This window comes from Nocardia mexicana NBRC 108244 (genome assembly GCF_001613165.1).
Classification (GTDB): Bacteria; Actinomycetota; Actinomycetes; order Mycobacteriales; family Mycobacteriaceae; genus Nocardia; species Nocardia mexicana.
Genome location: NZ_BDBV01000066.1, coordinates 56,280 through 112,592 on the forward strand (window position 1 = coordinate 56,280; position 56,313 = coordinate 112,592).

A 56,313-nucleotide genomic window follows, 5' to 3' on the forward strand; every position below is an offset into this window, starting at 1 on the left:
CCGGCCGGGGACGTCTGGTCGGGCGGAGCCTGCTGCTGGTGCTCGCCGGGGTCGCGGTGGTGATACTGCTGGGCTTCCTGTTCGCGCAGCTGCTGCCCAATCCGGTTTCCGTGCTGTCGAATTCGCAGGTGCAGGGGCGGACGTCGCCCACCCTGATGGACCTCACGGCGGCGCTGGCGACCGGGCTGGTCGCGGCGGTGGCGATCACGCGGCGAGACGTCGGCGACGTGCTGCCCGGGGTGGCCATCGCCATCTCCCTGGTGCCCCCGCTGGCGGTGGTCGGCGTATGCCTCGGCTCCGGCGCACCGGCGTTGGGACTGGGTGCGCTGGTGCTGTTCGTCTCCAACGTGGTGGCCATGATCCTCACGACGACCGCGGTGCTCGTGGGCGTCGGATACGGCCGGGAGGCCGGGGCGGCCACCCCGCGCCGCGGCCGGGCATACCTGGTGCTGACCGCGGCGCTGGTGCTGGTCGCGCTGCCGATGACGGTGAATTCCCTGGCGTCGCTGTGGGCGGGCCAGATCTCCGACGCCGCCAAGGACTGGCTGCGTGATACGCCCGGCGCGGAGGTCACCGACGTGACACTGCAGAGCGATACCGCGACCGTGTCGGTGCTCGGACCCGAACAGCTGCCGCCGATGGCCGACCTGCAGCACGCCGTCGACGGCCTGATGCCCTGGAATCCGGCGGTCGTCGTGGTGCATACGGTCGGCGAACGCGTCACCGGCGAGTAGGCCGGCCTCATCCGCTGCGGGTGAGGCGGGGTTCCCGGGCGTCGGCGGATACTGCGGCGATGGACAAGACAGCGAAACCCTCGATCGTTTCGCGGATCTCGATCACGCAGTGGCTGGCGATCGTGCTGACGGTGCTGGCCGTCCTGTTCATCGTGGCGAACCGCGACCGGGTGGAGATCGAGTTCCTGCTGATCACGATCCGCTCGCCGATGTGGCTGATCCTGCTGGTGATGTTCGCCGTGGGATGGCTTGCGGGCCTACTGTTCCGGCACGTCCGGAACTGATCACGGCTCCGGAAGATCCGCCACGGCGGCGGCGACGGTCGGGTACACCCCGATCGGCGCGCCACCGGTCTGCGCGGTGCGCAGCTCGTCGCCGAACTGGCCGATGGACCGGGCGATGCGGAAGTCGATGCCGCGGCGTGCGAGACCGTCGCGCAGGTCGTCGAGCACGGCGGCCGCGGTGACGTCGATGGTCGGCGAGGTCTCGGCATCGAGGACGACGAGCTTGGTGTGCTCGGTGCACAGCTGCCCGATCCGGTCGCGGACATAGTCGGCATTGGCGAAGAACAGTCCCGATTCGACGCGCACCACCAGCAGATCCGCGCGGCGCGGCAGGCCCGGATGGCGATCCGCGTCGAGCCACAGCGTGCCCTGCTTCGCCAGCGGCACGACGTGCGGGCGGGAGGTGCGGTAGACGAGCAGCAGCATCGAGATGCCGATGCCGATCAGCAGGCCGGGCAGGGTGTCGAACAGCAGCACACCGAGCATGGCCGCCACCGCCGCCGTGAAGTCGGCGCGGGCCGCCTTGCCGTAGATCGCGCCCAGCCGCTCCGTCCACGCCCGGTACAGCCGCCGCAGCGCGGCGATGTCGACCAGCTCGATCACGGCGGCGATGACCACGCCCGCCAGCGTCGCCTCGGGCAGCTTCTCGAACAGGCCGGTCAGGAACAGCAGGGTCAGCACGGTCAACGCGGCCACCACGAGACCGCTCAACTGCGTCTTCGCCCCGGCCGAACCGTTGACCGCGGTCTTGGACAGGCTGCCGTTGACGACCATGCCCGACGCCAGCCCGGAGCCGAGATTCGCCGCGCCCAGCCCGAGCAGTTCGCGGTTGGCGTCCACCTCGTAACCCGCCCTGGCCGCATAGGTTTTCGCCGCGCCCAGCCCCTCGGCGAAGCCGATCAGCACCACGCCGACGGCGGGGCCGAGCAGGTCGAGGTAGTCGCGAAACCCGACCCCGCCGGGCAGACCGACCGCGGGCAGCCCGGAGTCGATGTGGCCGACGATGTCGACACCCTTGTCGTCCAGGCCGAACACCGCCACCGCGGCGATACCCAGCAGCACCGCCAGCAGCGATCCGGGAACCAGCGGCAGCCACCGCTTCAACCCCAGTACCACGGCGAGACTCAGACCACCGAGAAGTACTGTGCGCCATTGTGTTTCGCCGAGGTTCGTCAGCACGCCCCAGACCTGCTCGAAGAAGTCGCCCTCGTGTTTGCCGATGCCCAGCAGCTTCGGAACCTGGCCGACGATGATGGTGAGCGCCAGCCCGACGATGAACCCCTCGAGCACCGGCTCGGAGATGAACGACGCCACGAACCCGAGCCGGATCAGCCCGGCCAGCAGTCCGGCCAGCCCGGTCACGACGGCCAGCGCGGTCGACAACGCGAGGTACCGGCCGCCGTCGGCACCCGCCAGCGGCGTCACGATCGCCGCCGACAGCGCCGCCGTGGCCGACATCGGCCCCGTCACCAGATGCCGCGAACTACCCGCCAGGGCATAGAGCACCAGGGCGGGCACCGCGGCATACAACCCGGTGACGGGCGGGACCCCGGCAATGGACGCGTACGCCAATGCCTCCGGAACCAGCACGGCCCACACGGTGAGCCCGGCGATCACGTCGGCACGCACCCACTGCCGCCGGTACCCCCGCAGCGATTCGAAGACCGACCGGGGCGCCGCCGCGTGATTCCGCTCCATCACAGATCACCGACGACGGTGCCCATGGCGTCCGTGCGTCAGTCCTGCGGGCGCCACGTGGCGACGGCCCAGATGACCACGACGTCGAGCGCGATCACCAGCACCGACCACCACGGGTAGTACGGCAGCCACAGGAAGTTCGCGAGGATCGACACCGCGGCGATGCCGATCGCCGCGCCACGACCCCAGGCGGTCCCCGTCATCAGGCCGAGGGCGGCGACCACCAGGATCACGCCCAGCACGATGTGGATCCAGCCCCAGGTGGTGATGTCGAACTTGTAGACGTATTCGACGCCCACCACGAACAATTCGTCCTTCGCGACCGCCGAGATGCCCTCGAACAGCGACAGGATGCCGACGGTGATCAGCAGGATCGCGGCGCCGATCGAGGTTCCGGCGGCCAGCCCCTGTCGCACGGGATGGTTCTCCTGCGAGGTTGTCATTTCCGACTCCTTCCTGGCAGATATCACCGCCGACTCTGGCGCAGGGGCCGCGGCGGCGCCTCACCCGCGCAGGGTGACGCGGTGGCCGCGACGCGTTCGAGGTCATCCCGAGCGGATGATGTGTGTGCGATGGCACCGCTGGAGCCTGAGATCCATGTCGAATGCCGTTCGCTACCAGTTCGTCATCGAGGGCGAACTGTCGGAACGCGCGCAGGCCGCCTTCCCCGAGCTGACTCGCAGCGACCGCTCGACCTCCGGTACGACCCTGCTGTACGGGGCCGTGCCCGACAGCACCGCCGTACGCGGCGTGATGGCGCGGATCGACGCGCTGGGACTCACTCTGCTGGAGATGTCCCGGCTGCCGGATTAGCGCCGGGGTACCCGCGCTCCTCGAAGTCGCCGCCGGTCGCCGGCGCCTTGTCGGCGATCAGGGCGCTCACCCAGCGCGTCGTCGGATCGATGTCCAGCAGCAGGGCTTTCACCAGCAGCGTCATCGGCACGGCCAGCAGCGCGCCGAGCGGCCCCAGCACCCAGGACCAGAACACCAGCGACAGGAACGTGACGGTGACGCTGAGACCCACCGAATCCCCGACGTACTTGGGCTGGATGATCGACTGAATCACGAAGTTGATCGCGCAGTAGACCACGATGACCCAGATCATCAGCGCCGGACCGCTGTCGAGCAGGGCGAGCAATGCGGGCGGCACCAGGCCGATGAGGAACCCGATATTCGGAATGTAGTTGGTGATGAACGACAGCACCGCCCACAGCATCGGCAGCGGCACCCCCATCCACCAGAGGGCGGCGCCGTCGAACACCGCGACGATGAACCCGAATACCGTCGACACCATCAGGTATTTGCGGGTTCCGGCCGCGAATGCGGTGAGCGCATAGGAGATTTCGGGCCGAATCTCCGCGACCACGGCCATTTTCCGGCGCATGCTCATGCCGTCGATCGCCATGAACATCAGCAGCGCCGCGAGGAAGAACAGATTCGACAGCACCCCGATGAGGTTTCGCAGCGCGCTCTCCAGCATGCCGACGACATTGTTCATGTCGAATCCGCTGAGCATGTTGTGGATCTGATCGGTATTCACCCCCGCGTCGGACAATGCCGAGCGAATGCCCGAAAGCAGGTCGCTCACCCGGTCGCTGTACTGGGGAAGTTCGGTGGCCAGCTGTGCCGCCGACAGGATCAGCGCACCGAGCAGCAGGATCAGGATCAACCAGACCGCCAGCAGCGCCAGCACCATGCCGAGCCACGCCGGCAGGCCGCGGCGCTGTGCCCATCGCTGCAGCGGCTGGACCGCCACGGTGAGCATGAGAGCCAGGAATGTCGGCGCCAGCACCTCGGAGAATGCCTTGATACCGCCGATGGCGATCACCGCCGCCGCGATCGCGAGCACCACGATCAACCCGCGCGGAATCGCCCACGCACCGGCCGTCGCGGCCGGCGGCGCCACCTTCCCCGGCGGAGCCTTCCGGCTCGATCGCACCCGCACGGCGGCGACTGTAACCGCGTCCGCGCAGCGACTCTTCACACCTTCCGGATGAATTCGATCCGATCAAGATTCCATCGCACCCCTCGGCACACAGCAAACCATCGGTATACGTTCGGGAACGGACGGATCAGACGCACTACATACGCTCGGCCGAAATGGAGAACCTTACGGAGGGGTTGTGGTTGCACCAGAACTATCCGCTATCGATTCGGGCGACAACCGTGGCCTCACCGCCCACGGAACGACGCATACGCCGCCCGTTCTCCCATTCCCCCCGGTGCGAATAGCCGGGCCGCACGCACGCCTGGACCGCGCCACCCGCACACCCAACGGACACACCGCCCTCATTTGCGCACCCGCGGGAACCGGCAAGACCGTCCTGGTGGCCGATTGGGCGCGGCGGCGCTCGGACGTCCGCATCGGCTGGGTCGGCATCTCCGACATCGCGGCCGAGACCGACCGGCTGTGGCAGGCGGTCGGCGCCGCGCTGGACCTGCCGATTGCCACCGCCGCGCACCGGATCCCGGACTCACCGGCGGACGAGCCCGCGGCGATCCTGTCCGCGCTCGCCACCCGCTCGGACCCCGCCGTGCTGATCATCGATGACGCACACCTGATCAGTGATCCGCTCACGCTGTCCGGTCTCGAACATTTCGTCGAACACGCACCCGGATCCCTCACCATTGTGGTCGTCGGCCGTCACGATCCGCCGCTGCGCTGGCACGCCCTGGAGATGACCGCACGGCTGACCCGCATCGGACCCCACGACCTCGCCTTCGGCGAGAAGCACACCGCCGAACTGCTCGCGCAGCACGACTGCCGGCTCACCGGCTCCGAGCTGTCCACCATCCAGGAGATCACCTGCGGCTGGGCCGGGCTCGTCCGGATCGCCGCCATTCACCTGGCCGCGCACACCGGCGACCGGGACACCGCGATCGCCGCGCTGGCCCAGGGTCCGCACGCGGTGGCGGATTTCCTGGTCGGCGAGCTTCTCGACGTGGTGTCGCCCGAGGCGCTCGACTTCCTGGTCGCCACGTCGGTCCCCGATCAGTTCTGCGCCGACCTGGCCGAGGAACTGGTGGGGACGACCGCGTCTCGCACGCTGGACCTGTTGCTGCGCAACAATTTTCCCCTCGAGGTCGTGGCCCGCGACGGCGTACTCTGGTACACCTACCACCCGATGCTGCGCACCTATCTCCTCGCCGAGTGCGCCCGCACCGATCCCGGCCGGTCCACCGAACTGCACCGCGCGTGCGCGCACTGGTTCACGACCGCCGGGCTGCTGCCGAACGCGCTGCACCATGTGCTCGCCGAACCCGGTCGTCCCGCACTGACGGGGTTCATCCGAGATCACGGACCCCGCATGGTGTTCGAAGGCAACGGTCCGGCCCTGTTCCGGCACCTCGACCATCTGGAGGGCGCCGCCGACGACCCGTTCCTCCTGCTGCTGCGCATCGCCGACGCCATCGAACACGCCGATCTCGTCCGGGCATCGGCACTGGCGGACCTCATCGGTGAACGCGCCCACCGGAACTCGGCATACGCCGCCCCGAACCTGCTGCGCCCCTTCACCGATGCCGTCCGCTGCGATGTCGGTGTCGCGACCGGACGGGTCGCGTCGGGACCACCGCCGGAATCGCCCGCACCGACGGGACACCCGGACCTCGACTGCTACATCGCCTTACAGACCGCGACAGCGCACACCCTCGCGCCGGGCGCCCCCTCGTGGGGTGAGCCGGAGCTGCGCCACGCATTGGCGCTGTCGGAGCGGGTCCGGCTGCACCGCCTCACCCTGCACGCGCTCACCCGGCTCGCGCTCGCCGCGGGGCTCGGCGGCGCGCTCACCGTGATGCGCGAACGCGCCTGCCGGGCCGTCGCTTTCGCCGAGGACCACCATCTGAACGACACCGCGCCGCTCGCCCACGCCCGCGTCATGGCCGCGCTGATGTCGTATCTGCAGGCCGACGACGAGTGCACGCGTCTGGAAATCCTGCCGCTCGCACGGCGATTGGACGGTTCCACCGCCCCGGCTCCCGGCTGGCACGCGGAGGTCCTGGCGCGACTGTTCGACTTCGACACGACGCCCGATCGGCACGCCGTCGCCGACACCCTGCGGAGCGAGATGCACCGCCTGCTCGACGAGGCGCCCCAACCGGCGACGACCGGCGGGCTGCTGGTTCACGTGGCCTGGGCGCTGCTGCGCGTGCGCTGGTGCGAAACCACCCGGCAGCTGCTCGACCGGGCCGTGGCGGTACTGGGTCCGCGACCCGAAACCACGCTCGTCGAGGCCGCTCTCGCCGACCGCAATCAGCGCTCGGTCGTCACCGTGGAACTTGTCGAGCCGCTGCTCGAGCGCGACGATCTGCATCCGGTCTCGGCCATCCACGCGCGGCTGCTCTATGCCTCGGCCTGTCATCGGCTCGATCGGCCCACCGCGACCTACGAGGCGCTGCATCGAGCGCTCGGCCTCGCGTACGCAGACCGACTGGTCCGTCCTTTTCTCGATGTGCCCGGCATATCGGAACTGCTCGACCAGTTCGTAGGCAGGTTCGGATATCTCGACGATTTCGTCGACCTCGTCCGGCGCCGCTCCCGCACCCGCGGCAATGCCCCGCAGCTGACCAGCACCGAGACCACGGTGCTGCGCCAACTCCCCTCCGGCATGACCACCCACAGCATCGCCGCCGACATGGGCGTCTCGATCAACACCGTCAAGACCCACCTGCGCGGCATCTACCACAAGCTCGGTGTCCGGACCCGCGCCGACGCGATCACCCACGCCCGCACCCTCGGCCTGATCTGAACCCGTTTCACCCCAATCGGATGAAGCGCGCGGCGCGCGGACTCGCGACGATCGGGCCATGGCGAACGACGGTCTGGGCCCGGTGGAACTGACGGTGCTGACATTTCCCGGCAGGCGGATCGCCGAACCGGTGGTCGACGCCCTGCGGGACGTGGTCGACCGCGGTGACGCGACGATCATCGACCTGGTCTATCTCACCAAGGACGGGTCCGGCGACGTGGTCCAGGTCGAGGTCGACGAATCCCTGCACGAGGCCGGGCTCGCCGACCTGACCGTCGACCCGCGCGGGCTGGTCAGCGACGAGGACCTGGACGTGGTCCGCGAGTCGATGGCACCCGGCACCTCGGCCGTCGTCGTGGTCTACGAGCAGACCTGGGCCCGCCGGCTCGCCGGAACCATCGCGGCCGCGGGCGGCGAACTCGCCCTGCACGTGCAGATCCCCCGCGACGCCGTCGAAGCGGCACTCGCCGCACCCTGAGAAAGGAACCGCCCCATGGTGTTTCGAGCAGGACGCATCGGCAGGCCCGGCCTCCTCGGCACGATCGCGCGCACCGCCGTCGTAGCGGGAACCGCCAGCGCGACCGCCAACGCCGTCAACCGGCGCTCCCAGCAGCGCGCCGCCGAACAGCAGGCCTATGCGCAACAGCAGCAGCCGCAGTACCCGCCGCCGCAACCGGCGCCCGCGCCGTCCGAGGAGGGCCTGGTCGAGAAGCTGGAGCGCCTCGGCAGGCTGCACACCTCCGGTGTGCTGTCGGATCAGGAATTCGCGGCCGCGAAGGCTCAACTGCTCGAATCATGAAGTCCGGCAACTGCACTCGCAGTGCCGACCCGAGAGTATCGAGGTGAATCATGTCGGTGTGGGAAGCGCTCTGGCTCATCGTGGTGAGTTTCGCGTTCGTCGCCTATCTGCTGATGCTGTTCTACATCATCGGCGACCTGTTCCGGGACAAGGAGACCTCCGGCTGGGTCAAGGCCGTCTGGATCGTGTTCCTGTTCGTGCTGCCGCTGCTCACCGCGCTCGTCTATCTGCTGGTCCGCGGGCGCGGCATGGCCGAACGCACCACCACCGCCGTGCGGGAGGCGCAGTCGGCGGAGCAGGACTACATCCGCACGGCCGCCGGGACCAACTCCGCGGCCCAGATCGCCGACGCCAAGAAGCTGCTGGACGACGGCACGATCTCCGCGGAGGAATTCGAGCGGCTGAAGCACAAGGCGCTCGCCTGACCCCGCCGGTCCCGTGAAGCAGCCCGACAGCTCCGAAACGAGGCACTCATGACCGCATCGCTGGATTTCGACGACAACACCGACTTCGAAGACGCCGCAAGGGGATTCGTCACGGCGCTCGATCCCGCCGTCATCACCGCCGCCGACGGGCGCACGGTGTGGGACGGCGAGGCCTACCGCTTCCTCGACGCCGACTGCCCGCCCACGGCGAACCCCAGCCTCTGGCGGCAGGCGCAGCTGTGCAACAAACAGGGCCTGTTCGAGGTCGCCGAGGGCATCTATCAGGTGCGCAACCTCGACCTGTCGAATATGACCGTCATCGAGGGCGACCAGGGCGTCATCGTCATCGACCCGCTGATCTCGGCCGAATGCGCGGCCGCCGCCCTGGCACTGTATCGCGGCCACCGCGGGGACCGCCCGGTCACCGGCGTCATCTACACGCACTCGCACGCCGACCACTTCGGCGGCGTGCGCGGCGTGATTCCCGAAGGGCACGAACCGGTTCCGATCCTCGCGCCCGCGGGCTTCCTCGAACACGCCGTGAGTGAGAACGTCTATGCCGGAAACGCGATGACCCGCCGCGCGATCTTCATGTACGGCGGCGCACTCGCGAAAGGCCCGGACGGGCAGATCGGCTGCGGGCTCGGCATGACCACCTCCCTCGGCAGCATCGGCCTCGTGCCGCCCACGGTCGACATCACCGAGACCGGGCAGGAGGAGAAGATCGACGGCGTCAGCATGGTCTTCCAGCTCACCCCGGGCACCGAGGCGCCGGCCGAGATGAACTTCCTGTTCCCCGACCGGCGGGCATTGTGCATGGCGGAGAACGCGACTCACAACATGCACAACGTGCTCACGCTGCGCGGTGCCCTGGTCCGCGACTCCCGCATCTGGGCGCATTACCTCGACGAGGCCATCGCGCTGTTCTCCGACAAGGCCGACGTCGCCTTCGCCTCCCACCACTGGCCCACCTGGGGCGCCGACCGCTGGACCGCCTGGCTGGCCGGACAGCGAGATATGTACGCCTACATGCACGATCAGACCCTGCGGCTGATCAATCAGGGCCACACCGGAGCCGAGATCGCCGAGGAGCTCGAGTTCCCGCCCGAACTCGACCGGCTGTGGGCCAACCGCGGCTACTACGGATCGACCAGCCACAACACCAAGGCGGTCTACCAGCGCTACATGGGCTGGTTCGACGGCAACCCCGCGCACCTGTGGGAGCATCCCCCGGTCGAGCAGGCGAAGCGCTACGTCGCCGACTACGGCGGCGTCGACGCCGTCGTCGCCAAGGGGCGCGCCTACGCCGACCAGGGCGATCTCCGGTTCGCGGCCACACTGCTCAATCACGCCGTCTTCGCCGAGCCCGCGCACGGCGGCGCCAAGGACGCCTTGGCCGGGGTGTACGAGCAGCTCGGGTACGGCGCCGAAAACGGCCCGTGGCGCAACTTCTATCTCGTCGGCGCCCAGGAACTGCGGCACGGCACCACCCCGGCCGCCCTGGACACCACCAATCCGGAGACGCTGTCGGCACTGACCATCGACATGCTCATCGACTCACTTGCCGTGCGCGTCAACGGACCTCGCGCCGCCGAGGCCGGAAACCTCACCATGGACTGGGATCTCACCGACCAGGGCCGCATAGTCCGCCTCACCCTCTCCCACGGCGCCCTCACCCACCGCACCCACACCACGAAGGCGCCCCTCCGAGGCGCCGCCGACCTGACCCTCCACCTCACCAAACCCCAACTCCTGCAAACCCTTACGGGCGCCGGACTGGACGGCATCGCCATGGACGGCGACCCCCGCGTCCTCGAAACCCTCACCAACCTCCTCGACACCCCCGACCCCCACTTCCACATAATCGAACCCTGAGGCAGCGGTTTGGTGCGGCCACCCCTCCGTCTCCTCCGCCCGCAACCCGGACCCGGCCGATGGACGCGGGACATTCGCTGATGCCGCGGCCCGCGCATTGATTGGGCATCCAAACCGGTTGTCCGACAACGGTTGCCAATGCAATGATCTGCCGAATATAGAGGGTTGGTGCGTGGTCTGGGATCGATTTCGCAGACGGTGGGCTCACAGGATGATGACGGTCCGTTCACCGGGCGCGTCGTGATGTGTCCATGCTTTTTCGACCTCGGCCAGCGGGACCGGGCGCGGGCGCACCGATAGTCCGCCGGAGGCGATCGCCTCGGCGACTTCGCGGAGTACCTGATTCAGGGCCTCCTGGGTGATCGAGCCGAATCCGCTGCCCAGGATGCGGAAGGCGTTGGAACGCAGCGCATGCCCGGACAGGGTGATCTCCGGGCCGCCCATGCCGCCGATCTGCACCCAGTCGAGCAACCGGGTGTGTTGAGTGCGGGCGCCGAGGACGGCTTGCATGGCCAGTTGGGTCGGCGGACCCCACAGGTAGTCCAGGACGACGTCGACCTCGGCCGCTGCCGCAGCAAGCGCTGCCGAGGTCCGGTCCTGCTCGGCGGTGAGCGCAACCACCTCGTCGGCGTGGGATTTCAACTCGTCCAAGCGGTCACGATTGCGGCCCGCGGCCACGATCTTGTCCGCGCCGAGATGACGGGCGACCTGCACGGCCATCGATCCAGCGTTACCGGTGGCACCCAGTACCAGCACCGACTTACCCGGTTCGAAAGGTACGCGGGTGCGCAGCGCACCCCACGAGGACATGGCCGGGTTCATCGTGGCGGCCACCACCGCGGGATCCGCACCGGCCGGTACGGGAATCGCCGCACCCGGGTCGATCAGCAGACGCTGCGCGAGCGTGCCCGCCCCCATCGGCATGACGTAGGCCAGGCTCCCATCGGTCCGGCGCACCACGGCGTCGGCTCCCGCCAAGGCCGGTAACTCGGTGGGGCTGGTGTAGTGCTTACCCGCGGCGATGCCCTTCGTGGCCGGGTGCACTCCGACGGCGAGCACATCCACCACCTCACGGCCGGACTCGGGCTCCGGCGCCGGAATCGACCGGTAGCGCGGCGGCTCATCGAACGACTCCACGAGCGCGGCGTCGACCATGCCTGTCATGCGGCTCCTCCGTTTCCTGCGAGCACACTCTCGAGACCGATACCTCTCCGGAGTTCCGACGGTAATTGCGGTCGAACAGGTCCGATGTCCGCCGCGCCGAGGAGTCTGTGCTCGGCAACGAACACTCGATCACGCGGGCTCCCGAGATGTCCGGTATCCGGAACCCGGATCTGTCTGTGACTCAGAGCGCCGCTCGGGCCTATCTCGCCGACGACAGCCGCGCCCAGGCACCGACCACAGGAACGGTATTCACCTGAGCGAGAACGGATGTCGTGGGCTGCTGCCACGGCGTCTCAGGATCGACAGTACTTCAGTCGTGCTTCGGTTCCCAGATGACGCCGACCACGCGCACGTCGGTGGCCGGATCTTCCTTGCCCTTCGTCCAAATGAACTGCACACGTCCGACTCGGGTATCACCGGTCTTGATGCATAAGGCCGACCCTGTCGGCAGATCTTTCCAGTCCCGCGATTGGATGTTGTAATTCGCGGTGGCGCAGGTCGAATAGCTCGGACTGGCGACCGACGCGAAGCTGGCACCATCGCCAGCAGATACGCCGAAGCTGGGGTCGACAGTGATGGTGACGCTCGAACCTGCCGGGTTTCTGACCCAGAACGAATTGAAGCTGAAGATCGACACGCCCCAGGGGCTGGAACCGCCCATCGACAGCGTGTCGCTGCTGTGGATCGGCGGCTCGCTGTCCGCAGGCGGAACCGGGACCGGCGTGGTTGACGACTGTTGCGCGTCAGGCTGCGGGGCCGCGGCGGATGTTGTGGCCCAAGGCACCACGGTGGTCGGCGGTGGTGACGTGGTATCCGAACTCGTCGAGCACTGAACGGCGGCAGTGAGGACCGATACCGGTATCGCAACGATCGCGGCAACGGCGCCGATCTTCTGCCAGTCGGCCATCGTTGCCCCCCTTTGGAATACCGGCACGCCCGCTCCGGCAACAACCTAACCGAAACCAGCCGTCGAGGCACGGCAACTCGACCCGGACACGTTCGGCCATCTGCCGGAAGTCCGACGCACTGGACGAGCCAATACTCGAACATATGTTCTATCTTTGAGGTAGAGTGCGTCGGGTGAACACACATTCGACTGCACTGGCACCGGATGCTCCGGCACGGAGATGGTCGGAACTGGCCGATGTCGACTTGCTGCGTACCCTCGTCGAGACCGAACGCCGCCGGCGGCGCCTGGGTGCGGCCATGGTCGCGGCCGTCGCCGAGGCCGAGCGCCGCGGCCTCGCCGCCGACACCGGCTACCGAGACACGGCGGAGCTATTGAGCGATCTCCTGCGGATCAGCGCCTCCGAGGCCCGCCGACGAATCGAATACGCCGCTCCCCAGGCCCGCTCGCTCTCCAGAAAGGCGTGGCGAGCGCTGACGACGGCAGGCTGAGGCCGGGTTATTTCGCCGCGCGGCGCAGCAGGTGGCGGATCTCCTCGTCCGGGCACGGGGTGCTCCGGTTCTCCTGCTGGAACGCGCGCCAGAACGCGGACATTGCCGCGGCGGCCGGCGCGTGCCGGGTGAGGAGCGCGGCGGGCCCGTCCCCGATGCCCTCCGGCGGCTTGCCCTCGGCGATGGCGCGCACCATCGCGGCGCGCGTCTCCCGGTCCTCCGGCCGGAGCCCGTACAGGGCGGTGACCAGCCAGATCACCAGGTAGGTGGCGATGTAACCGCTGTCGTAGCTCTGGTTCCGATCGAAGAACGCGGTCTCCTCCGGCGCGAGGTCGAATCCGCGCGAGAGCGCGAGGCCGAAGTCGCCGAAGTAGAGGCGCTGCCCGTCGGTCAGGATGTTCTGGAAGTGCGCGTCGAGATGCAGCAGCCCCCGGCCGTTCATGAACGCGGTTCCTGCGGCCAGTTCCCGCTCCACCATGGCACAGGACCGGTCGGCGACCTCGCCGCCCGCCTCGATCCGGGTGTTCAGCCACTGGTGCAGGTTCTGCGGGATGTACTCCAGGAACAGCACGACGCTCGCCGAAGCGTCCCGCAGCGCCTCGATCCGGTGGCGCACCTGCGGGCGGCCGTCCCAGTAGGCGACGGCGCGATCGATATCGGCGAGTTCCTCCGGCAGCGGCGTCGTGCCCGGCAGCACCCGCCAGTGATACATCAGCGGGAAGCCCTCGTATTCGGCGGCGAGCACCCAATTCGTCGTCATGATGTGCACGGCCAGCTCGCGCCAGGCCCCGAAGCCCGCTCCACCGATCAGCCCCACGCCGTAGTGGTAGAACTGCGGCAGGTCGAACACGTTCGCGGTGGAACGGACGTGCTCCGGACGCCGTTCCAGGTCGGTGAGGGGCACTCGCTTCACGAAGACCGGGGTTCCGGCGACCTCCAGCAGCGCCGACCTCCCGCCGATACCGGCGCCGATCGGCGCGGCCGCATCCACGAGCTCCCGCAATGCGTGATCGCTGTGCAGCGCCAGGGCCGTGGAGACGGCGCCGTGGGCATGCAGGCGCGACATGTCTGCCGTCATTGGCGTGGGATGGGGACGCCCGCGGAGCGGAGTTTCGCCTCGGTGAGCGCCGTCAGGCGAGCCGAGTTCGGTGCCTGGTCCTCGCGGTGGTTGTTGATCAGCCGGTACTGAGTGGAGGCATGCAGGTTCGTGGGATTCCCCAGCAGCGCGGGGTGGGCGAGATAGTGGTCGGCCATGGCGGTCGCGAGTTCTTCGATCCTCGGGTCGTCCGGTTCCCAGGTCTCCGCCTCCAGAGCGCGTTTGGTCAGGTCGACGTACCCGGCGTCGTCGAGCCGGTGGTCGAGCTGGGCCAGGAAGTTGTCGAAACCCTCCGGCATCAGCGCCCGGGTCAGTACCAGGGCCTCGCGCTGGGCGGCCACGTAGTCGGGACCGAAGCCGAGGGCGGACATGCGGTCCAGGATCGCGCAGGCACGGTCGGGCAGCAGGGCTCGGTCGCCGTCGGCCAGACGGTGCAGCGTGTCGCGCCGCGCGATCAGGTCGGCGATCCGATCGGTCAGCTGCTGCTCGGCGGCGACGAGCGCGGCCGCGAACTGCTCGGCGTCGGCGTCGAGCAAAGGGCCGATCTCGGCCAGCGGCACGCCGGCGGTGGCCAGCGTCCGAATCTGCACCAGCCGCAACAACTCTGCCGACCCGTACCGCCGGTAGCCGGAGCTGTCGCGTTCCGGCTCCTCGACCAGGCCGAGCTTGTGGTAGTGCCGCACCGTCTTCACCGTGACGCCGACGAACGCCGCCGCCTGGCCGATCGTGACCTCGTGCCTCATTTGTTCAGCCTGCCTTGTGCTCGGCGACCGTGCACACGATCGCCGAGCTGATGGACGGTCACAGATGTTCAGTCCGTCGGCTGAGCGGGTTCGGCCTGCCCACCGAAAAACTTGTCTACGAGCCGCAGTTGGGCGCTCCGGAATCCTGTCGCGTTGGACAGGTCCGCGTCGTCCACATAGTTCAGCGCCCCGGTCAGGGTCTTGCTGCCGTCCGGTGTGCTGTACATCAGCGCGAAAGCGCCCACGTTGCCGCCGTTGTGGGTGATGACGGTGCCGGAGCCGGTGTCCCACACGAACACTCCCAGGCCGTAGTCCATGTTCGGGATGCCCGTCGGGTGCGGCGTGCGCATTTCGGCGAGCAGCTCGGCGGGCAGCAGCTTGCCGCCGTTCAGCGCGGAGATGAAGGTGTGCAGATCTTGGATGGTCGAGATCATGTCACCGCCGGTGCAGATCCAGGACGGGTTGTAGCGGGACACTTCGACCGTCTGCTGCCGGCCGCCGTCCTCGTACCGGTAGTAGGCGCCGGCGTGCGGCTCGGGGATCTCCGCCGAAATGTCCGGCACGACCGTGCCCGACAGTCCGAGCGGCCCCAGGATCCGCCGCTGCATCTCCTCTACGAGCGAGCGGCCGGTGACCTTCTCGATCAGCAGCCGGGCCAGCACGTAGTTGGTGTTGGAATAGCTCCAGCCCGCACCCGGCTCGAACCGCACCGGCCGGGACAACGACAACCGCACCAGCTCCTCGGGTCGGTAGGTCCGGAATCGGTTGTCCAGCCACTCTTTACCCGTCGTGCCGAAGGGGAGGGGGACCCCCATCACGACCGTCCCGTCGTCGTAGACCTCGCCGGTGAAGTTGAACAGCCCGCTGGTGTGCTGCAACAGCATCCGCACCGTGATCCGCTCGTCCAGCTCGAATTCGGGCAGATAGCCCGCCACCGGGTTGTCCAGCCCGATCGCGCCCTCGCCCACCAACTGCAGCACCAGAGTCGCGGTGAAAGTCTTTGTGTTGCTGCCGATCCGGACATGCCCGTCGATCGGCGGCTTAGCGGTCCCGCCCAGCTCGCTCAGCCCGGCGCTGCCGACCCACTCGCCCCGCTCGTCGTGCACGCGCAGCGTGACCCCGGTGCAGCCGGCTTCGACGATCTCCTCGATCGCCCGCTGCAACTCCGGGCGTTCCTGCCCGCCATCGTTCAGGACTTCGGCGCTCGTGCGGTTCGTGATGGACATGATGACCACTCCTCGAGTCAGTTACTCCGGCTCGGTGTATTCCGTGCCGCTGCGACGAGCGTGCGCCCTGACCCAAGGTCAACCTCAACTGTGATCCAAGTCACTCTCATCCGGTGGTCGGTGCAGAACGTGGCCTTTGCGGTGGGCTTGGCCGTGGCGGTCAGTCGGTGTGCAGGACGAAGAAGAGGAAGCAGAGGAATCTGTTGTCGGGGCTCTCGCCGAGCACCTCGGGGATCAGATCGCGAGCGGCGGGCAGGGCCGGTGGTTCGCTGATGGTGCTGATACGGAAGCCTGCCGCGGCGAAGGCGTCGGTCATCGCGTGCAATGGCCGGTCCCAGAAACTCAGGCGGGCAGTCTGCCCGCCCATGGTCCATTCATCGATCCGATTGCGGATTCCGAAGTAGTTGGTCGAATTCCCGGCCAAGCGCTGCCCGAGGAAATTGGCGAAGGGGTGCTCGACCGAGGCGACGAGGCGACCGCCGGGGACCAGCACGCGTCGCAGCTCGGACAGAGTCGGTCCCCAGTCCTGCAGGTAGTGCAGCACAAGGGACGCGACGACGTCGTCGAATGCACCGTCGGGAAACGGCAGTGGGTCGGCCAAGTCAGCGACCCGCAGGTCCGCCTCGGCGCCGAGGCGTCGTCGCGCATGCTCCAGCATCCGGGCACTCGCATCGATTCCGGTCACGTCGGCGCCACGCTCGCGCAGCGCGGCGAACAGCGGACCCGAGCCGCAACCGGCGTCGAGGATCCGCCGCCCGGTCACGTCGCCGGTGAGGTCCAGGATCGCGGGACGGTTGTAGTGCGCATGGAGGACGCCGGTCTCGTTTTCGGCCGTGTAGCCCTCGGCGATGCTGTCGTAGCCGCTCCCCCGGGCCGAATCAGTGGAAAATGCACGATCGTCTGGAGCCGATGTCATGCGCCCCAACGTATAGTGTCGGCGGCATGATCATCTGGCTGAACGGGACGTTCGGGGCCGGAAAGACCACCACGGCACGTGAATTGGCCACGCTGCTGCCTGGATCGCGGGTCTTCGATACCGAGACGGTCGGGTTCATGCTTCGCCATGTCCTCGCTTCGGAACCTGTCCGGGATTTTCAGGACTGGCAGCCCTGGCGCGCGCTCGTGGTCGCCACGGCCACACAGATTCTCGACTACGTCGGCGGCGTCCTCATCGTTCCCCAGTCCGTTCTCGTCCACCAGTACTGGCGGGAGATCCGCACCGGACTCGAAAATGCCGGCGTCCCTTTGCATCACTTCGTTCTTCACGCCGAGCGCGACGAGTTGCTCCGCCGCATCGAAACCGACGCCATCGAGCCCGGCGCGCGACAGTGGCGGCTGGAGCATCTCGAGGACTACGACGCTGCTCGCGCATGGCACGGTCGGGAGGCCCACATCATCGACACCACGGGCCTGCAGCCACACCAGGTCGCTACCCGCATCGCTGCCGAGGCGGGAGTACCCGGAGGGAACGGCCGTGGTGAAACCTAGTGCGACGCATGCGCTCATCAGCTCGACCGCACCCTGTTGACAGCCAGTGCGGCGCGGCCGCGTGGGTTGATCTGCCAGCGGCCGCGGGTTCGGTTGCGGACGACCAAGCCCCGAGCATCCAAGCAGGCCAGGGTATTTCGGGTGGTCCACCCGGTCAGGGACGCATCGCGGCCGATCTGCGCAACGGTCAGAACTCCCCCGTGGGCGAGAACCGACAGCACCGCTACCTCCGCCGCCTTCACGCCTCGGCTCCCAGGTCCGCCCAGCGATCGAACGACATTCGCGGGCAAGCGGTTTCGATACCCGAGATGTGCATTATCGCGTCGAACTCCAACGCGTTCAGATGGTTCGGAGCCGGGATCAGCACGACATCGACGTCCGAGGTGCGAACCTGGTCGACCAGGCGAAGCATCGAGTCCTCGGGCCACACCAGCTCATATCCGAGCCGACGAGCCAGCCGACGCAGCAGCGCCGCATCCCATTCCGGCGAACTCGATACGTCGGGATCGATCCACCCCAGCGCCGTTGGTCGGCACCTCATGACCTACCCCGCATACCGCTGAATTCACCGATCGAATCCGGTCGTGTGGGTGATTCTTTCGTCATTATCCAGCCCTCGTTCGAATGGTTTGCCGTTGTCGCCGAGCATGGTCCGAACACCCGAGGACGGACACGCCGACGCCGCAAGCTTTCGAAATTCGCGCGAAATGCCAGGACTTGTCATGTGAAAGCGGCTAGCGTTGTCACCTGGCGGGACAAACTTGGCATCGCACAGGGGACGGGACACTATGACCGATGTGACCGAAGCGACCGAGGACGACGAAACCGAAGACACCCGAAGCACATTGCCGCGTCGCCAATTGGGCAGATTGCTCAGGGAGGCCCGCGAGGCCATGGGAATGACCACCGAGACGGCGGCGCGAGCCATGGGGTGCAGCAAGAACGCCGTGAGCCAGCTAGAGCTGGGCCGAGTTCAACGAATCCGAGAACGAGATATCCGGGATTACTGCGACCTGTACGGCATCGAAGATGAAAAGCGCGATTTTGCAATGGAGTTGGCCCGGCAGAAACCGGTCCGATCATGGCTGCACGGGTACGACGACATCATTTCGTCGAAGTTCAATCTGTACACCCAGTTGGAGTCTGCCGCGAGTGCACTCGCGATCTTCCAATCGTTGATGATTCCTGGGCTCTTGCAGACATCCGACTACGCGACCGCCGTAGGTCGCCAGTTCTACACCAACGAAGCGGACGTCGAGCGGAGCGTCAATCTTCGGCTGAAGCGGCAGCACCTTCTGATCAGGACTCGAAAACCGTTGCAGATCAACGTGATTATCACGGAATCGGTCCTCCGGACGATGGTCGGCAGCCCCTCGGTCATGTCGGCTCAGCTCCGTCATGCCGTAGCACTGGCCGCCCGCGACAACGTAACCATCCGGCTGCTGCCGCACCGTGCCGGTCTCCCGCTCGGGTACGGAGCCGCGCCGTTCATCGTCTTGACCTTCCCGAAGGACGGGCGTGGTAGACCGATCGAGCCGTCGACCGTTTTCGCCGAGAACGTCGCCACCGGCGACGTCTACCTGGAACGCCGGGAAGACGTCCGGCGGTGCCGTGAGGCGTTCGATAAGCTGTTCAGGGCATCGTTGGATGCAGGTCCGACACGGGATCTGATGAGAGAGGCTGCAAACAACTATGACCGATTCCGTTGACCTCCCGGGTGCGCACTGGCGTAAGTCCAGCTACAGCGGCGGCAACAGCGAATGCGTAGAGGTCGCCTTAATGAAAGACATTGTCGGCGTTCGAGATTCGAAGAACCCAGACGGCCCGACCCTCGCCTTCACCCCGACCGAGTGGGCCGCCTTCACCACCGGCATCCGAAACAACAAGTACAACAACCCTCCAGCCTGACCACCAACGGCTGTGCAGGGTTGCATAAGTCTTCCATCGGTGCCACCGATCGAAACCGATGCACCGAAGATGCTGTGGGCGTTGGGTTTCCAGTTCGAACAGCCCGGCATCGATCCATGGGGCCGCGGGCTCTGCTCGGGCCTATTGCCTCGGCTGCTCGGCGAGGGCGGCGCGGACGAGGGCGCGGGCTGCCCAGGCCATGGTTTCGATGGCGGGTTCGGGGTCGAGGCCTGCGGTGTCGCGCATCGTGATCATGGCCTCGGCGCCGAACACCATGGTCATGGCGTGCACGAGTCGCTGGAAGCGGTTGTCGCCCAGCTGTTCTCGTAGTGGTTCGAGTGCGAGGGCCGCCATGTCGAGCCGGTTGGTACCGCGTGTGGGAATGCGCTCGGATTCAGGGGTGTCCAGCTGGGCGAACCAGCGGTCGGAGGCAGCGCGGACCACCTCGCGCCACACCACTTCATCGCCGAGCTGGGCTGTCGCCAATGCACGCACGACGATGTCGACGCGTTCTTCCGGATCCGCGGGCAGGTCTTCGAAGCTCACATCGCGGGCGGCCCAGGTTTGCATGATCGCCACGTCGGCCCACAGCGACTGCCGATTGGGAAAGTAGCGATGCGCGGTCGCCAGCGACACCTTCGCCGCGGCGGCGACCTGGGCGACGGTCGGGGACTGCCCCTCGCGGGCCAGGGCGATGGCGGCGTCGATCAGCGCCCGCCGGGTTCGTTGCTTCTGGTTTTCTCTCCCGCCGACAACGAAACCCTCTTGACGTGAGTAGCTCATACTCATCATGATAATCAGGTACTCATAAACAGGTTTGGGGAGGGATCACCATGACTCGTGATGAGATGGACGCGCTGTTCGACCAGCACTGTGCCGCCGAGGCGGCCAAGGACGCGGCCGCCGCGGCCGCCACCCTGACTCCCGACGCCGAGCACGACGTCGTCGGCGACCCACAGGGCGTACTGCGGGATCGGTCGGCCATCATCGAGCGCTACCGCGGGCTGTTCGATGCGCTCACCGAGGAAAAGTTCGTCACGCTACACCGCTACTACGGCGACGATTTCTTCGTCGACGACTCGCAGTGGTCCGGCCGTGTTCCCGGCACGTTCGTCGGGATTCCGGGCGGAAACCGTCCGCTGACCTTCCGCATTCTGCACGTGTGCGAGGTCCGCGACGGCAAGATCAGCCGCGAAAACGTCTGGCTCGACTTCGCGGCCATCATGCAGCAGCTCGCCGTGTGAGCAACGACGTCATGCCTTGCCGAATTCCGGTCGTTCCCAGCACAACCCACTATCCGTCGGTGCGATTGGTGACGGTGAGCGGCGCACCGGTCCAGGGCAGGATTGCGCGATACTGCACCAACTCGCCGTACGGCTCGGTCGTGCCGACCGGAAGACTCGCCAGCCACAGCACATCCCGCGCCGCCTCGTCCGGCGACTGGGCCTGGGACATGTCCGAGAACCACGGACGAGAGGCGTCGGTGTCGACCAGCCCCGGACAGGCGGCGTTGATCAGAACATCCTGTGCCCGAGCCTGTTCGGCGTACTCACGAGCCATGATCCGCACAGCGGCGACCTGCCCGATCTTCGAGGCGATGTTGATGGATTCCGGCCAGCCCGCCGCGCGCGCCTGGCCCGTCTCGACCAACCGGACATAATCGTCCATCACGCCACCCAGTTCATCGAGGCTCAGGTGCTCGGTGTCGAACATGGCATGCAACGGTTCCGGAAGATAGCGCAGCGATCCGAAAGCACTGGCTACCACCAGAAATCGCGCATGCTCGCGCAGCAACGGACCGAAGGCCCGGATCATTCGCACCGCGCCGTGGTTGTTGGTGTCCACGAAGGTCCGCACGCTCTGCGCTTCGGTGCGATCAGCCAGGAGCCGGGCCGCCGCGTTGGAGATCACCAGATCCACGCCACCGTGCCGGGCCCGGATCAGCTCGGCCGCGGTCTGCACCGACTCGTCCTCGGACACGTCGATGATCAGCAGCTCGGGCGAAAGCCCCTCGGCGCGTAGGCCTTCGACCGCGGCCTTGCCGCGCGCCTCGTCACGAGCGCCGAGATACACCGTCCGGCCCGGATGCGCCGCGCACAGTCCCCGTACGAGAGCCAGTCCCAGCCCCTGATTGCCGCCGGTCACCACCGCAGTCGAGTCGATCATGACCCGAGGGTATGACACAGACCAGCGCGGAGCGATCGATATGATCCCGCAGCCGGGAGGTGCCATACCGACCTCTGAAACAGAGTTGTTCGCCCCGTCCCCGACCGCGCTCCGAACTGCGGGATTCCCTGGGACACAGATGTTCCCCTGGTGTCGCTCGAGTCACGGAGTCAGAATCACCTTGCCGACTATCGCTCCACCGGCGGCGCGAACGTCGACAGTGTCCGCCTCGGCCCGCAGCCTTGCGGCCACTTCGAAACCCAGCTCTCGGCCCTCGACGCGGGCGGCCAGCTCGGCCACATGGGCGATCCGTTCGGCGGCCCGGGCATGGACGGCGGGCAGTTCGGACAACGGCAGCCGTTCGGCCACCGCGATCTCCAGATCTCCGGCGTCGACGCGAGCGACCAGCTCAGCGAGCTGAGCGGCGTCGCTGTACGCGAAGGGCCGCACCGCTCGCACCCCGCGCCCGACATCCTCCGGGACGGGAGTGGTCGTGCTGACGTATGTCCCGCCATCGGCGACCAGGTTCGCCAAGCCCATGTTCTCCTCCGGACTGCTGGGCGCCAGGTTCAACACCACGTCGAACCGCTGTCCGGCCACCGCCTGCACGACCGGGGTTTCGGTGTAGTCGATGAGCCGCTGCGCGCCGTAGGAGCGCGTGCGGTCACGGCTGCGCGGGCCGGCGGTCGCGGTCACGGCGGCGCCGGCTCGCACGGCGAGCTGGACGGCGTAGCCGCCCACCGCGCTGCCCGCACCATTGATCAAGACGCTCTGTCCGGACTCGAGACCGGCGTGTTCGAACAACGATTGCCAAGCCGTGAGCCCAACCAAAGGCAGGGCCGCGGCGTCGGCGAGTTCGACGGTGCCGGGAGCAGAAGCCAGTATCTCGGCGGGCGCGGCAACGTACTCGGCGGCCGCGCCGGGCGCGGTCACCGGCAAGACCGCGATGACCGCGTCCCCGACGCTCCAGCCGCTCACCCCCGCACCGACTTCGGCGATGACACCAGCCATGTCGACGTTCGGAATCTGCGGTAGGGCCACCGGGACAACGTCTTGTCGAAAACCCGCGCGCAGCCCGGCGTCCGCGTCGTTGTACGAGGTGCCGGCCACCCGCACCACCACCTGACCCGCATCCGGGGTCGGGCGGTCCGCCTCCTCGTAGACGAGAACATCACTTCCGCCGTAGGAGTGGTACCGCACTGCCTTCATCGACTCTGTGCTGTCCCTACTTGCTTCGGTCATCGGTTTTCCCTTCGCTTCACGGACTGCGGCCACCAGACACCGCATGATCGTTCGCTGTGACAGGAGGTGAGGCAGATCACTGCACCGCCGCAGGTGCAGCGCACGTGGTGTCACACACCACGGGCCGTCGGTGTCTGATGCCGACCCGTTGCACCATCGGGAAGCCGCACCCAAGGAGAAGCTCATGAACCTCGCCCTCTGGATCGTCACCGGGCTGATTGCCGCCCTATCCCTGTTCGGCGGCGCCACCAAAGCGTTCATGCCCAAGGACAAGCTGGACGAACTCGGCAGAAAGTCCGGTGGGGGATGGACCGAGCACGCCAGCGCCGGCGTCGTCAGAACCCTCGGCGGCCTCGAGATCCTGGCCGCGGCCGGCCTGATCCTGCCCGCCGTGCTCGATATCGCACCGGTGATGGTGCCGGTGACCGCCGTCTGCTGGATCCTGTTGATGGTGGGGGCGATGATCACCCACGCCCGTTACGTCCAGTACAAATACGTCGCGCTGAACTTCGTCTACCTCGCCGCTGCCGCCTTCGTAGCCTGGGGCCGTTTCGGTCCTGAGTCGTTCACCGGCTGAAAGTGCCTGCACCCCCGGATGGCTTCGGATGGCTTCGACGCGCTAGGCCGACCCGGATAGATTCACACCTGCGCGTATCCACCGTGGCGAAGAACTCGGCACCGTTGACGTAACTCGACGCGTCCGAGGCGAGGAATGGCGTTCGATCGGAAACAAGCTGCGGCCCGCAGGTGACCTCGCGAACGTCCGCGTCTGCCGAATGCCGGATGTTCGTCCGTACTAATTCGTTGCCGCACTAGGGCATTCGTCCAGCGATACTCTGAGAGATCTGGGTATGGCCGTCAGAGCGCTTCAGGCGCATCCTGTGAAGTGGGCGAGTGTGGTCGGCATTCCGGGTTCTGGCCCGCGAGGAGGAATGCATGGAAAGCGCGCCGAGCAGGACGGCGATGTTCGCGGCCGTGTCACGTGGATTGTTTCGCCTGGAGACGGCGTCGCCGTGGGTACTCGACGATGTGCTGGCCCTGGTGCTCGTCGGCCCGGTATGGCAGCAACTGCGAGACCAGTTCGATCCACTGTTCCCCGACCATGTCCGTCGCGAATCCCGCGCGGCTGTCTGCACCCGCAGCCGGTACGCCGAGGACCGGCTGACTGCTGGCGCCTTCACGCAGTACGTGATCCTCGGCGCGGGGCTCGACTCGTTCGCGTGGCGGCGGCCGGATCTGCTCGACTCGCTGACGGTGTTCGAGGTCGATCACCCCGCCTCCCAGGCCTGGAAGCTCGAGCGGGCCAGGCAGCTCGGCCTGCCGCTGGGCGACTCGCAGGTATTCGTGCCGGCTGATTTCGAGACCGAACCGGTTCACGATGCACTGGGCCCGGCCGGGTTCGACTGGACACAGCCGGCCATGTTCTGCTGGACGGGCGTCGCCCCCTATCTGACCGCACAGGCGATCGAGTCGACGTTGCGCACGATCGCGGCGGCTGCTCCCGGGTCCGAGGTGGTGTTCTCCTACCGGGCCGAGGACTGTGCGCTCGACGACGTCGGGACGGAATTCGCCCGTATCTACACACCGATCGCGGCTTCCGTCGGCGAACCCCTTCAGCCCGGCTGGCCGGTACCCGAGATCGAGAGGCTGACCAGCCGGTGCGGGCTGAAGGTCGTAGACCATCCCACACGTGCAGACCTCCAGCAGCGGTACTTCACCGGCCGTACCGATGACCTGCGCCCCTATACCTTCGAGACCCTGGTCGCCGCACGAGTCACCTGAACGAGCAGGACAAGACCGGCAACTCTCACCCCTCCGCGAGAGCCAGGCGATGACGGTGACCACAGTCAGACGAAGCATCCGCAAATGCCGCGTTGCGGCTATTCGAAGCGGCCAGCGCCCGGCCCACGGAAGATCAACGGGTCCGGGGTCGCTCGGCCGTGTTGTGATCAGATCAGGCGTAGAGTTGACAACCCGAGGCGACAGGAGTTGACGATGTCCCTTCGCGCCAGACCAGCGATAGTCCGGACTGCTGCGATCGCTGTGGCCGTGGGTGTCACCACGCTCTTTGGCACGGCCGGTCAAGCGTTCGCCGACGTCGAACCCGGCGCCTACACGTCCACGACGTGGTCGTCTGGCATTGTGCTCTTGCAACGCGACGCGCGCGTCGAGGGCGGGGACCTGGTCTTGATAGGGCGTTACCCAATTCATTCGACGCCCGACGGTGGTTACGTAGACCTGTTTCCCGGCCACCGAGTCGTAATGATCAGCGACGGACACGGCGGGTACGAGGGCCCGGCGTATTTCGGTGGAGTGGTGATCGGCGCAATCACGCTGACCCCCCAACGCTGACCGATCGACCACCCAATCTCTGATGGGGAGTCGCACTTCCTTGACTATCTGATGCTGCGTGCAGGTTGAACGCACCATAATGCCGCGACCCGCGCGCTCCGAGGGCGTGGCCGATCGGGGCGCGGATGCCGACGAGCCCGACGCACGGCGGCACCCGGCGCGATACCGCTCCGGCCAACTGGACCCGATTCCTCCATCCGGCCGGCAAGCTCGAGTCGGCAGTCCCCACCTCACTGGCTGGGACGTTGCTATGTGCCGGCGAAGAGTCTGTCGAGGTAGTAGTCGATGGCGGCCGCGGCGGCGGCGGGGGTGATGACGTCGAGGTCGAGAAGTGGGGTGAAGCCGGTCAGCGCGAGCAGGAGGTTCGTCTCTATGACCGGATCGCGGTCCGCCGGGATGTGGCCTTCGGTGATCGCCTGCCGGATCAGGCGTTCGGTCAGTGCTCTGCCGTTCCGGAGTCCGAGGCGGGCCCGTTCGTGCAGCTCTGGGTCGTGCAGTGCCTCGAGCACATAGGCGGCACTCATTCGGCTGGTGGCGCGGGCGTCCGCGTGCAGGGGGAGCATCTCCAGGAGGGTCACGCGCAGTGCGTCTCGGGGGTGCGGAGGTGAGTCGAGTCGGTCGAGGCCCTGGGTGATGCGTTGCGAGGTCTGTTCGGCAGCGAACTCCATCGCGAATTCGAGCATCGCTGTGCGAGAAGCGAAATAGTGCTGGACCTGCCCGAGGGAGACGTCCGCCGCGCTGGCGACCTCGCGCATCGTCGCCCGGCTCCAGCCCTGCTGCTCCACCACCCGCCACAGTGCGCGCGCGATGGTTTCGCGGCGTTCCCGGTGGTCGACCTGTTTCGGCACGCGAACCCCTTTCCTTTTTCCATACAGCTGACATAATACAGTTGACTTGGAAAGGAGTGGCGAGAATGACCAGTCAGCAACGGAAGCCCGCATTCGCCTCCCCCGAGCTGGAGACGGCATTTTTCGCGGCCTACGACGCGGTGATGTCATATTGGCCGGTACCGACCGAGACGGTAGATCTTCCGGGTCGGTACGGAACGACACGAGTCACGTCCGCGGGTCCGACCACCGCGCGGTCGCTGGTCCTGCTCCACGGATACGGCGGGACGGCCGGAATGTGGTATCCGGTAGTGGGTTCGCTGGCCGAGGAGCATCACGTGCGGGCCGTGGACACCATCGGCGAGCCGGGCCGCAGTCGACACACCGGCGCCGCCTTGACCAGCATGGACGATCTCGTCGACTGGCTCGCGGAAACCTTCGATCTGCTCGGGCTACCCGCCGCCGATCTGTGCGGCCAGTCGCTGGGCGGGCATCTCGCGCTCCGGTTCGCGCTCGCCCATCCCGAACGGGTGCAGCGGCTGGTCCTGCTCGATCCGCCGCTGGTCTTCACCGGGCTCAGCCCCGAGTTCGAGGAGTTCGGCCGCAACCGCGACCCGCACCCGACCTTCGAGGATGCCCGCGCGATGCTGGCACCGGGCGGACCCGGCAGCGGGCCGGCGGATGTGGAGGCATACCTCGACATGCTCGCTCACGGAGCCGCACACTTCCCGGCCTCGCCGATCGTTCATCCCTACCTGCCGGACGGGCTGACACACCTGCCGGTCCCGACCCTCGTCGCCCTGGCCGGGGCGAGCCAGGTGCACGATTCGGAGGCAGCCGCGGAGGTCGCGCGGCGTGCCGGGGCCCACACGGTGATTCTCCCCGGTGCGGGGCACGGCCTCCTGGCCGACGTCGAACCTGTCCGCAGCCTCGTCCTCGAACACCTCCGGCGAACCGACTCGCCGACCTGACACCGGGCGAGGCTTGTTACCGGGTCGGTGCGGGGAGGCGGATTCCGGGGTGGATGTCGATGGTTTGTATTCGCCAGCCGTGGCTGGTGCGGGTGTAGGTGAGGTCGGCGCTCATGTAGACCGCGCGGGGATCGGCGGCGATGACCGAGGCGATCCAGAACAGCCACGACCCGGTGGCGGTGTCACCGTCGAGGGTGATGGTCGGGTTGAGGAAGGCGTGCATCGCGAACTCGACATGCGCGGTCGCCGCGGGCAGCGCGGCGGCGATCGCGTCAGCGCCGACGGTGGTGCCGATCCCGTCGCTGTGCCATCGCGCGTCGGGGGCGAACAGCTCGCCGATCGCGGCGATGTCGAGGGTTTTCGCGCCGTAGCCGTGGTTGACGGCGTGGGCGTAGCGCGTGGTGAGCGCCTCGATCGCCGCGCGGTCTTCCAGCAGGGCCACGCGCTGCTCGAGCGACAGTGTCTCGGTCATCGGATACCCCGGCCGGCGGGTGCGGCGACGTGGGCGAGGGCGTCGGTCAAGGCCGGAGCCGGGTCGTCGGGTGCTGTGGCGGCACGCCAGGCGATGTAGCCGTCGGGGCGGACCAGGCTCGCGCCGGTGCCGGTAAGGCCGTAGGCGGTATCGAAGCCGTAGCCGTCGACCGGGGTGGCGTCGACCCCGATCCGCACGAATTCCACCGGGATATCGAGGGTTCGGCTCGCGCTGGTCGCGGCGTCGGCCCACCGGGCATCCTCCGACAGCAGCACCCAGCCGCGCTCGAACAGGTCGAGCGTCGAGCATTCCTTGTCGCCCACCGTGATCCACAGGTGCGGGGCGCGGGTGCCGGGTGCGCCCGCCCACTGCTGCGGTGTCTGCGCGGCGGGCAGCTCCGGCCCGGCGCCCAGTACCGCGGCGGAGCGGTACAGCTGGCCCAGTTCGATCGAAACATCGTCCAGCACCGGCACATCCGACTTCGGCGTCTGCAGGTAGGCCTTGTAGTCGGCACGAGCGAAAAGCTGTTCTCGGCGCAGTTCCGCGATCGGGCGGCGTTCGGCGTCGTAGGTTTCCAGCAGCGCCGGTGCCGACTGCCCGGACAGCACCGCGGCCAGCTTCCAGGCCAGGTTGTGCGCGTCGTCGATACCGGTGTTGGCGCCGAACCCCCCACGGTTGGGCGGCAATTGGTGGGCCGCGTCGCCCATCAGGAATACCCGGCCCGCGCTGAAGCGGTCCGCGATCCGGGCGGCGAGTTCCCACCGGCCCGTGGTGACGAGCTCGATCGGGATGTCGGTGCGGCCGATCGCCCGCCGCACCGCGGCGAGCTGCGCCTCGGTGTCGCGTTCTACGTCGTCGCTGAGCATCAGCACCCAGCGGCCGTCGGAGTAGGTGGTGAGGAAGGCGTCGAAATCCGGCTGCCGGATCTCGAATTGGACGACGCCGTGCTCGAGATATTCCTCCAGCGGCGCCCGGAACAGGATGCTGCGCTGCACCGACAGCAGGCCCTCGCCGTGCCGGTCGATGCCCAGCGCCGCGCGCACCGGACTGTCCGCGCCGTCGGCGGCGATCAGATACTGTGCGCGCAAACGGTATTCGCTGCCGTCCTCGCGGCGACGCAAGTTCGCCGTCACGCCGTCCGCGTCCTGGGTGAAGCCGACGAGTTCGGTGCCCTGCCGCAGCTGCGCCCCCAGCGCGGTAGCACGTTCTCGCAGAATGGGTTCCAGCCGATCCTGTGCGATGGCCGTCGCGTGTACCGGCGACTCCTCGGCGCCGTACGCGCCGCCCTTGCCGCCGGGCGTCCACGGATATTCCTCGAACCAGGTGCCGGTCAGGCTCTCCACCCGAGCCCGCCGGGGTGGTTTGGTGCCCTGCAAGCTGCTGGGAATCTCGACCCCGGTCTGCCGGAAATGCTCCAGCGTGCGGGTGGTGTAGCCGATTGCCCGCGGATGCAGCGAGCTGCCGCGATGCTTCTCCACGACCACGACCGGGACGCCCTGCCAGGACAGGAACACCGCCGCGGACAGGCCGACGAGGCTACCGCCGACGATGAGAACCGGTGTGGTTTCGATGTTTTCGCTATTCATGGTGCACTCCTTCGCACGTCGCGTGTCACTCCGGATCGGGTCGCGGAGTGGCGAGGATTCCGTTGATCAGCACCGAGAGACCCCACCCGCCGCGCACTTCGCCGGGGCCGGACAGCAGGTCCGCACCCAGCGCACGGATGCGCGGGTAGCGTTCGGCGTCCGCGCTGTCGACAGCGGCGGCGAGCGCGATCTGCTCGGCGTCGTCGTCCGGGTTCGCGTCGTGGGCCGCCTGCTCGGCTCCGGTCGCGGTGGCGAACTGCAGCAGGACATCCACCGCCCAGGCCGCCCGCCGATCGTCGAGGCCGCCCGCGCGCAGCAGTGCCAGCACGGCCTCCACCAGATCCAGGTAGCGGGCGCCGGACGGCCTGGTCAGCAGCGCCGAATCGGCCAGCGGCGGATACCGCATCAGAACCCGCACGTACGACCAGAGCACCTGCCGCAGCCGATCCTCCCAATCGCCTTCGGCCGCAGCCGGACTCAGATCCACCGCAGCGAGCAGCTCGTCGAGCACCGCCGCGCGCAGCTCCGCCGCGTTGCGGAAGTACACGTACAGCGAGGCCGCGCCGGTATCGAGCTCGGCGGCCAGCCGCCGCATGGTGACCTTCTCCAAACCCTCGGCGTCCATCACCGCGACCGCCGCCGCGACGATGCCCGCACGGGTCAACGCCGGTTTGGCCGGCCGCTCCCGGCGGCTCCGGGCAACTCTCGGTTCCTCACTCACACCACCCACCATAACGAACATGTTCGTTACGAACAAGGTCGTAACGAACATGTTCGCTGTGACATGGCGGACACGCGGCACCGCTGGTCCAGGGCAGCGGCCCGCTCAGCCGAGTCCCGAATCGTTCAGTTGGACTCGTAGATGCGGCGGTGGTGCGAGAGTCCGGCCAAGCGGTACGGGGCCGCGGTTTCGCGGGGGATCTCATGGTCGCCGCCGTCGCGCGGCAGCTCCCGGTCGTGGAGTTCGCGGTAGCGGGCGAAGTCGATGGGCCGGCGGCGCTGGAGCGTCGCGGTGTGGGCGGAGGTGCGCAGGTGGTTGCGGTAGCCCGGAACTACTGTGCCGCCGAAGAATTCGGCTACGCAGCCGGAGCCGTAGCTGAAGAAGGCGATCGGGGCGTCGGTCAGGTCGGCGGAGTGGTCGAGCAGGGAGGCCAGGCCGAGGTACATCGACGCGGTGTAGCTGTTGCCGACGACTCGGTTGTAGTGCGTGGTCGGGACGACCGCGGCCCGCAGCTCCTCGTCGGAACCCTCCAGGCCCGTGCAGGTCGCCAGGTGGCGGTGCCCCTTGTGGGCCATCTTGGTGAACGGCTGGTGGTAGCAGAACGCCGTGAACTCCCGGACGTCGCGGCCGCCGCGCTCGGTGTAGTCCTTCCACGCGCCCTCGACCGCCTGCAGGTAGGCCGTGATCGAGGCCTGGCCGTCGACGAGGGCGGCGGTGCGGTAGTTGGGCCGCCAGAAGTCCATGATGTCGGCGGTGTAGAGGCCCGACGGCCGCTCGATCCGCAGCAGCGCCGGATCCGCGCCCACCAGCATCGCCACCGCCGCGGCCCCCTGGGTGGCCTCCCCCGCGCTGCCGAGCTCGTACTTGGCGATATCGGTGGTGATCACCAGCACCCGCTGCGACGGGTCCAGATGCACCAGGGCCAGGGCGAATTGGAGCGCGGCCGTGCCGCTGTAGCAGGCCTGCTTCAGCTCCACCGCGCGAGTTGCGGCGGGCAGGCCGAGCAGCGAACTCACATACACCCCAGCCGATTTCGACTGATCGATCGAGGTCTCGGTGGCCAGCAGCACGGTCCGGATGTCGTCGGGGCCGTGCCGGTCGATGATCGGCCGGGCCGCGGCGGCGGCCATCGTCACGATGTCCTCGTCGGGCGCGGCGATGCTCATGGCGTCCTGGCCGATGCCGCGGTGATACTTGCCGACCTCGACCCCGGTCTCGTCGGCCAGCACCTGGTGGGTCAGCACGTAATGCGAAGTCGCGAACGATAAGTCGTGGATTCCATAGGTTTCGGTCATCACCGATCACTCCCCGAGTCTTGCGATACCAGTTCTCGTTCCAGCCGCACATGGGCGTGCATAAGTTCGCCGGGATTGGTCTGCGCCGCGAGCAGAGACAGCTCGCCGCACAGCACCGCGGCGGCGGCGAGCACGGCCAGCCGCCGCGCATTGGCACCCGGCTCCCGCTCGGCCCGGCACCCCAGCCGCGCCAGGTTCTCCTCCACGAAGTCCAGGCCCTTGCCGTTGCCGACGGTGCCGACGATGAGATTGGGCAGGGTGCAGGAGAAGTAGAGATCACCGTCGCGGTCCTCGGCGAGCGTGACACCCTGCGAACCCTCGACGATATTCGCGGCGTCCTGGCCGGTGGCGAGGTAGAACCCGAGCAGCATGTTCGCGTAATGCGCGTTCGCGGAACGGATTCCGCCCGCGAGCAGGGTGCCGACCAGATTCTTGCGCAGGTTCAGCGTCGCCACCTGCGCCGCGGTGGTGCGCAGCACCTCCTCGACGACCGCGCGGGGAATCAGCAGTTCGGTGACCACGTTCTTGCCCCGGCCCAGGATGCCGTTGACCGCGGTGGCCTTCTTGTCGGTGCAGTAGTTGCCCGAGATCGACGCGTACGCCACACCGGGCACGCGGTCGAGGATGAGCCGCGTCAGCCGGTCCGCGGCCAACGTGGCCATATTGTGGCCGGACGCGTCGCCGGTGGTGAATTCGAAGCGCAGGAACAGCAGGTTGGCCGCGATCTCGTGCCGCATGCCGATCAGCCGGGCGAACCGGCTGCTGTCCTCGACCGCCGCCTGCAGCTCGCCGAATTCGGCGTCGAGCTGCCGCACGGCGGCCAGCGCGGCACCGGAGTCGCGCGCCTCGAGCAGGATGGAGCGGGTCATGCGCTCGTCGACCAGCGTCGCGCGAATGCCCTCCTCGCACAGCATCGATACCTTCGCGCCGCGCCCGACCGACGGCCACAGCGGGGTCTCGTAGGTGGCGAGCGGAACCGCTGTCTCGGTCCGGGCCACATTGCCCGAAATCCGGATCGGCCCAACCCATTTCAGGGGGACGCTCGCCGCGGATGGAGTAGTCATGATGTCCTCTCGTCTGCCGGTGCGCTCGTCACACCGGCACGGCGGGGGTGGTGCGGATCGCGGGCGCGGTGCGCGCCCGGCGGGTGGCGAGATCGCCGACGGCGATCCCGCGGGCGGCGCAGAATGCCGCGAGCTCGCCGCGGACGACGACATCGCAGTCGGCCAGTGCGGCGGGCGTCGCGGCGCCCAGCGTCGTCATCAGGGCCGCCAGCTGGTCGACCCAGGTGGTGATGTCCTCGACGAGTGCCGCCGGGCCCCGGTCCACCAGCGTGGCGAGGAACCGGCCGGACACCCCGACCGCGACCGCGCCCAAGGCGAGCCCGCGGACCACGTCGAGGGGATGCCGCACGCCGCCGGAGGCCAGCAGCGGCACGCCGAGCCCGGCCGAGTCGAGCAGGCAGGCCGGGGCGGACTGCCCCCAGTCGGCGAGAAACCGGTACTCCCCACCCGGGCGGCGGCCGTTCTCGATCATGGCGAAGTTGGTGCCCCCACGGCCCGCGACATCGGCCGCGGCCACCCCGAGATCGCTTAGCAGCGCGACGGTTTCGCGGCTGAGGCCGAAGCCCACCTCCTTCACGATCACCGGGACCGAGACGCCGCCCGCGATGCGTTCGATCGCGCTCGCCCACTCCCGGAACGACCGGTCGCCCTCCGGCATCACCGTCTCCTGCACGGAGTTCAGGTGAATCTGCAGCGCGTCGGCCTCCAGCAGGTCCACCGCGCGGCGTGCGTCGTCGAGTCCGATGGTGGCGTTGATGTTCGCCAGCACGAATCCGTCCGGATTCTCCCGGCGCACAACGCGAAACGTGTCGGCGGTCGAGGAGTCGGCGAGGAAGGCGCTCTGCGAGCCGGTGGCGATCGCGACGCCGGTCTCGCGGGCGGCGACGGCGAGTTCGCGGTTGAGCCGCCCGGTCGCCGCGCTGCCGCCGGTCATGGCGTTGATGTAAATCGGTACCCGCCAGCGCATTCCGGCGACCGTGGTGGTCAGGTCGACCTCGCGGCGGTCGATGCCCGTCAGCGCGTGGTGGACCAGGCGCACATCGTCGAATTCGTTCGGCTGTTCCGGCTGCCGCCGCTGCTCGGCGGCGAGCCGCACATGATCGTCCTTACGATTGCTGATCAACGGGTGTTCCTTCCGGGTAGGCAACGGCGAGCGGCAGCGGTCGAATGTCGGCCGCCCGCCAGCGGTCGGTCAGTTCGGTCCGGCGGTCCGGGTCGCCGGTGCCGAGCAGGGCGATCCCGCAGTCACCGCCCCCGGCCCCGGAGGGTTTGGCGGCGCCGCCCGCCGTCTCCGCGGCGGCGCACAGTGCCGCCAGCCGTTCGGTGAAGATGCCCAGGCCGGTCGCGGTGTCCAGCCCGGTCAGCAGGCGCCGCGCGCGATGGATCTGCCGCAGTAGTTCGTCGGGATGCTCGCCGCGCAGCGCCGCCGCGACCCCCCGGACGCATTCGTCGCTGTTCCGAGCGAAGCGCGCGTATCCGGCTGTGCGCCACCAGTTCCTGGTGTCGAGCGCGGCGATGCGATCGGCGGTGAGGGCGGGCGTACCCGTCCAGCCGACGAGCAGGTCGGCACCGGCCGGGGCGGGCAGCCGCCGCACCGCCAGTCCCGGCCATCGCGCGCGCAGTGCGGCGCCGACGCCGTCGCGCCCGACCAGGGTGCGGATCTGCGCGCGATCGGGCGAGCGGTAGGCGATCCAGCCGCCGAAGGCGCTCGCGGCCAGGTCCGCGCCCGACGAGCGCGCATCGATCCGGACCGTCGCGATCATCGCCAGCCGGAACAGCTCCCCCGCCGACAGCCGCATGCCGTGGAATGCCGAGACCGCCGCGGCCACAGCCACTGTGACGGCGGCGCTGGAGCCCAGCCCGTACTTGACGCCGCCGTCGTGCAGGGCGCTGTCGATCCGCACCTCCACCGCCGCGGGCCGCTGCCCGAACTCGGCGACCCACTGTTCGACGGTCTCGATGGCCGAGACCGCGTGCCGCACCCCGCTGGAATCCCCCGACAGGGTCGTGCCGGTGCGCTCGAATCGCCGTGCGCCCGCGGCCATATCGGAAACGATGCAGACATCGGAACCCGGGCCCGCGGTGGCGGTCGCCGTCACGTACCGGTCCACGGCGACCAGCACGGCGGCCTGCCCCGGCTCCACAACCGCGAATTCCCCTGCGATGAACAACTTTCCGGGCGCCCGGCGTGTAATCGTCGCCTTCTCTCCACCATCACCCGGGCGCGCAAACGCCGTCACCCCACCCTCACCCGGGCAGGTCCTCGCCATCGCTCCACCCTCACTCGGCCGCATGATCGCAGACTCCCCACCCGCACTCCGGCGTGTACTCACGGTCTCCCCGCCTTCACCCGAGCGCGGGATCATCGCCGTCTCCCCGCCATCACCCGCGCACCGGGCCCGGGGTGGGCGGTGACGACGGATCGGGTGCAGGGCAGCAGGTTCAGGGCCGCGGCTACCCGTTCGGCGTCGCGGCGGGCGCACAGTACCTTGACGTTCGGTCCGGCATCGGCGGTGATGTATGCCGGAATTCCGCTGCGGCGCAGCTCGATCACCCGGTCCATGACGGTCAGCGAAGCGGGCGAGAGGTAGCGCACCGCCGGGCGGGCCGCGAGCATGGTCGCGTGCATGCCCAGCGCATTGCGCTCGGCGATCTCCCCCACCGCGACCAGGTCGCCGCGGTCGATGGCCTGGCACATATCGGCGATATCGGAGGTGCTGGACATGGCCCACCCCCAGTACAGCGGCGAGGTCGCCACCGTGTGCCGCATGGCTTCCCGGCTCGACACGGACTTCGGGCCGTCCTCCACCACCGCCACCACGAGCGCCGGATCCAGGGCGCCGCCGTCGACCGGCTCGGCGTAGGACGCCCGGTCGGCCGCATCGCCGTTCCCGCTCCCGGCCCGCCAGCGGGCGAAGCCGCCGAAGATCGATCGGCTGGCCGAGCCCGAGCCGCGGCGCGCCAGCCGCGACAGCGCCGCCGCGTCCAGCTCGAGGTCGAAGACCCGCGCCGCGGCGGTGGCGAGCGCGGCGAATCCGGCGGCCGACGAGGCCAGCCCCGCGCCGGTCGGCACCGTGTTGCGGGTGCCGACGCAGACCCGTTCGGTGCGGCCGCTCGCCGCGCGGACCAGATCGAGGAATCCGGTGATCCGTTCGCGCACAGCGCCTTCGGCCGGAACGCCGTCGAGGAATACGACATCGGCGTCGGCATCCGACAGCGGCCGCACCGTGGTGGTGGTCGGGTAGATGTCGAGGGTCATCGAGAGGCTGTCGGTGGTCGGCAGGACCAGTTTCTCGTCCCGCTTACCCCAGTACTTGATCAGCGCGATATTGGGGTGCGCCACCGCGGTGACCCACTGGTTCTCGGTCACGATCGGGGTCATATCCGGCTCCCTCGGTACTCCATCGAACGGCTGGCGTGCGACATCGTCCAGGTGGCGACGGCTCCGCCGCGGCCCAGCCGCACGGCGACCTCCGCGGCCCGCTCGGGGCCCTCCGCCACGGCGAGCAGGCACCCTCCGGAGCCGCCGCCGGTGACCTTCGCGCCGCACGCGCCGGCCTGCAGCGCCACCTGCACGAGATGGTCGAGATGTGCGGTGCTGAGCCCCAGATCGCCCAGCAGCCAGTGGTTTTCGGTCATCTTCGTGCCCAGGCCCCGGACATCGCCGCACTCGATATCGGTCAGCGCCGACCGCGTGATATCCGTGATCGCGGTAACGAAGCGACGCTGCTCCGCCGGTTCCCGCTCGAAGCGGCGCCGCAGCCGGGACACGGAATCCTTTGTGCTGCTGGAGGTCCCGCTGTCGGCGACGACGAAGACCGTCTCCGGGCCGATCGACAACGGCGCGGCCACGCCGTCGCGGAACAGGATCGGTACCGTCGACGCCGTCGCGGCGGTGTCCACCCCGCTCGGCGTGCCGTGCGCCACCCGTTCGGCGGATTGCACCAGGTCGAACCCGGTCTGCGCATCCAGCTCGCGATCGAACAGATCGGCCAGCGCGACCGCGACCGCCCGCCCGCACGCCGCACTCGAACCCAGTCCGCGAGCCGGCGGTATCGGGCAGTCGACGACCAGGTCGATCCCGCAGTCGCCGATCCCGAAGGCGCGCAAGGTATTCGACACCAGCGTCTGCAGTCCGGCGTCGGCCGGTTCCCGCAGCGCCGACGTCCCGGCGCCCGGCTCCACCTCGGAGAAGGTCACCCGGCACCCGCTCTCGCTCGGCGACCGGGTCGCGCTGACATGCACCGCCAGCTCCGGCACCGGCGCCGCGATCGCGGGAGCGCCGTACACCACCGCGTGCTCGCCGAACACGATGACCTTCGCGTGCGCCCGGCCGGATCCCAGCCGCCGCTCCTGCTCCCGCGTCATCGCGCACCCTCCGCGACCCGCGCGGGCACGAAGGCCGCCTCCGCACCCAGCGCGCTCGGCGCGGGCTCCGGCGGTGTCGGGCGGCTCACCGACCACGGCGACCCGCCCTCGGCGCGGATCTGCCGGTACAGCAGCACGCCGTAGAGCACATCCAGCACGAGCACGAAACAGCCCATCACCCAGATGATGTGGCTGTGCGGGTACAGCGAGATCGACATCACCGAGCCGACCAGCGTGCCGGCGCCCTTGAAGAAGGCCACGTACATCGACTGCCCGATCGACGACTTGCGCCGGTACAGCAGCATCAGGAAGGCCGGGCTCATGAAGCAGTTCGCGACCAGACCCGTGTAGGCGCCGTAGAAGTCGCCGATGTCCAGCGTGATCGAGCCCAGCATGATCGCGGCGAACACCGTCGCGAACGCCACGACCAACCGGAACCTCTTCTGCCCCAGCGCGGGATGGTCCTTTGCGCCGTATTTGAGCACGTGCGTCATCAGGAACACGTCCAGCAGCAGCCAGGCGAGATTGAACGGCCGCTGCCATTCGGCCTGATAGAGCACGAAGGTGTAGTTGAACTCCCAGCCGAAGTTGATGGCGACCGCGAGCGGCGGGATCGCGCACCAGCGATCGATGCGCGCGCGGTGGATGGCGAACACATAGGCGGTCAGCCACAGTGCTCCGATGGTGCAGATCAGCGCGTAGTAGTACCAGTCCGGCAGGTCCACCCCGTCGAGGGCGATGCGTTTGGCCTGCTCATTGCCGAAAATCGGTGGCGGTAGGAACATCTCGGGTCACTCCCGGTTCGTGCGTGCGCGGATGTCAGGTCCAGCGGCCGGTGCCCAGTCCGGCGTCGGTGCCGACCAGGCGCTCCCGCAGCAGTTGGCGGCGGACCTTCCAGGTCGCGGTGCGGGGCAGGTCCTCCCAGGGCACGATCCGCGGCCGGTCCAGTTCCGGCAGACCCGTTGTCGCGGCCCGCCATTCGGCCTCGGACGGCGGCTCGCCGTCGACGCACAGCACCGGCAGCGGCAGCGCGCCGGGGACGGCCAGCACGATCACCTCGGAGGTGCGGTCGAGCCGGTCGAGCAGGGTGCTCTCCAGTTCGATACAGCTCATTCCGGGGATCATGTCGACCTCACGGTCGATCAGCCGGTACCGGCCGAATCCCTCACGGACGCCGAGATCGCCGGTGTTCCACCACTTTCCGGTCATCTTGGCCTGATGCCGATCGGATTCGCCCAGATAGTCCAGGCAACGGATCGGGGTCTTCACCATGACGATCCCGGGATCGCCGCGGCGCGCGGACCGGCCCGTGTCGGGGTCCACGACGCGCACCCCGACCAGCGTCGGCCAGCCGATGTTCAGCTCCCGGCTCCCGCCCGCTCCCTCGCGAACCGTGCGCCGGGTGCAGATATTGGCGAAGACGCCGCCGACCTCGGACTGGCACAATCCCCACGCCCAGACCGGGAACCGGCGTCGCGAGGCACCGAGGAACTTGCGGACCGTGCGCGGGTGGATCGCGTCGAAGGTGGTCGCGTACCGCCGCACCTGGGCGAACAGCTCCGGCCGCCGGTCGGCGAGCGGCTCCCAGCGCTGGAAGACGTTCGGCACCGATTCGATCGAGGTCGCCGGAAACCGCTCGAACATGCTCTCCGCGTTGGGAATCGAGGTGTCGGTGACCACCACGATCTCGCGCGGGCCCCGGGTCAGCTGCGCCTGCGTCCACGACATCGTCCGCACGTGCGCGAACGGCAGCGATACCGCGACCACGTCGCGGGCATTGGGCGCGATGAACGGCACCGGCGCGGATTCGAGCCGGTACGGCAGCGCACCGAGCGCGGTATAGGACGAATTCACCACGAGTTTCGGCACCCCGGTGGTGCCCGAGGTGTGCGTGACGACCATGGGCTCGTCGGGCGCGGAGATGCGCACCGGAACGTCCGGCGCCCCACGGAGTTCGGACAGCGGCACCGCGCGCTCCGGCACACTCTCACCGCCGGCGCCGACCGCGACGACGCGGCTGACACCGGCGGTCAGGTCGATCCCCTCGGCGGCCGCGCGGGCGAGCACCGTCGTGCCCGCCACGACGAGCGCGGGGCGGACGCGCTCGATCATCGCCCGGATCGACGACACCGCGATACCGGCCGACAGCAGCACCGGCAGCGCACCGAACCGTGCCGCCGCCGCGGCCAGCAGTGTGATGTCGTAGTGGTTGTCCTTCACGATCACCACCCGGTCGCCGTGCCGCGCCCCGGCCGCGTGCAGGGCCGCGGCGAGCGCGCTGACCTCGGCGGCCAGCGCCTCGACGTCGAGGCTGGTCCCGCCGCCGGGGGCGGTGTCCAGTGGGCGGTCCAGCCGCATCACGGTGCGGCCGGAACGTTCGGCGCTCCACTCGAAGATCAAGCCGAGGTGGTGCGGAGAACGCCGGGACCTGGCGGTGGGTGCGTGCGTCATCGGAAATCAGAACCTTCCCTGTGTGATACCGAGATGGACTGCGGGAATGAGTAATCCGGCGAAGCCGAGGTTGTAGGCGACGATCCCGAGCCGCCGGGCCCGCAACCACTGGCCGCCGAGCGGGCCGACCACCAGCTGGCGCGCGTGCACGACGACCACGGGCGCCGCCGTCAGCGCCGTCCACCAGGGCCACCCGCCGAGGCCGACGAGCAGCCCGATCAGCACCACCGAGATCGCGAAGAACGCCACCATCGCCGTCTTGACGACCACCGGCGGGGCCGCGGCCGCGAGCGTGCGCCGCCCGACGCGGCGGTCACCGTCCGCATCGTTGACATTGGAGTAGCTGCTCACCATCACCAGCCACAGCCCGAGCAGCAGCGCCACCAGCACCGCGGGCGCGCTCCAGCGCTGCTCGATCGCGAGGTACGGCGCGAGCAGCCCGGCGGCGGTCCCGGCGCACAGCAGCGTCTCCGCTCCCCCGAGGTGGTAGCTGAACCGCAGCCCGGCCGAATACTGCACGCTCGCAAGCCCTCCCACGAAGTACAGCAGGTAGGCGGCGAGCGGGACGTCCCAGTCCAGCGCCTGGAACGCACCGAGCCCGGCCACCACGGCCAAGCATGCGGCGAAGACCACGTAGGCGGTGGCTTCCGCCTCGGTGACCAGTCCCGACAGCAGCGGCTTCATCCGCGGATCGCGCAGTTTCCCGCTGCTGCTGTAGTTCCGGCCATCGCTGCCGTTGCGGTAGCCGACCAGGTCGTCGAGCGCGACGGTGCAGGTGACGATGCCGACCGTGCCCAGCAGGAACAGCAGGATCGCGGCGGTGGCGCCCGGCCGGGTCGCGGCCGCGGGCGTGAGCAGCAGCCAGGCCAGCAGCCATCCGAAGTAGTTCTGGTACATGAAAAGCTTGGACAGCCAGAACAATCCGGTGATCCGGTCGCCGGTGGAGCGGACCTGCGTGGCGCTCATGAGGACCGCCCGCTTCCGGTCAGCGACGGCCGCTCACCCGCCGCCGAGGCGCGGTGCGCGTGGACCAGCGCGTTGGCCTTGAGCAGCATTTCCCGATATTCCTCGTCCGGATCGGAGTCCAGGACGATGGCGCCGCCCACGCCGACGGTCCACTCGCCGTCGGCGAGCACGCCGGTCCGGATGACGATATTGAGATCGGCGGTGCCGTTGCAGGCCAGGAATCCGATTGTGCCCGAGTAGATCCCGCGCGCCTCGTGTTCGAGCGAGTCGATGATCTCCATCGTGCGCAGCTTCGGCGCACCGGTCATCGAGCCGCCCGGGAACGACGCCCGAATACAGTCCAGCGCACTCGTGCCCGTGCGCAGCCGCCCGCGGATCGTCGAAACCAGCTGGTGCACCGTCGAATACGTTTCGACGGCCATGAGCCGGGGCACGGTCACACTGCCGATCTCGCAGACCCGGCCGAGGTCGTTGCGCAGCAGGTCGACGATCATCAGGTTCTCGGCGCGGGTCTTGCTGCTGTGCGCCAGCTCGAGCCGGTTGCGTTCGTCGGCGTCGGCCGTCGCGGCGCGCGGTGCGGTCCCCTTGATCGGTTTCGCCTCGACGACACCGTTGCCGTCGATCTTCAGGTACCGCTCCGGAGACGAGCAGGCGACCTCGAAGTCGGCGAAGTTGAGATAGGCCGCGTACGGGGCCGGATTGTTGCGGCGCAACTGCCGGTAGAAATCCAGGCCCGACGCGGCCTTCGGAAACTTCAGCTGGTTGGTCAGGCAGATCTCGTAGCTCTCGCCGTCGAGCAGTCGCTGCTTGCAGATCTCGATATCGCGCAGGTACTGCCCGCGCGGGCGCACCAGCCGCCGTTCGACCAGGGCGGGGTCGACCGTCGCGCCGCCCGTCCGCTCCGCGGCGGTCGCGACGGGCGCGCAGGCCAGCGCCTGCTCGGTGGCCGCCAGCCAGTCGGCCGCGGCCGATTCGACCTCGTCGCTGCCGTCGCCCAGGCACAGCAGGTAGGTCTCGCCCGCCTCGTGGTCGACGACCACCATGCGATCGGCGAACTGCCAGCAGGCATCCGGCTGCGGGGACCGGTAGCGGCCGCGCTGGCCGAAGTCGCCGCGCAGTTCGTACCCGAAGTACCCCACGTAGCCGCCGGAGAAGTCGAAAGGCAGTGCGGGAGCGTCGATCTGCCGATTCCGCAGCTCGCGCTCGAGGTAGTCGGCGACGTTGCCCGCCACGTGCCGGCCGCCGTGCCGGTCGGAGATCCGCACCTCGCCGTCGCCGACCCGGTAGGCCACGAATTCGGCCAGCGGCCCGGAATCGTCACCGAGGAAACTGAATCGGGCCAGCCCGGGTTCCACATGCGAGCTGTCGAGCCAGAACGACCGGCGGGAGCCGCCGAACAGCTCGGTGAACACCGCCTCGGTGTCCACCTCCCCGGCCAGCTTGCGCACGTGCAGGCGATAGCGGTGGGCGGCGACCGTCGGCGCGCTGCCGTTTCCGGCGCCCACCGCGACCGGCCTGCCGTTGGGCCGCGACCGGTACTCGGCCGACAGGTCCCGGAAGTTGGCCAGCAGCTCGCGGCCGAAGCGGGTCTCGATGGATTCCGGGTGGAACTGCACGCCGAACAACGGCCGATCCCGGTGGCGCAGGCCCATATTGACGCCGTCCTCGGCCCACGCCGTGGCCTCCAGGTGCGGCGGCAGCGGCTCGGTGACGCACAGCGAGTGGTAGCGCACCGCGGTGAAGCCCTGCGGGATGTTCCGGAACAGCCCGTCGCCGTCGTGCGCGACCCGGGTCAGGTGGCCGTGGCGCGCCCGCGGCGCATGCTCGACCTGCGCGCCGCAGGACAGGGCGATGCCCTGATGGCCGAGGCAGACGCCGAGCACCGGCACACCGGCGTCGGCGACCACCGCGGAACCGATGCCGAAATCGCCCGGATTGCCCGGGTGGCCCGGCCCCGGCGAGATGACGACGTTGTCGAACTCGCTCAGGTCCAGCTGCCCCGACGGCACCAAATCGTGTGTGAGCACCACCGGCGGCTCGCCGTTCACCAGGGCGAGCAGCTGGAAGAGGTTGTAGGTGTAGGAGTCGTAGTTGTCGATCAGCAATGTCCGCATCGGCGAAGGCCTTTCGCGATCAGGCAGGTCCATGCGTGGGTCGAGCAGGGTCCATGCGAGTCAGATGAGCAGCGGGCGACGCGAGCGGCCGGTGTATTCCTCGGCGAAGCTGCGGGCCGCCGCGTCCGAATCCACCAGCCGCCGCAGCTGCGCGCGCTGCACACCGGCCTGGAACTCGGTGCGGCCCGGAAAGCGGTGCAGCAGTTCGGTCATCGAGGCCGAGAACGCCTGCGCGGTCCACGCGCGGCGCAGGCAGTCGTCGGAATAGGAGGCCAGCAGGTCCTCGCGGCCGTCGCGGTAGCGGGCCGCGAGCGCCTCGGCGAGCGATTCGGCATCGGCGACAGCGAGATTGAGCCCCTTGGCCGCGCTGGGCGGCACGATATGCGCCGCGTCCCCGGCGAGGAAGGTGCGGCCGACGCGCACCGGGTCGACGACGACACCGCGCATCCGCGTGATGCCGCGGTCGATGATCGGGCCCTCGGCCACCGGTGCCGCATCGATCGCCTCGAGCCGTCGCCGCAGCTCCTGCCAGATCCGCTCGTCGGGCCAATTGCCGACCTCATCGTCGGCGTCGACCTGCAGATACGCCCGCGTCACGGTCGGCGACCGCATGCTCAGCAGGGCGAAGCCGCGCTCGTGCGGCGCGTAGATCAGCTCGGTCCCGCACGGCCGGGCCTGCGCCAGGATGCCCAGCCACGCAAAGGGATACGACTGTTCGAGGACCGAGACGGCGCCGTCGGGGAGGCTGCGCCGCGTCACCCCGTGCGAACCGTCGCACCCCGCCAGGTAGTCGGCGGTGATCTCGACCTCGGTGCCGTCGACCGTGCAGTGCACCCGCGGTCGCTCGACCAGCCCGGACAGCCGGACGTCCTCGACACCGAAGTGCAGCCGCCCGCCGGACGCGACCCGGGCGGCGATGAGGTCCTTGACGATCTCCTGCTGCCCGTAGATCCAGGTCGGCTCGCCGACGAGCTCGTCGGTCGGTACCCGGTGCCGCCGCCCGGCGAACCGAAATTCGACGCCGCCGTGCCGGATCGCATTGCGCTCCAGGCGATCCGCGACACCCGCGGCACGCAGCACATCGACGGTGTGCTGTTCCAGCAGGCCCGCGCGGGTGCGGTTCTCCACATACTCGCGGCTGCGCGCCTCGAGGACGAGGCAGTCCACGCCGGACCGGTCGAGCAGCTGCGCCAGCAGCAGGCCCGCGGGCCCGGCGCCGACGACGACCACGGCAACATTCTCGTGACGCACGGGTGCCCCTAGCGGTCCCGGTAGGCGACCTGGCGCGCCATGGCCGCCAGCTCGTCGCGCCACCGCGGGGCGAGGGGCGCGCGATCGAGGGCATCGCAGCCCTGCTCGACCAGGCGGCCGATCGCCGCCTCGATCTCGTCGCGAATTCCCTGCTCCTGGAACACGGTCCGGATCTCGGCGAGATCGGGCTGCGGCGCCGTCACCAGCTCGTGCACGCGCGGGTCGCGCTGGGTCGCCAGCGCCATCAGCAGCGTCATCTTGTGGCGTTCCAGGTCGAGCCCGGCGGGTTTGCCCGTGGTCTCGGCGTCGCCGAACACATCGATCAGGTCGTCGCGCAGCTGGAAGGCCTGGCCGACGCTGACCCCGTACTCCTCGAAGGCCCCCGCCAGATCCGGGCGACCGGCCACCACCGCGCCCACCGCCAGCGGCCGGTGGATGGTGTAGTGCCCGGACTTGAGCACGGCGATCCACCGCGACAGCTCCGGATCGGTCGCCAGCTCGGCGGCCGCCCGCACGTCCATGTACTGGCCGAAGATGAGCTCGGCGCGCAGTTCCGCCCACAGCCGGTCCAGCTCGGCGGAGATGCCGGACATGAACCGGTCGGAGTACACCAGGGCGAGGTCGCCCGCCAGAATGGCCACCGCCTCGCCGAAGCGCCAGGACGGGCCGTGCCACTGCCGGGCGGCGTGCTCGGCCTCGTAACGCACGTGCGCGGTGGGGGCGCCGCGCCGCTGCGCGGATTCGTCGACGACGTCGTCGTGAATGAGTGCGCAGGCGTGCAGCAGCTCCAGCGCGATGGCGGCGTCCACTATCCGGGTGTCGTCCGCATCGCCGCCCGCCGCCAGGTATCCGCTGACGCAGAACGCCGGGCGAATGCGTTTGCCGCCGGCCGCGACCAGCTCGTAGACCGCGTCCAGCGGGGCGGTGACCTTCGAATTCCGGTCCACCCAGGCCGCACGCTCCCCGGCCAGGAATTCCCGCATCCGTTCCTCAGCGAGCCGCACGAGATTTTCCCGGTGCTCGACAGCCGATCGATCCTCGATTACATCGACAGTCATTTCAACCACTTCACTGGGTGAGATTCATACTGAATGACATTGATAAAACAGGGATCCGCATCGATGTGCGCCCCTTAATTCGATTCAAACGGTAGCAGCGGACGAGCCCCGACGAGAACAGAAGAATTATCGGTACTCCCGAGGTTGCCTCGAACAGGTTCACCCGGCATACTCCACCGCGGCCGTGCGCAGAAACTCCTCCAGCTCGGCCACCAGCGGACCGGCGCCGTCGGCCAGTTTCTCGGCGGCCGCTGTCGGCCGTACGCCGCGGGGTCCGCGCAGGAAAAGCTGATGTCCCAGCGCCTTTTCCAGGCTGCGCAGCTGGGCCGTCACCGTGGGTTGCGACAGGCCGATTTCGAGGGCCGCCTTATTGATCGAACCCAGACGATAGACGGCCAGGAATATTCGTAATTGCTCGATACTAGGACGTGTCATGATTTATCGCTCCCGAGAAATTCATGAGCCGTTCACCAGCGCAACAGCGAGAGTCCGACCGACATACCGCCGCCGAAGCCCGCCAGCAGCACGAGCTCGCCGGGATTCAGCGCGCCGCGGCGGGCGGCGACGTCGAGCGTGATCGGAATGGATGCCGCGCCGGTATTTCCGTAGTCGACGAGTGTCCGGTGGACGACGGCCTCGGGGAGATCCAGTTCCGCGATCAGGTCGTCGAGGAGCACCCCGTTGGCCTGGTGCGGGACCAGGTGGGCGATATCCGAGGGGCCGACGGCGCTGTCGTGCAGGAACTGTTTCACCAGGCGCGGCAGGTTCCGGACGACGAACTCCCGCACGGCGCGGCCGTTCATCGTGAAGTAGTGCCGCCCGGAGTCCCACGCCGCCGGTGCGCCCGGCTCACGGCTGCCACCGGCGGGGACACAGATCAGATCGCCCAGTTCGCCGAAGGTGTGCAGGGCGGATCCCGAGACTCCGCGGCCGCCGGTCGCCGGGCCCAGCACCACCGCACCGGCGCCGTCGCCGAACAGGATGACCGTCTTCCGGTCGCCGGGATCGAGGATCCGCGAATAGATGTCGGCGCCGATCACCAGGCCGTACCCGCCGGAGCGGGCGAGCATCGACTCCGCCGCGGCCAGTGCGAAGACGAACCCGCTGCACACCGCGTTGGTGTCGAAGGCGCCGGCGTAGCGTGCGCCGAGCCGATGCTGGACGTATGCCGCGGTCGGCGGTTGTGGGCGATCCGGCGTGGAGGTGGCGACGACGATCACCGACAGTTCCGCGGCATCGATGCCGGCGGAGTCGAGGGCCCGGCGCGCCGCGGCCGTGGCGAGATCGGAGGTGGCCTGCTCCGGGTGGGCCCAGCGCCGGTGCCGGATCGCGGTCTTGCGCACGATCCAGGCGTCGCCGACGCCGGCATGCACGCCCGCCTCGGTATTGGTGACCACCCGGTCGGGCAGATAGGACCCGGTGCCGAGCACCGCCACCGCGGCCGATTCCCGGGAGCGGTTCGGACGGACAGCGTGTACGCCGCCGCATTCCTCGTGCGGAGCCGGATCGGCCACGGCACATCCGCAATAACAGGTAGTGTTGGTTTCCGACGCAGCGATACTTTGCACAAGACACCCCAATCCAGCGTCGACCCCGGTCGACAAAGATTCTATTCTTGCGAAGTTTTATTCTTGCGAAGCAAGATTTTCCGGCGCTGCCGCGCGCACATGGAGATCGGCCGCCTATGCCCGATCCGAACAATCCGCAGCCGACGTCGGATGAATGAGATCGACGACGGCTCTCGGTCTTATCCCCGGTCCAGAACCGCTGAATTTACTGACGCCCCCTGGTCCGATCGGCCAGGGATTCTCCGTATCAAATCCCCGAGCGCACCCAGGATAACAAACCGATCACCGGGCCGCTACCGGAGACCATTCCTTCGGTCGGCTATCGAAATCGATCGACCGGCCATAGCCCCTACATTCCGGGGCTGGACACAAGATCGACTCACAGGGCCGCACATCGACCTGTGAAATAAATGGTTCCCGGAGACAACAAAGGGCCCGCGATTCACCATTCGTGAATCGCGGACCGCGGTGTTTTCCTATTCCTTTGTTGCCGTTTACCTCGCGCCCGCGCGCTCCGCCGCGGCCGCCTCGCCACCCGGTTCGGATCGCACCGACTCACCCTCGTGGAATCCGATCCGCCCGTACAGCCGCCGCAGCGGGCCGGGCGCCCACCACACGAAGTTCCGGCTGATCTGCATCGTCGCGGGCAGCAGCGCGCCACGGATGAGCGTCGCGTCCATCAGCACCACCAGCGGCAGGCCCAGGCCGTACGCCTTCACCATCGAGATGTCCGACACCAGGAAGGCGAGGAAGACCAGGGAGATCAAAACCGCTGCGGCGGTGACGATCCGGCCGATCCGCGCCAGCCCGGAGGCGACCGCCTCGGTGGTCGACCCCGTGCGCTCGTACTCCTCGCGGATGCGCGAGAGCATGAACACCTGGTAGTCCATCGCCAGGCCGAACGCCAGCGCGAACAGCATCACCGGAATGGTCGAGACCGTGGTTCCGGTGGGCGTGAAGCCCAGCAGCGACGCCAGGTGCCCGTCCTGGAAGATCCAGACCAGCGCGCCGAAGGCGGCGGTGATGCTCAGCGAACTGAGCAGCAGCGCCAGGAACGGCAGCACGACACTGCTGGTCAGCAGGAACAGCACGATCACCATGGTGACGCCGACCGTCAGCAGGACCAGCGGAATCTTCTGCTGCAGCACCTCGGTGGTGTCCACGTTCATCGCCGCGGCGCCGCCGACCAGCACGGGGAAGGGCGACGGCGCGGCCCGCAGATCCTCCACCAGTCCGGTCGACGCGCCCACGCCGGGATCGGGCACCACCGAGTAGTACGCACTGTCGCCGCGGGCGAACCGCTCGAACGCCGCACCCTCGGCCACCCGGGCGCCGTCGGCGTAACTCCCGGCGGGCGAATCGACCCGGGCGACATCGGGCAGCTGCGACAGCTGGGCGGCATAGACCGCGACATCGCCTGTCCGCCCGCCGGTTTCGGGGACCACGACCGGCACCGCGTTCTGCTCACCGGCATCGAAATTCTCCCGGATCTCGGTCGCCACCTGCCGGGCCGCCGAGCTTTCGCCCATGATCCGCTCGTCGGGCATGCCGAGCTTGATGCTCAGCGCGGGCAGGCCCAGCAGCACCAGCACCGCGGCCACGGCCAGCGCGATCGGGATCGGGCGACGCATCACGAAGGTCGCCAACCGGTGCCAGAAACCGTTGTCCCCCACCGTGATCGACCGCTTCAGCACCCGGCCGGATTCGATCCGCCTGCCGAGCAGGGCCAGCACGGCGGGCAGCACCGTCACCGCCGCCCCGGCCGACAGCAAGGCCGTCGCGATACCGCTGTAGGCGATCGAGCGCACCGCGCCGAGCGGGATCCACACCAGGCTCGCGAGGCAGAACGACACGATGATCGCGGAGAAGACCGCCGTGCGGCCCGCCGAGGTCATCACCACCCGGATGGCGTCGGAGACGTCGCGGCCCGCGTGGATCTCCTCGCGATACCGGTTCACCACCAGCAGGCTGTAGTCGATCGCCAGGCCCAGGCCCAGCAGGCTGGCCACGCTGATCGCGAACACCGACAGGTCGGTCAGGCTCGCCAGCACCCAGAGCACCCCGAGCTGCACCAGGGTCGCGACCAGCGCGACGAGCAGCGGCATGGTCGCCGCCACGACGCTGCCGAACACCAGCACCAGCACGATGAGCGTGATCGGGAACGCGATCATCTCGCCGCGGGTGGCGTCCTCCTGGCCCTGCTCGTTCATCTCCTTCTGGAACATGGCGTTGCCGCCGACCTCGACGCGCACGCCGTCCTGTTCGGAGACGTAGGCGGGCGCCAGATCGTTGAGCCGCCCGGCCACCGCGCTCTCGTCACCCTCGATCGTCGCGAGGATCACCGCCTGCTTCCCGTCCTGGCTGCGCAGCTGCGGAGCGTGCGAGGTCCAGTACGAAACCACATTGGCCACACCGGATTCCGCGGCCAGCCGGGTGCCGATCTGCTCACCCTGCGCCGCCGCGCGCGGATCGTCGACGCCGGACGGAGTCTCGACGAGCAGTGTCAGGTTCGGCGGCCGTTCGCCGAAGGTCTGTTCCAGTACCGCCGCGGCGCGGTTGGCCTCGCCGTCGGTCCGGTAGAACCCGCCGCTGGACAGCTTGCCGAACAATGTGGCACTCGCCACGCCACCCAGCAGGGCCAGGAGGAGGGCGCCCGCCAGCACCGGTTTCCGGTACCGCAGAATCACCTCTGCCAGATATTTCATCACCAGTTCCTTGTGTCGAGCCTGCCGATGGAGTCGAGCCGTGGGCCCGCGGACAACGGGTCTCGTCGCCGGGGTTCCGGTGTGAGGCCCTACTCATGGGAGATCTGGGGACACGCAACTGTGACATCATGGGTTCGTGGTCGATGTCACACCGCCTGTCACAGCGACCCTCGAGGATGCGACGAGGGATTTCGAGGCGCATCGCAAGCTGCTGTTCTCGATGGCCTACAACATGCTCGGGTCGGTCGCCGACGTCGAGGACGTGCTCCAGGAGACCTGGCTGGCATGGTCCGCGACCGAGCGGGCCGCCGTGGACAACCCCCGCGCGTACCTGGTGCGGATCGCGGTCAACACCGCGCTGGCCCGGCTGAAGCGGGCCCGCCGCGATCGCGAGGCCTATCGCGGCCTGTGGCTGCCCGACCCCGTCGCCGACGACTCCGACCACACGATCCGCTCCGAAACCGCTTCCTACGCAATGATGGTCGTGCTCGAGGCGCTCACACCGCTGGAGCGGGCGGTGTTCGTCCTGCAGGAGGCGTTCGGCTACAGCCACCCGGAGATCGCCGACATTCTCGGCCGCACCCACGAGTCGGTCCGGCAGCTGGCCCATCGCGCCAAGGTGCACATTCGCGACCGGCGCGGGTACTACCGCACCGATCCGGCCACCCAGCGGGTGGCGACGGAACGCTTCCTCGACGCGGCCCTGGGCGGTGACCTCAACGCCCTGCTCGCGGTGCTGGCCCCGGACGTGGCGATGTGGACCGACGGCGGCGGCCGCAAGGGCACGGCCCGGCGGGTGGTCACCGGCCGCGACCGCATCCTTCGCCTGATCTCCTCGGGTTTCCGCACGCTCGCCGAACTGTCCGCCCGGATCGTCGACCTCAACGGCGCCCCCGCCGCCATCGTCCGGCGCGACGGAGCCGAGTTCGCGGCCCTGATCCTCGACCTGGACCCCGACGGAACCGTCCGCACGATCTACACCGTCGTCAACCCGGACAAGCTCCACGGCCTGACCCCGACCACCTACGCCCAGAGCTGACCCGCCCGGTCACCGTCAGCCACGCTCACATCCCTCACATCCAGCACACTCACGTCCCCACATCCAGCACACTCACTCCCCTATCTCCAGCACGCTCACTCCCCTATCTCCAGCACGCTCACTCCCCTATCTCCAGCACGCTCACTCCTCTATTTCCGGCATGCTTTTGGCCGGAATCCACAGGTGACGGCCATGGACTCCGGCCAAAAGCGTGCCGGAATGACAGTGGCGAGCGTGCCGGAATGACAGTGCCGAGTGGCGAACCTCTGCCCGTCCGTGCCCGGCGGGGTGAGTCCCGTGCGGCGTTAGAGTGCAGGGAATCTGGATCGACGAGAGCAGGCGGATGCACGAAGCACAGCTCGCGGCCAACGACGCGATGTACTACTACTTCACACGCTCGGGCCGCCGCAGCGACTGGCCGATGTGGTGGGTCTTCGACAACGCGGGCGGTACCCCGGCGTCGGCCGACCTCGTCCGCTACGTCACCGATCGAGCCGAGGCGCTGGAACCGCTGCGCCGCAGGATTCACGAGGTGCCCGCCGGGCTCGGCCATCCGTTCTGGGAAGTCGACGACAGCCCGGTCGAGAACCACGTGACCGTCCATTCCGAAAACCTGGACTGGGCAGCATGTCTCGACCGGATGGGCAGGGTCCTGGAGCAACCGCTGGACGCCCGGGTCAATGCGTGGCAGCTGCATATCTTCGCCGATGTCTCCGGGATTCCGACGCTGACCGGCACGGGAACCGTCGTCATGATTCATGTGAGTCATGCGCTGATGGCGGGCCCGGCCATGACGTCCCTGTCGGAAGCCCTGTTCGCGCCGGGGAAGCCGCCGCTGGAGATCGAGGGACTCGGGCCCGCCGCGCGGCGCCCACCGGTACGGCTCGCGGCCGTCCGGGGTGCGCTGGGCTGGCCGGTTCGGTTGCTGCGCTTCGTCGCCGGTGTCCGGGCGGAGAACCGGCGCATCGCCCGCGAAGGCGACGAGGGCGGGCCGAACCTGACGCCGCGCACCGCGACGATCCTCAACCAGCGCATCAGCCCCGGCCGCGCCGTGCGGACCTTCCCCGTCGACCTGCGAACCGTGCGGGTTCCGGGAACCACCGTGACGGCCGTCGGCCTGACCGCGGTATCCCAGGCGATGCAGCGATATCTGGACAAGCGCGGCGAGGCGTGCCCGGACGATCTCGCGGCATTCGTGACCATCGCGGTGCCCGGTGCGACGGTGATGGGCGTCAACCGGGTCGGCGCCGACGTGGTCGACCTGCACCCGGCAACGAGCGATCCGGCCGAGCGGGCCCAGGCGGTCGACGGCACCCTGCGCGTCCGTCGCGCCTCCGCCACCAGCCGCCGCGAACTCGAGCGCCTGGGGCTGGTCGACATGCTGCCAAGCCGCATGTACCGCGCCGCGCACGGCACGCTGCCGCCCCCCGAATCGGCGCCGCCCACCGTCGCGCACACGGTCCTGACCAGCATCCGATGCGAGCCGAGCGCCGAATGGTCGTTGCTGGACAAGCCCTTTCGGTTCGCGGGCATGCTCCCGCCGGTCTATCCGGACATCGGCCTGGCCCACTCCTTCGTGGGAGCGGGCGACAGCTTCGCGGTATCGGTGGTCTGCGATCCGGCCCTCGTCGACGACATCGACGGCTACTGCGACATCCTCCAGGAGGCATTCGACTCCGTCGCCGCCGCGCTCACCGACTCGCGGTAAGTCAGACTCCCCCGCGCCACCGGCGGTACGGGGAAGCCCCTACCCGCGGCATCCGAGCTAGGCGCATCCCGGCCACGTTCGGTCTCCCCACACACCGCCTGCCGGGACCGGGCTCCTCGTCCGTCAGCCCGCCGGCACCGCGGCCAGGAACTCCCGGATGGCCGGTGCCACGGCGTCGGCGAGATCGTCGGCCGTGCGCATCTCGGCGCCGAAACCCGGGCCGAGCCGGGCGTCCGGCAGGATCCGCGCCAATTCCCGCGCCAACGCCGTGGGATGGCGCTGGTCGATGCCCGGGAAGAGCAGGACGGGCGCCGCGATGGCCGCGAGTTCGGCGGGGCTGCGGAAGCTGCGGTCCCGGCCGATCGCGGCGGCCGCGGCGATACTCGCCGGATCGCTGCGCGGAATCGCCTCGCGGACAAGCGTTTCGATCACCGGCGCCAGCTCCGGCAGGATCGGCGCCCACGCCGCCTCGATGCCCGCCGCGGTCACGGTGGCAGCGAAGGCGTCCATCATCGCCGTCTCGGCCCGCTTCGCCGCGTCGTCCTCGATGTCTTCGACGCTGATCAGAATCCCCGCGGTGAACCGGTCCGGACGGGCGAGCAGCGCCCGCGCCGCGACGGTCGCCCCGAGTCCCGTGCCGCCGACGACGGCGCGCTCGGTTCCGAGATGGTCGAGCAGCGCCACCACGTCCTCGGCATAGCGCGCCCAGGTGTGGCGGGCCGGGTCCGCGCACCGGGACATGCCGTAGCCGCGGACGTCGGGCAGCACCACGCGGCAGCGGTCGGCCAGCCGGTCGGCCAGCGGTAGCAGGCTGCGATGGTCCGGCCCGCCGCCGTGCATCAGGACGACGTCGGGTCCGGCGTTGCCCACCGTTGACGCGGACAGCGGCCAGCCGTCATGACCGGAATAGCGGAACACGGGTCCTCCCAGAGTCGTCGATGCTGCTCAGCGTAGGGACGGGGACCGGGTTGCCGCTTCCGTCGAAACGCCACACCATGTCGGCAATCCGCCACGCCGCGCGTGTCGCGATTGCCCGCTCGAGCTCGGGGCAGACGAACCGCCGCGACTGTGGTTAGCTGTGGGGCCATGAGCCTGCGCAGTGAGCAATCCCCGAAACACAATGCGCCCGTGCGCATGCCGGTGCCGAACAGCAGCGAGGCGACGGCCGTGAGCGGGCTTGCGAGCGCCGGCGAGGTGGCAGCATGAGCATGACGCTGGCCGACCTGCCCGACGAGTACCTTCCCCGCGATACCGCGGACGTCGTGCGCACGGTTCGCGACTCCCGCCCGCAGCCGCTGACCGTCCGCGGCGGCGAGTACGGCGACCACGCCGAGGACGAGCTCGCCCCGCCCGACCGCCGCGTCGTGTTGTCGCTGCGGCGGATGAACCGGGTGCAGGCCGTCGACGCCGACGCCCGGCTCGTCCGCGTGCAGGCCGGTGCGCGGCTGTCCGATATCGATCGCACGCTCGCCGCGCACGGTCTGGGGCTCCCGATCGTCGGCGACCACCGCGAGATCACGGCGGGCGGGTTCGCGGCGGTCGGCGGGCTCAGTGCCGCCTCGCACCGCTACGGCATGTTCAGCGATAACGTCGTCGCGCTCGAATACGTCGATCCGGACGGCAGATTCGGCACCTGCGGGCGCGCCCACCACGCCGACCGCTTCCGCCGCATCCTCGGCGGGGCCGGTCGCACCGGCATCATCACCGCGCTCACCCTGGAGGCCGTCGAGGTCGACAAGGACCACACCTGGCTGACCTCGGAGGCCCACCGCTTCCTCGACTTCGACACCTTCGTCGAACATTCGGTCGCCGAGATCGAGCGGCCCGGCGACGCCATGCTCCAGGTGGGCCGCTGGGTCGACACCGCGCCGCTGCGGGTGTCGCGCCCGGTCGGCACCGGCCACGTGCAGCTGGGCACGGTCCGCTTCGGCCAGTGGTCGAGCCTGCATCCCACCACCGCCACGGCCTCGCTGCGGGCCCGCCGCGAACTGGGCTCCCGAGCGCGGAAGTCGCTGGGCGCGATCGCCTCCGCGGCACGCGGCCCGGCGGGCATGCCCGTGCGCAACGCCGCCGCCGGTGCGCTGATGTTCTCCCCGAAGGTGCTGACGCTGCGCGACGCGGAGTATCTCGCCGATACGGTGATCACCTCCGCCGAGCGCGGCCCGGCCTACCGGGTGGCCGTGTTCGCGCCGCTGTCGACGTATACGGCGGTATTCCACCGCCTGCACGACCTGTTCACCGACTACCGCGAGCGCAGCGGCTGCTTCACCGTCATCTCGGCCATGACCTACGGCGTCCGCTCCCCCTATCTGCACGAATTGTCCGGCGAGGACCACGGTTTCCTCACCTTCACCTGCCGCGTCCGCCCCACCGAGACCTACACCGGCAAGTCGGGCACCTCCGAACTGCTCCGCGAGATCGACACCGCCATCGCCGACATCTGCCACTCCGAACGCGCCACGCGTTACGAGACCGACTAGGGGCCTGTCCGCCTGGGCCGCCGTCCGTCAGAACTGCACTGTGAACCGATACCACGGGCCGTCGAGGTGTTCGTACCCGATGTCGCCCTCGTGGCGCGGGCGGCCCAGAGCCGGTGCGGCAGCGGGGAAGTGCGCGAATCCGACCGGATTGATGAATCCGCCGTCGGTGTAGAGCAGGCATCCGTCCCGGTGCTTCTCCACCGTGCGGATGCGGTAGACACCGGCCCGGCCGTCGTCCGGTCGCACGCACTCGGCGGCGACCCGGTCCAGCGCGGACTCGGACACCGCCCAGCCGATCTTCTCCGGAATCCCGGTCGCGCCCACGACGACAGTGCAGCACACGACGACCGGCGCCACCGCACGCAGCCGCCAGCCGCGACTCCGGTACCGCCACGAGCAGAAGAGCACCGCCGCCAGCCACGCGGCCCCGGCGGCGAGCAGCGCCCAGACGGCGAGGACCAGGAACGCGGACGAGCCGTCCGACACCAGGACCCACAGCACGGCGGCGCAGATGCCCACCGCGACAGCCGTGATCGCGCCCATCGTGATCGTCCACCAGCGCGGTACCGCGGCGCGGGCGGGTTCGTCGGTCGCCACTATCGGATCTGTCACCGGTCGATTCCCTTCGGTGTGCCCGCCCGGCCTCGGCCGCTGTTCGGGATACGCATCATCCACCACCGCCGAGACCCACCACGGACGAAACGCGGCGCCCCGGTCGGGATTCGACCGGGGCGCCGCGTTCGTCGTGTGCGCTAGTGCTTCTCGGGGCCCAGGTGGTACTCGAACACCAGGCCGCCGACCGTGATCAGGATGCAGATCACGCCGACGCCGATCAGCCAGAACTGGAAGAACGCGAAGCCGATCGCGGTCACCGAGGCGGCCGCGGCGATCAGGATGGGCCAGAAGCTGCCGGGCGAGAAGAAGCCCAGGTCGCCGGCGCCGTCCACGATCTCGGCATCCTCGTAGTCCTCCGGGCGCAGATCCAGGCGGCGGGCCACGAAGCGGAAGTAGGTGCCGACGATCAGCGTCAGACCCGCGGTCAGCACGATCGCGGTGGTACCGGCCCATTCGACGCCGGTGCGCGACTGCGCGGTGAAGAATGCGTAGACGACGCCCACGATGATGAAGAACACCGTGAGCAGCTCGAAGATGCGTGCTTCGACCTTCATGTCAGTTCAGTCCTCACTTGCTCTCGGCCTGGGCGGCTTCGCGCGCGGTGCGGTCGGTGTCGAACGGGTGCGTGGTCACCGACACCGGCGACTCGCCGATGCTCGCCAGCGCCTCGGCGTTGGTCGCGCCCTTCTCCCGCACCTGCAGGTAGCGCTCGAACTTCTCCGGGCTCACGGCCCGGACCTCGAAGTTCATCATCGAGTGGAAAGTACCGCACATCTCCGCGCAACGGCCGACGAAGGCGCCCTCCCGCTCGATCTTGGTGATCTGGAAGGTGTTGTCGGAGTGGTTTTCCTTCGGGTTCGGCATCACGTCGCGCTTGAACAGGAACTCCGGCACCCAGAAGGAGTGGATGACGTCCGCGGCGGCGAGCTGGAACTCGACGACCTTGCCGGTCGGCAGCACCAGCACCGGGATCTCCCGGCTGGAGCCGATCGTCTCGACCTTGTCGTAGTGCAGGTAGGAGGTGTCGTTGGCGGGCAGGCCGTTGTTCGGACCCGGCTGCGGATGGCCGTCGACCTTGCGCTCCTTGTACTCCTCGATGATCTCCTGGTTCAGGGAGTTGCGCTCCTTGTCGGCGCCGTCGTAGATCTGGCCGCCCGGCAGCACCGCCTTCTGGTAGCCGAACTTCCAGTTCCACTGGAACGCGGTCACATCGACGACCACATCCGGGTTCGACACCTTCTCGTGCACGTAGTTCTGCACGACCACGGTGAAGTAGAAGAGCACCGCGATGATCACGAACGGAATCGCCGTGTAGGTCAGCTCCAGCGGCACGTTGTACCCGGTCTGGCGCGGGAACTCCGGCGAATTCGACTTCTTGCGGTGGAAGGCCACGGTCCAGAAGGTGAGGCCCCACACCAGCACGCCCATCGCCAGGGCGGCGACCACCGACCACGTCCACAGCTCGCGCATCCGGGTCGCCTGCGGGGTGACACCCGTGGGCCAGCCGAACCGCAGCACGGGGTTGTCGATCGAGCAGCCCGAGACGAGCAGCACGGTGATCCCCATGGACACCGCCAGCCCGGCCCGCCGAAGGGTGCGGCCCCGTCCGCCGGAGGTAGAGCCCCCGCCGGGGCGTGCCCCTGTCGCTTCGCTCGCCTTGTGCGCCACGCTCAACGCCTTCCTGGTCGTCTAACCGACTCGCCGCCGC

Annotated in this window: 57 protein-coding genes (1 of these 57 cut by a window edge); 20 read left to right on the forward strand and 37 right to left on the reverse strand. The window is 68.8% G+C overall.

Annotated elements, in window-relative coordinates; all coding sequences use genetic code 11:
* On the forward strand, positions 1–734 hold the 3' portion of the coding sequence (locus NM1_RS25505) for a DUF389 domain-containing protein (RefSeq protein WP_068024969.1). The gene continues 235 nt to the left of window position 1, outside the view; 734 of the gene's 969 nt are visible here — the last part of the coding sequence; its start codon lies off the left edge, out of view; the stop codon is at positions 732–734.
* A gap of 59 nt (positions 735–793) precedes the next feature.
* Entirely contained in the window at positions 794–1,018 is a 225-nt protein-coding gene (locus tag NM1_RS25510) for a LapA family protein (protein WP_068024789.1), read from the forward strand.
* Here NM1_RS25510 and NM1_RS25515 read toward each other — a convergent pair whose 3' ends face one another.
* On the reverse strand, positions 1,019–2,716 hold the full coding sequence (locus NM1_RS25515) for a SulP family inorganic anion transporter (RefSeq protein ID WP_068024794.1): 1,698 nt from the start codon (positions 2,714–2,716) through the stop codon (positions 1,019–1,021). It abuts the gene before it with no gap.
* Between the two features lie 38 nt (positions 2,717–2,754).
* A complete protein-coding gene (locus NM1_RS25520; protein WP_068024797.1) occupies positions 2,755–3,159 on the reverse strand; it encodes a DUF7144 family membrane protein in 405 nt (134 codons plus the stop codon).
* A 154-nt stretch (positions 3,160–3,313) separates the two neighbouring features.
* On the opposite strand from NM1_RS25520, the gene NM1_RS25525 reads away from it, so the two are divergent.
* On the forward strand, positions 3,314–3,529 hold the full coding sequence (locus tag NM1_RS25525; RefSeq protein ID WP_068024973.1) for a DUF8691 family protein: 216 nt from the start codon (positions 3,314–3,316) through the stop codon (positions 3,527–3,529).
* Here NM1_RS25525 and NM1_RS25530 read toward each other — a convergent pair.
* A complete protein-coding gene (locus NM1_RS25530; RefSeq protein ID WP_068024975.1) occupies positions 3,495–4,661 on the reverse strand; it encodes an AI-2E family transporter in 1,167 nt (388 codons plus the stop codon). The genes NM1_RS25525 and NM1_RS25530 overlap by 35 nt on opposite strands.
* Positions 4,662–4,938: 277 nt before the next feature.
* On the opposite strand from NM1_RS25530, the gene NM1_RS25535 reads away from it, so the two are divergent.
* The 5 genes from NM1_RS25535 to NM1_RS25555 are packed head-to-tail and all read left to right on the forward strand — an operon-like array spanning position 4,939 to position 10,563.
* Positions 4,939–7,464, forward strand: coding sequence for a winged helix-turn-helix domain-containing protein (locus NM1_RS25535; RefSeq protein ID WP_068024801.1), 2,526 nt, complete (start codon positions 4,939–4,941; stop codon positions 7,462–7,464).
* A gap of 58 nt (positions 7,465–7,522) precedes the next feature.
* Positions 7,523–7,942 carry a DUF6325 family protein gene (locus NM1_RS25540; RefSeq protein WP_068024803.1) on the forward strand — a complete coding sequence of 140 codons (420 nt, stop codon included), beginning with the start codon at positions 7,523–7,525 and terminating at the stop codon, positions 7,940–7,942.
* A gap of 15 nt (positions 7,943–7,957) precedes the next feature.
* The gene (locus NM1_RS25545) at positions 7,958–8,263 is read left to right on the forward strand and encodes an SHOCT domain-containing protein (protein WP_068024807.1); all 306 of its coding nucleotides are present in this window, start codon (positions 7,958–7,960) and stop codon (positions 8,261–8,263) included.
* 50 nt (positions 8,264–8,313) lie between these two features.
* Positions 8,314–8,688 (forward strand): SHOCT domain-containing protein, encoded by a 375-nt coding sequence (locus NM1_RS25550; RefSeq protein ID WP_068024810.1) that lies wholly within the window; start codon positions 8,314–8,316, stop codon positions 8,686–8,688.
* A 48-nt stretch (positions 8,689–8,736) separates the two neighbouring features.
* On the forward strand, positions 8,737–10,563 hold the full coding sequence (locus tag NM1_RS25555) for an alkyl/aryl-sulfatase (protein WP_068024813.1): 1,827 nt from the start codon (positions 8,737–8,739) through the stop codon (positions 10,561–10,563).
* 204 nt (positions 10,564–10,767) lie between these two features.
* Here NM1_RS25555 and NM1_RS25560 read toward each other — a convergent pair whose 3' ends face one another.
* Entirely contained in the window at positions 10,768–11,727 is a 960-nt protein-coding gene (locus NM1_RS25560; protein ID WP_211339413.1) for a quinone oxidoreductase family protein, read from the reverse strand.
* Positions 11,728–12,037: 310 nt separating this feature from the next.
* Positions 12,038–12,634, reverse strand: a complete 597-nt coding sequence (locus tag NM1_RS42510; RefSeq protein WP_147288999.1) for a hypothetical protein — start codon at positions 12,632–12,634, stop codon at positions 12,038–12,040.
* A gap of 173 nt (positions 12,635–12,807) precedes the next feature.
* Here NM1_RS42510 and NM1_RS25570 point away from each other — a divergent pair, with 173 nt between their 5' ends.
* Positions 12,808–13,125: a DUF222 domain-containing protein gene (locus NM1_RS25570; RefSeq protein WP_246011377.1), complete on the forward strand. Its 318-nt coding sequence runs from the start codon at positions 12,808–12,810 to the stop codon at positions 13,123–13,125.
* A gap of 7 nt (positions 13,126–13,132) precedes the next feature.
* On the opposite strand, the gene NM1_RS25575 is transcribed toward NM1_RS25570, so the two are convergent.
* The 4 genes from NM1_RS25575 to NM1_RS25590 form a co-directional block, all read right to left on the reverse strand.
* Complete coding sequence (locus NM1_RS25575; protein ID WP_246011378.1) at positions 13,133–14,191, reverse strand: protein kinase family protein; 1,059 nt, start codon at positions 14,189–14,191, stop codon at positions 13,133–13,135.
* 8 nt (positions 14,192–14,199) lie between these two features.
* Positions 14,200–14,964, reverse strand: a complete 765-nt coding sequence (locus NM1_RS25580; RefSeq protein WP_068024823.1) for a MerR family transcriptional regulator — start codon at positions 14,962–14,964, stop codon at positions 14,200–14,202.
* A 68-nt stretch (positions 14,965–15,032) separates the two neighbouring features.
* Entirely contained in the window at positions 15,033–16,190 is a 1,158-nt protein-coding gene (locus NM1_RS25585; RefSeq protein WP_068024978.1) for a serine hydrolase domain-containing protein, read from the reverse strand.
* 160 nt (positions 16,191–16,350) lie between these two features.
* Positions 16,351–17,106, reverse strand: coding sequence for a class I SAM-dependent methyltransferase (locus NM1_RS25590; RefSeq protein ID WP_068024826.1), 756 nt, complete (start codon positions 17,104–17,106; stop codon positions 16,351–16,353).
* A gap of 26 nt (positions 17,107–17,132) precedes the next feature.
* Between NM1_RS25590 and NM1_RS25595 the strand changes: the two genes are divergently transcribed.
* Positions 17,133–17,678: a P-loop nucleotide/nucleoside kinase family protein gene (locus NM1_RS25595; protein WP_068024830.1), complete on the forward strand. Its 546-nt coding sequence runs from the start codon at positions 17,133–17,135 to the stop codon at positions 17,676–17,678.
* A gap of 17 nt (positions 17,679–17,695) precedes the next feature.
* Here the strand turns inward: NM1_RS25595 and NM1_RS25600 are convergent, their stop codons facing one another.
* Together NM1_RS25600 and NM1_RS25605 are read right to left on the reverse strand one after the other, a co-directional pair.
* Positions 17,696–17,920: an IclR family transcriptional regulator gene (locus NM1_RS25600; protein ID WP_068024833.1), complete on the reverse strand. Its 225-nt coding sequence runs from the start codon at positions 17,918–17,920 to the stop codon at positions 17,696–17,698.
* Positions 17,917–18,219, reverse strand: coding sequence for a hypothetical protein (locus NM1_RS25605; RefSeq protein WP_068024836.1), 303 nt, complete (start codon positions 18,217–18,219; stop codon positions 17,917–17,919). Before NM1_RS25605 ends, NM1_RS25600 begins: the two co-directional genes overlap by 4 nt.
* A gap of 247 nt (positions 18,220–18,466) precedes the next feature.
* Here NM1_RS25605 and NM1_RS25610 point away from each other — a divergent pair, with 247 nt between their 5' ends.
* Together NM1_RS25610 and NM1_RS41485 are read left to right on the forward strand one after the other, a co-directional pair.
* Positions 18,467–19,387, forward strand: coding sequence for a helix-turn-helix domain-containing protein (locus NM1_RS25610; protein ID WP_068024838.1), 921 nt, complete (start codon positions 18,467–18,469; stop codon positions 19,385–19,387).
* Complete coding sequence (locus tag NM1_RS41485; RefSeq protein WP_084520019.1) at positions 19,371–19,586, forward strand: DUF397 domain-containing protein; 216 nt, start codon at positions 19,371–19,373, stop codon at positions 19,584–19,586. The genes NM1_RS25610 and NM1_RS41485 overlap by 17 nt, the downstream gene beginning before the upstream one ends.
* A 141-nt stretch (positions 19,587–19,727) precedes the next feature.
* Here the strand turns inward: NM1_RS41485 and NM1_RS25615 are convergent, their stop codons facing one another.
* Positions 19,728–20,369, reverse strand: a complete 642-nt coding sequence (locus NM1_RS25615) for a TetR family transcriptional regulator (protein ID WP_084520020.1) — start codon at positions 20,367–20,369, stop codon at positions 19,728–19,730.
* A gap of 50 nt (positions 20,370–20,419) precedes the next feature.
* On the opposite strand from NM1_RS25615, the gene NM1_RS25620 reads away from it, so the two are divergent.
* On the forward strand, positions 20,420–20,830 hold the full coding sequence (locus NM1_RS25620) for an ester cyclase (protein WP_084520021.1): 411 nt from the start codon (positions 20,420–20,422) through the stop codon (positions 20,828–20,830).
* Between the two features lie 49 nt (positions 20,831–20,879).
* Here NM1_RS25620 and NM1_RS25625 read toward each other — a convergent pair whose 3' ends face one another.
* Together NM1_RS25625 and NM1_RS25630 are read right to left on the reverse strand one after the other, a co-directional pair.
* Positions 20,880–21,752, reverse strand: coding sequence for an SDR family NAD(P)-dependent oxidoreductase (locus tag NM1_RS25625; RefSeq protein WP_068024843.1), 873 nt, complete (start codon positions 21,750–21,752; stop codon positions 20,880–20,882).
* A gap of 162 nt (positions 21,753–21,914) precedes the next feature.
* Complete coding sequence (locus tag NM1_RS25630; protein ID WP_068024848.1) at positions 21,915–22,994, reverse strand: NADP-dependent oxidoreductase; 1,080 nt, start codon at positions 22,992–22,994, stop codon at positions 21,915–21,917.
* A gap of 184 nt (positions 22,995–23,178) precedes the next feature.
* Here NM1_RS25630 and NM1_RS25635 point away from each other — a divergent pair, with 184 nt between their 5' ends.
* From NM1_RS25635 to NM1_RS25645, 3 genes are all read left to right on the forward strand, one after another.
* Positions 23,179–23,571 (forward strand): DoxX family protein, encoded by a 393-nt coding sequence (locus NM1_RS25635; RefSeq protein WP_068024850.1) that lies wholly within the window; start codon positions 23,179–23,181, stop codon positions 23,569–23,571.
* A 359-nt stretch (positions 23,572–23,930) separates the two neighbouring features.
* The gene (locus NM1_RS25640) at positions 23,931–24,776 is read left to right on the forward strand and encodes a class I SAM-dependent methyltransferase (RefSeq protein WP_068024984.1); all 846 of its coding nucleotides are present in this window, start codon (positions 23,931–23,933) and stop codon (positions 24,774–24,776) included.
* Positions 24,777–25,043: 267 nt separating this feature from the next.
* Positions 25,044–25,346 (forward strand): hypothetical protein, encoded by a 303-nt coding sequence (locus tag NM1_RS25645; RefSeq protein ID WP_307719334.1) that lies wholly within the window; start codon positions 25,044–25,046, stop codon positions 25,344–25,346.
* 248 nt (positions 25,347–25,594) lie between these two features.
* Here the strand turns inward: NM1_RS25645 and NM1_RS25650 are convergent, their stop codons facing one another.
* Positions 25,595–26,194: a TetR/AcrR family transcriptional regulator gene (locus NM1_RS25650; RefSeq protein WP_068024858.1), complete on the reverse strand. Its 600-nt coding sequence runs from the start codon at positions 26,192–26,194 to the stop codon at positions 25,595–25,597.
* Positions 26,195–26,259: 65 nt separating this feature from the next.
* Here NM1_RS25650 and NM1_RS25655 point away from each other — a divergent pair, with 65 nt between their 5' ends.
* Complete coding sequence (locus NM1_RS25655; RefSeq protein WP_068024861.1) at positions 26,260–27,144, forward strand: alpha/beta fold hydrolase; 885 nt, start codon at positions 26,260–26,262, stop codon at positions 27,142–27,144.
* A 16-nt stretch (positions 27,145–27,160) separates the two neighbouring features.
* Here NM1_RS25655 and NM1_RS25660 read toward each other — a convergent pair whose 3' ends face one another.
* From NM1_RS25660 to NM1_RS25745, 18 genes are all read right to left on the reverse strand, one after another.
* The gene (locus NM1_RS25660) at positions 27,161–27,616 is read right to left on the reverse strand and encodes a nuclear transport factor 2 family protein (RefSeq protein WP_068024864.1); all 456 of its coding nucleotides are present in this window, start codon (positions 27,614–27,616) and stop codon (positions 27,161–27,163) included.
* Positions 27,613–29,202, reverse strand: coding sequence for an FAD-dependent monooxygenase (locus NM1_RS25665; RefSeq protein ID WP_068024866.1), 1,590 nt, complete (start codon positions 29,200–29,202; stop codon positions 27,613–27,615). Before NM1_RS25665 ends, NM1_RS25660 begins: the two co-directional genes overlap by 4 nt.
* Before the next feature lie 25 nt (positions 29,203–29,227).
* The gene (locus NM1_RS25670) at positions 29,228–29,923 is read right to left on the reverse strand and encodes a TetR/AcrR family transcriptional regulator (RefSeq protein WP_211339414.1); all 696 of its coding nucleotides are present in this window, start codon (positions 29,921–29,923) and stop codon (positions 29,228–29,230) included.
* Positions 29,924–30,048: 125 nt separating this feature from the next.
* Positions 30,049–31,218: a hydroxymethylglutaryl-CoA synthase gene (locus NM1_RS25675; protein ID WP_068024872.1), complete on the reverse strand. Its 1,170-nt coding sequence runs from the start codon at positions 31,216–31,218 to the stop codon at positions 30,049–30,051.
* Entirely contained in the window at positions 31,218–32,282 is a 1,065-nt protein-coding gene (locus NM1_RS25680; RefSeq protein ID WP_068024874.1) for a hydroxymethylglutaryl-coenzyme A reductase family protein, read from the reverse strand. Before NM1_RS25680 ends, NM1_RS25675 begins: the two co-directional genes overlap by 1 nt.
* 28 nt (positions 32,283–32,310) lie before the next feature.
* Positions 32,311–33,405: a type 2 isopentenyl-diphosphate Delta-isomerase gene (gene fni / locus NM1_RS25685; RefSeq protein WP_068024877.1), complete on the reverse strand. Its 1,095-nt coding sequence runs from the start codon at positions 33,403–33,405 to the stop codon at positions 32,311–32,313.
* On the reverse strand, positions 33,389–34,522 hold the full coding sequence (locus tag NM1_RS25690; RefSeq protein WP_068024880.1) for a phosphomevalonate kinase: 1,134 nt from the start codon (positions 34,520–34,522) through the stop codon (positions 33,389–33,391). Before NM1_RS25690 ends, fni begins: the two co-directional genes overlap by 17 nt.
* Before the next feature lie 122 nt (positions 34,523–34,644).
* The gene (gene mvaD / locus NM1_RS25695) at positions 34,645–35,664 is read right to left on the reverse strand and encodes a diphosphomevalonate decarboxylase (RefSeq protein WP_068024883.1); all 1,020 of its coding nucleotides are present in this window, start codon (positions 35,662–35,664) and stop codon (positions 34,645–34,647) included.
* Positions 35,661–36,650: a mevalonate kinase gene (gene mvk / locus NM1_RS43110; RefSeq protein ID WP_068024886.1), complete on the reverse strand. Its 990-nt coding sequence runs from the start codon at positions 36,648–36,650 to the stop codon at positions 35,661–35,663. Before mvk ends, mvaD begins: the two co-directional genes overlap by 4 nt.
* On the reverse strand, positions 36,647–37,435 hold the full coding sequence (locus NM1_RS43115) for a transmembrane-type terpene cyclase (protein ID WP_068024889.1): 789 nt from the start codon (positions 37,433–37,435) through the stop codon (positions 36,647–36,649). The genes mvk and NM1_RS43115 overlap by 4 nt, the downstream gene beginning before the upstream one ends.
* A 34-nt stretch (positions 37,436–37,469) precedes the next feature.
* A complete protein-coding gene (locus tag NM1_RS25710; protein WP_068024892.1) occupies positions 37,470–39,101 on the reverse strand; it encodes a class I adenylate-forming enzyme family protein in 1,632 nt (543 codons plus the stop codon).
* A gap of 6 nt (positions 39,102–39,107) precedes the next feature.
* Positions 39,108–40,067: a UbiA family prenyltransferase gene (locus tag NM1_RS25715; RefSeq protein ID WP_068024895.1), complete on the reverse strand. Its 960-nt coding sequence runs from the start codon at positions 40,065–40,067 to the stop codon at positions 39,108–39,110.
* Positions 40,064–42,181 carry an aminodeoxychorismate synthase component I gene (gene pabB, locus NM1_RS25720; RefSeq protein ID WP_068024898.1) on the reverse strand — a complete coding sequence of 706 codons (2,118 nt, stop codon included), beginning with the start codon at positions 42,179–42,181 and terminating at the stop codon, positions 40,064–40,066. Before pabB ends, NM1_RS25715 begins: the two co-directional genes overlap by 4 nt.
* A gap of 60 nt (positions 42,182–42,241) precedes the next feature.
* Positions 42,242–43,432, reverse strand: a complete 1,191-nt coding sequence (locus NM1_RS25725) for a 4-hydroxybenzoate 3-monooxygenase (RefSeq protein WP_068024900.1) — start codon at positions 43,430–43,432, stop codon at positions 42,242–42,244.
* 8 nt (positions 43,433–43,440) lie between these two features.
* Positions 43,441–44,490: a polyprenyl synthetase family protein gene (locus NM1_RS25730; RefSeq protein ID WP_068024903.1), complete on the reverse strand. Its 1,050-nt coding sequence runs from the start codon at positions 44,488–44,490 to the stop codon at positions 43,441–43,443.
* A 159-nt stretch (positions 44,491–44,649) separates the two neighbouring features.
* Positions 44,650–44,925: a LysR family transcriptional regulator gene (locus NM1_RS25735; RefSeq protein WP_068024906.1), complete on the reverse strand. Its 276-nt coding sequence runs from the start codon at positions 44,923–44,925 to the stop codon at positions 44,650–44,652.
* Positions 44,926–44,957: 32 nt separating this feature from the next.
* The gene (locus NM1_RS25740; RefSeq protein ID WP_084520023.1) at positions 44,958–46,004 is read right to left on the reverse strand and encodes a 3-oxoacyl-ACP synthase III family protein; all 1,047 of its coding nucleotides are present in this window, start codon (positions 46,002–46,004) and stop codon (positions 44,958–44,960) included.
* Positions 46,005–46,552: 548 nt separating this feature from the next.
* On the reverse strand, positions 46,553–48,763 hold the full coding sequence (locus tag NM1_RS25745) for an MMPL family transporter (RefSeq protein ID WP_084520024.1): 2,211 nt from the start codon (positions 48,761–48,763) through the stop codon (positions 46,553–46,555).
* A 136-nt stretch (positions 48,764–48,899) separates the two neighbouring features.
* On the opposite strand from NM1_RS25745, the gene sigJ reads away from it, so the two are divergent.
* Together sigJ and NM1_RS25755 are read left to right on the forward strand one after the other, a co-directional pair.
* Positions 48,900–49,802 (forward strand): RNA polymerase sigma factor SigJ, encoded by a 903-nt coding sequence (gene sigJ / locus NM1_RS25750; RefSeq protein ID WP_068024909.1) that lies wholly within the window; start codon positions 48,900–48,902, stop codon positions 49,800–49,802.
* A gap of 343 nt (positions 49,803–50,145) precedes the next feature.
* Positions 50,146–51,510, forward strand: coding sequence for a wax ester/triacylglycerol synthase domain-containing protein (locus NM1_RS25755; protein WP_068024911.1), 1,365 nt, complete (start codon positions 50,146–50,148; stop codon positions 51,508–51,510).
* A gap of 123 nt (positions 51,511–51,633) precedes the next feature.
* Here NM1_RS25755 and NM1_RS25760 read toward each other — a convergent pair whose 3' ends face one another.
* The gene (locus tag NM1_RS25760; RefSeq protein ID WP_068024914.1) at positions 51,634–52,428 is read right to left on the reverse strand and encodes an alpha/beta fold hydrolase; all 795 of its coding nucleotides are present in this window, start codon (positions 52,426–52,428) and stop codon (positions 51,634–51,636) included.
* 284 nt (positions 52,429–52,712) lie between these two features.
* Between NM1_RS25760 and NM1_RS25765 the strand changes: the two genes are divergently transcribed.
* Entirely contained in the window at positions 52,713–53,990 is a 1,278-nt protein-coding gene (locus NM1_RS25765) for an FAD-binding oxidoreductase (RefSeq protein ID WP_068024916.1), read from the forward strand.
* Positions 53,991–54,017: 27 nt separating this feature from the next.
* Here NM1_RS25765 and NM1_RS25770 read toward each other — a convergent pair whose 3' ends face one another.
* The 3 genes from NM1_RS25770 to ctaC form a co-directional block, all read right to left on the reverse strand.
* Complete coding sequence (locus tag NM1_RS25770) at positions 54,018–54,602, reverse strand: hypothetical protein (RefSeq protein ID WP_068024919.1); 585 nt, start codon at positions 54,600–54,602, stop codon at positions 54,018–54,020.
* A 140-nt stretch (positions 54,603–54,742) separates the two neighbouring features.
* Entirely contained in the window at positions 54,743–55,159 is a 417-nt protein-coding gene (locus NM1_RS25775; RefSeq protein WP_068024922.1) for a cytochrome c oxidase subunit 4, read from the reverse strand.
* Between the two features lie 13 nt (positions 55,160–55,172).
* On the reverse strand, positions 55,173–56,171 hold the full coding sequence (gene ctaC / locus NM1_RS25780) for an aa3-type cytochrome oxidase subunit II (RefSeq protein ID WP_068024925.1): 999 nt from the start codon (positions 56,169–56,171) through the stop codon (positions 55,173–55,175).
* Positions 56,172–56,313: the final 142 nt, after the last annotated feature.

Bases quoted from the DNA above. Each gene is read 5' to 3' on its own strand.
- NM1_RS25520 (WP_068024797.1), bottom strand. From the start codon at position 3,159: ATGACAACCTCGCAGGAGAACCATCCCGTGCGACAGGGGCTGGCCGCC.
- mvk (WP_068024886.1), bottom strand. From the start codon at position 36,650: ATGACGCGGGAGCAGGAGCGGCGGCTGGGATCCGGCCGGGCGCACGCG.
- NM1_RS25510 (WP_068024789.1), top strand. From the start codon at position 794: ATGGACAAGACAGCGAAACCCTCGATCGTTTCGCGGATCTCGATCACG.
- NM1_RS42510 (WP_147288999.1), bottom strand. From the start codon at position 12,634: ATGGCCGACTGGCAGAAGATCGGCGCCGTTGCCGCGATCGTTGCGATA.
- NM1_RS25610 (WP_068024838.1), top strand. From the start codon at position 18,467: ATGACCGATGTGACCGAAGCGACCGAGGACGACGAAACCGAAGACACC.
- NM1_RS25545 (WP_068024807.1), top strand. From the start codon at position 7,958: ATGGTGTTTCGAGCAGGACGCATCGGCAGGCCCGGCCTCCTCGGCACG.
- NM1_RS25550 (WP_068024810.1), top strand. From the start codon at position 8,314: ATGTCGGTGTGGGAAGCGCTCTGGCTCATCGTGGTGAGTTTCGCGTTC.
- NM1_RS25765 (WP_068024916.1), top strand. From the start codon at position 52,713: ATGAGCATGACGCTGGCCGACCTGCCCGACGAGTACCTTCCCCGCGAT.
- pabB (WP_068024898.1), bottom strand. From the start codon at position 42,181: ATGCGGACATTGCTGATCGACAACTACGACTCCTACACCTACAACCTC.
- NM1_RS25730 (WP_068024903.1), bottom strand. From the start codon at position 44,490: ATGACTGTCGATGTAATCGAGGATCGATCGGCTGTCGAGCACCGGGAA.
- NM1_RS25560 (WP_211339413.1), bottom strand. From the start codon at position 11,727: ATGACAGGCATGGTCGACGCCGCGCTCGTGGAGTCGTTCGATGAGCCG.
- NM1_RS25525 (WP_068024973.1), top strand. From the start codon at position 3,314: ATGTCGAATGCCGTTCGCTACCAGTTCGTCATCGAGGGCGAACTGTCG.
- NM1_RS25665 (WP_068024866.1), bottom strand. From the start codon at position 29,202: ATGAATAGCGAAAACATCGAAACCACACCGGTTCTCATCGTCGGCGGT.
- NM1_RS25605 (WP_068024836.1), bottom strand. From the start codon at position 18,219: ATGAGGTGCCGACCAACGGCGCTGGGGTGGATCGATCCCGACGTATCG.
- NM1_RS41485 (WP_084520019.1), top strand. From the start codon at position 19,371: ATGACCGATTCCGTTGACCTCCCGGGTGCGCACTGGCGTAAGTCCAGC.
- NM1_RS43115 (WP_068024889.1), bottom strand. From the start codon at position 37,435: ATGTTCCTACCGCCACCGATTTTCGGCAATGAGCAGGCCAAACGCATC.
- NM1_RS25515 (WP_068024794.1), bottom strand. From the start codon at position 2,716: ATGGAGCGGAATCACGCGGCGGCGCCCCGGTCGGTCTTCGAATCGCTG.
- NM1_RS25590 (WP_068024826.1), bottom strand. From the start codon at position 17,106: ATGACATCGGCTCCAGACGATCGTGCATTTTCCACTGATTCGGCCCGG.
- NM1_RS25630 (WP_068024848.1), bottom strand. From the start codon at position 22,994: ATGACCGAAGCAAGTAGGGACAGCACAGAGTCGATGAAGGCAGTGCGG.
- NM1_RS25575 (WP_246011378.1), bottom strand. From the start codon at position 14,191: ATGTCGCGCCTGCATGCCCACGGCGCCGTCTCCACGGCCCTGGCGCTG.
- mvaD (WP_068024883.1), bottom strand. From the start codon at position 35,664: ATGACCCCGATCGTGACCGAGAACCAGTGGGTCACCGCGGTGGCGCAC.
- NM1_RS25675 (WP_068024872.1), bottom strand. From the start codon at position 31,218: ATGACCGAAACCTATGGAATCCACGACTTATCGTTCGCGACTTCGCAT.
- NM1_RS25680 (WP_068024874.1), bottom strand. From the start codon at position 32,282: ATGACTACTCCATCCGCGGCGAGCGTCCCCCTGAAATGGGTTGGGCCG.
- NM1_RS25595 (WP_068024830.1), top strand. From the start codon at position 17,133: ATGATCATCTGGCTGAACGGGACGTTCGGGGCCGGAAAGACCACCACG.
- NM1_RS25735 (WP_068024906.1), bottom strand. From the start codon at position 44,925: ATGACACGTCCTAGTATCGAGCAATTACGAATATTCCTGGCCGTCTAT.
- NM1_RS25615 (WP_084520020.1), bottom strand. From the start codon at position 20,369: ATGAGCTACTCACGTCAAGAGGGTTTCGTTGTCGGCGGGAGAGAAAAC.
- ctaC (WP_068024925.1), bottom strand. From the start codon at position 56,171: ATGGGGATCACCGTGCTGCTCGTCTCGGGCTGCTCGATCGACAACCCC.
- NM1_RS25710 (WP_068024892.1), bottom strand. From the start codon at position 39,101: ATGACGCACGCACCCACCGCCAGGTCCCGGCGTTCTCCGCACCACCTC.
- NM1_RS25540 (WP_068024803.1), top strand. From the start codon at position 7,523: ATGGCGAACGACGGTCTGGGCCCGGTGGAACTGACGGTGCTGACATTT.
- NM1_RS25775 (WP_068024922.1), bottom strand. From the start codon at position 55,159: ATGAAGGTCGAAGCACGCATCTTCGAGCTGCTCACGGTGTTCTTCATC.
- NM1_RS25660 (WP_068024864.1), bottom strand. From the start codon at position 27,616: ATGACCGAGACACTGTCGCTCGAGCAGCGCGTGGCCCTGCTGGAAGAC.
- NM1_RS25585 (WP_068024978.1), bottom strand. From the start codon at position 16,190: ATGTCCATCACGAACCGCACGAGCGCCGAAGTCCTGAACGATGGCGGG.
- NM1_RS25625 (WP_068024843.1), bottom strand. From the start codon at position 21,752: ATGATCGACTCGACTGCGGTGGTGACCGGCGGCAATCAGGGGCTGGGA.
- NM1_RS25755 (WP_068024911.1), top strand. From the start codon at position 50,146: ATGCACGAAGCACAGCTCGCGGCCAACGACGCGATGTACTACTACTTC.
- NM1_RS25640 (WP_068024984.1), top strand. From the start codon at position 23,931: ATGGAAAGCGCGCCGAGCAGGACGGCGATGTTCGCGGCCGTGTCACGT.
- NM1_RS25635 (WP_068024850.1), top strand. From the start codon at position 23,179: ATGAACCTCGCCCTCTGGATCGTCACCGGGCTGATTGCCGCCCTATCC.
- NM1_RS25580 (WP_068024823.1), bottom strand. From the start codon at position 14,964: ATGAGGCACGAGGTCACGATCGGCCAGGCGGCGGCGTTCGTCGGCGTC.
- NM1_RS25715 (WP_068024895.1), bottom strand. From the start codon at position 40,067: ATGAGCGCCACGCAGGTCCGCTCCACCGGCGACCGGATCACCGGATTG.
- NM1_RS25620 (WP_084520021.1), top strand. From the start codon at position 20,420: ATGACTCGTGATGAGATGGACGCGCTGTTCGACCAGCACTGTGCCGCC.
- NM1_RS25745 (WP_084520024.1), bottom strand. From the start codon at position 48,763: ATGAAATATCTGGCAGAGGTGATTCTGCGGTACCGGAAACCGGTGCTG.
- NM1_RS25655 (WP_068024861.1), top strand. From the start codon at position 26,260: ATGACCAGTCAGCAACGGAAGCCCGCATTCGCCTCCCCCGAGCTGGAG.
- NM1_RS25555 (WP_068024813.1), top strand. From the start codon at position 8,737: ATGACCGCATCGCTGGATTTCGACGACAACACCGACTTCGAAGACGCC.